The organism is Marinobacter salicampi (assembly GCF_011074795.1).
In the GTDB taxonomy this organism is placed as follows: Bacteria; Pseudomonadota; Gammaproteobacteria; order Pseudomonadales; family Oleiphilaceae; genus Marinobacter; species Marinobacter salicampi.
The window spans coordinates 115344-170913 of record NZ_JAAMPF010000016.1; the positions used below are offsets into that span (position 1 = coordinate 115344).

64 protein-coding genes (1 of these 64 running past the window's edge) are annotated in these 55570 nt (G+C 53.7%); 48 read left to right on the top strand and 16 right to left on the bottom strand.

The features are described 5' to 3' along the window. Positions 1-154 precede the first annotated feature (154 nt). The 3 genes from G7W63_RS08575 to G7W63_RS08585 all read left to right on the top strand — a co-directional run bounded on the left by G7W63_RS08575 (position 155) and on the right by G7W63_RS08585 (position 3232). Positions 155-940, top strand: coding sequence for a hypothetical protein (locus G7W63_RS08575; RefSeq protein WP_166256186.1), 786 nt, complete (start codon positions 155-157; stop codon positions 938-940). A gap of 361 nt (positions 941-1301) precedes the next feature. Beyond that, complete coding sequence (locus tag G7W63_RS08580; RefSeq protein ID WP_166256189.1) at positions 1302-1847, top strand: hypothetical protein; 546 nt, start codon at positions 1302-1304, stop codon at positions 1845-1847. Next, positions 1844-3232: a YfaP family protein gene (locus G7W63_RS08585; RefSeq protein WP_166256192.1), complete on the top strand. Its 1389-nt coding sequence runs from the start codon at positions 1844-1846 to the stop codon at positions 3230-3232. Before G7W63_RS08580 ends, G7W63_RS08585 begins: the two co-directional genes overlap by 4 nt. Before the next feature lie 146 nt (positions 3233-3378). Here G7W63_RS08585 and G7W63_RS08590 read toward each other — a convergent pair whose 3' ends face one another. Next, entirely contained in the window at positions 3379-4176 is a 798-nt protein-coding gene (locus G7W63_RS08590) for a hypothetical protein (protein WP_166256195.1), read from the bottom strand. Positions 4177-4620: 444 nt separating this feature from the next. On the opposite strand from G7W63_RS08590, the gene G7W63_RS08595 reads away from it, so the two are divergent. Next, the gene (locus G7W63_RS08595) at positions 4621-5469 is read left to right on the top strand and encodes an ADP-ribosylglycohydrolase family protein (RefSeq protein WP_166256197.1); all 849 of its coding nucleotides are present in this window, start codon (positions 4621-4623) and stop codon (positions 5467-5469) included. A 92-nt stretch (positions 5470-5561) separates the two neighbouring features. Here G7W63_RS08595 and G7W63_RS08600 read toward each other — a convergent pair whose 3' ends face one another. Next, entirely contained in the window at positions 5562-5723 is a 162-nt protein-coding gene (locus G7W63_RS08600; RefSeq protein ID WP_166256200.1) for a hypothetical protein, read from the bottom strand. A 146-nt stretch (positions 5724-5869) separates the two neighbouring features. Between G7W63_RS08600 and G7W63_RS08605 the strand changes: the two genes are divergently transcribed. The 3 genes from G7W63_RS08605 to umuC all read left to right on the top strand — a co-directional run bounded on the left by G7W63_RS08605 (position 5870) and on the right by umuC (position 8426). After that, the gene (locus tag G7W63_RS08605) at positions 5870-6253 is read left to right on the top strand and encodes a hypothetical protein (protein WP_166256203.1); all 384 of its coding nucleotides are present in this window, start codon (positions 5870-5872) and stop codon (positions 6251-6253) included. 458 nt (positions 6254-6711) lie between these two features. After that, positions 6712-7143, top strand: coding sequence for a translesion error-prone DNA polymerase V autoproteolytic subunit (umuD, locus tag G7W63_RS08610; RefSeq protein WP_166256206.1), 432 nt, complete (start codon positions 6712-6714; stop codon positions 7141-7143). 2 nt (positions 7144-7145) lie between these two features. Further along, on the top strand, positions 7146-8426 hold the full coding sequence (umuC, locus tag G7W63_RS08615) for a translesion error-prone DNA polymerase V subunit UmuC (protein WP_166256209.1): 1281 nt from the start codon (positions 7146-7148) through the stop codon (positions 8424-8426). A gap of 31 nt (positions 8427-8457) precedes the next feature. Here the strand turns inward: umuC and G7W63_RS08620 are convergent, their stop codons facing one another. Next, the gene (locus G7W63_RS08620) at positions 8458-8766 is read right to left on the bottom strand and encodes a hypothetical protein (RefSeq protein WP_166256212.1); all 309 of its coding nucleotides are present in this window, start codon (positions 8764-8766) and stop codon (positions 8458-8460) included. A gap of 153 nt (positions 8767-8919) precedes the next feature. Between G7W63_RS08620 and G7W63_RS08625 the strand changes: the two genes are divergently transcribed. From G7W63_RS08625 to G7W63_RS08660, 8 genes are all read left to right on the top strand, one after another. After that, positions 8920-9366, top strand: a complete 447-nt coding sequence (locus G7W63_RS08625) for a nuclease domain-containing protein (protein WP_207308926.1) — start codon at positions 8920-8922, stop codon at positions 9364-9366. A 164-nt stretch (positions 9367-9530) separates the two neighbouring features. Beyond that, positions 9531-10466 carry a hypothetical protein gene (locus G7W63_RS08630; protein WP_166256215.1) on the top strand — a complete coding sequence of 312 codons (936 nt, stop codon included), beginning with the start codon at positions 9531-9533 and terminating at the stop codon, positions 10464-10466. A 746-nt stretch (positions 10467-11212) separates the two neighbouring features. After that, positions 11213-12211 carry a DNA replication terminus site-binding protein gene (locus G7W63_RS08635; protein ID WP_166256218.1) on the top strand — a complete coding sequence of 333 codons (999 nt, stop codon included), beginning with the start codon at positions 11213-11215 and terminating at the stop codon, positions 12209-12211. Positions 12212-12331: 120 nt separating this feature from the next. Continuing rightward, positions 12332-13180 carry a hypothetical protein gene (locus G7W63_RS08640; protein ID WP_166256221.1) on the top strand — a complete coding sequence of 283 codons (849 nt, stop codon included), beginning with the start codon at positions 12332-12334 and terminating at the stop codon, positions 13178-13180. Then, positions 13177-16155 (top strand): hypothetical protein, encoded by a 2979-nt coding sequence (locus G7W63_RS08645; protein WP_166256224.1) that lies wholly within the window; start codon positions 13177-13179, stop codon positions 16153-16155. The genes G7W63_RS08640 and G7W63_RS08645 overlap by 4 nt, the downstream gene beginning before the upstream one ends. After that, the gene (locus tag G7W63_RS08650; RefSeq protein WP_166256227.1) at positions 16152-17570 is read left to right on the top strand and encodes a hypothetical protein; all 1419 of its coding nucleotides are present in this window, start codon (positions 16152-16154) and stop codon (positions 17568-17570) included. The genes G7W63_RS08645 and G7W63_RS08650 overlap by 4 nt, the downstream gene beginning before the upstream one ends. After that, a complete protein-coding gene (locus G7W63_RS08655) occupies positions 17567-18181 on the top strand; it encodes a condensin complex protein MksE (RefSeq protein WP_166256230.1) in 615 nt (204 codons plus the stop codon). The genes G7W63_RS08650 and G7W63_RS08655 overlap by 4 nt, the downstream gene beginning before the upstream one ends. Positions 18182-18224: 43 nt before the next feature. Further along, the gene (locus tag G7W63_RS08660) at positions 18225-20267 is read left to right on the top strand and encodes a hypothetical protein (RefSeq protein ID WP_166256233.1); all 2043 of its coding nucleotides are present in this window, start codon (positions 18225-18227) and stop codon (positions 20265-20267) included. A gap of 61 nt (positions 20268-20328) precedes the next feature. Here the strand turns inward: G7W63_RS08660 and G7W63_RS08665 are convergent, their stop codons facing one another. From G7W63_RS08665 to G7W63_RS08675, 3 genes are all read right to left on the bottom strand, one after another. Beyond that, positions 20329-21249, bottom strand: coding sequence for a hypothetical protein (locus tag G7W63_RS08665; RefSeq protein WP_166256236.1), 921 nt, complete (start codon positions 21247-21249; stop codon positions 20329-20331). 162 nt (positions 21250-21411) lie between these two features. Next, on the bottom strand, positions 21412-22674 hold the full coding sequence (locus G7W63_RS08670; RefSeq protein ID WP_166256239.1) for a hypothetical protein: 1263 nt from the start codon (positions 22672-22674) through the stop codon (positions 21412-21414). Between the two features lie 34 nt (positions 22675-22708). Beyond that, positions 22709-23368 carry an LPP20 family lipoprotein gene (locus G7W63_RS08675; RefSeq protein ID WP_166256242.1) on the bottom strand — a complete coding sequence of 220 codons (660 nt, stop codon included), beginning with the start codon at positions 23366-23368 and terminating at the stop codon, positions 22709-22711. 185 nt (positions 23369-23553) lie between these two features. Between G7W63_RS08675 and traF the strand changes: the two genes are divergently transcribed. From traF to G7W63_RS08690, 3 genes are read left to right on the top strand one after another with little or no spacing between them, the layout of a single operon-like run. Then, a complete protein-coding gene (gene traF / locus G7W63_RS08680) occupies positions 23554-24591 on the top strand; it encodes a conjugal transfer protein TraF (RefSeq protein WP_166256245.1) in 1038 nt (345 codons plus the stop codon). After that, positions 24588-26042, top strand: coding sequence for a conjugal transfer protein TraH (locus G7W63_RS08685; protein ID WP_166256248.1), 1455 nt, complete (start codon positions 24588-24590; stop codon positions 26040-26042). The genes traF and G7W63_RS08685 overlap by 4 nt, the downstream gene beginning before the upstream one ends. 10 nt (positions 26043-26052) lie before the next feature. Continuing rightward, on the top strand, positions 26053-29478 hold the full coding sequence (locus G7W63_RS08690; protein ID WP_166256251.1) for a conjugal transfer protein TraG N-terminal domain-containing protein: 3426 nt from the start codon (positions 26053-26055) through the stop codon (positions 29476-29478). A gap of 55 nt (positions 29479-29533) precedes the next feature. On the opposite strand, the gene G7W63_RS08695 is transcribed toward G7W63_RS08690, so the two are convergent. The 7 genes from G7W63_RS08695 to G7W63_RS08725 form a co-directional block, all read right to left on the bottom strand. Beyond that, complete coding sequence (locus G7W63_RS08695) at positions 29534-29875, bottom strand: hypothetical protein (protein WP_166256254.1); 342 nt, start codon at positions 29873-29875, stop codon at positions 29534-29536. 10 nt (positions 29876-29885) lie between these two features. Further along, entirely contained in the window at positions 29886-30122 is a 237-nt protein-coding gene (locus G7W63_RS08700) for a hypothetical protein (protein ID WP_166256257.1), read from the bottom strand. 147 nt (positions 30123-30269) lie between these two features. After that, a complete protein-coding gene (locus tag G7W63_RS08705) occupies positions 30270-30815 on the bottom strand; it encodes a FlhC family transcriptional regulator (protein ID WP_166256260.1) in 546 nt (181 codons plus the stop codon). Positions 30816-30830: 15 nt separating this feature from the next. Further along, positions 30831-31223 (bottom strand): hypothetical protein, encoded by a 393-nt coding sequence (locus G7W63_RS08710; protein ID WP_166256263.1) that lies wholly within the window; start codon positions 31221-31223, stop codon positions 30831-30833. Positions 31224-31246: 23 nt separating this feature from the next. After that, on the bottom strand, positions 31247-31903 hold the full coding sequence (locus G7W63_RS08715; protein ID WP_166256266.1) for a lysozyme family protein: 657 nt from the start codon (positions 31901-31903) through the stop codon (positions 31247-31249). Positions 31904-31920: 17 nt separating this feature from the next. Further along, the gene (locus G7W63_RS08720; RefSeq protein WP_166256269.1) at positions 31921-32388 is read right to left on the bottom strand and encodes a hypothetical protein; all 468 of its coding nucleotides are present in this window, start codon (positions 32386-32388) and stop codon (positions 31921-31923) included. A gap of 11 nt (positions 32389-32399) precedes the next feature. Then, positions 32400-33437 carry a ParM/StbA family protein gene (locus G7W63_RS08725; RefSeq protein ID WP_166256272.1) on the bottom strand — a complete coding sequence of 346 codons (1038 nt, stop codon included), beginning with the start codon at positions 33435-33437 and terminating at the stop codon, positions 32400-32402. A gap of 626 nt (positions 33438-34063) precedes the next feature. On the opposite strand from G7W63_RS08725, the gene mobI reads away from it, so the two are divergent. From mobI to G7W63_RS08740, 3 genes are all read left to right on the top strand, one after another. After that, complete coding sequence (gene mobI, locus G7W63_RS08730) at positions 34064-34537, top strand: conjugative transfer protein MobI(A/C) (protein WP_166256275.1); 474 nt, start codon at positions 34064-34066, stop codon at positions 34535-34537. 415 nt (positions 34538-34952) lie between these two features. Further along, on the top strand, positions 34953-35420 hold the full coding sequence (locus tag G7W63_RS08735; RefSeq protein ID WP_166256278.1) for a metal-dependent hydrolase: 468 nt from the start codon (positions 34953-34955) through the stop codon (positions 35418-35420). 93 nt (positions 35421-35513) lie between these two features. Beyond that, positions 35514-35822: a hypothetical protein gene (locus G7W63_RS08740; protein WP_166256281.1), complete on the top strand. Its 309-nt coding sequence runs from the start codon at positions 35514-35516 to the stop codon at positions 35820-35822. A 72-nt stretch (positions 35823-35894) separates the two neighbouring features. Here G7W63_RS08740 and G7W63_RS08745 read toward each other — a convergent pair whose 3' ends face one another. After that, the gene (locus G7W63_RS08745) at positions 35895-36260 is read right to left on the bottom strand and encodes a hypothetical protein (protein ID WP_166256284.1); all 366 of its coding nucleotides are present in this window, start codon (positions 36258-36260) and stop codon (positions 35895-35897) included. 147 nt (positions 36261-36407) lie between these two features. Here G7W63_RS08745 and G7W63_RS08750 point away from each other — a divergent pair, with 147 nt between their 5' ends. From G7W63_RS08750 to G7W63_RS08805, 12 genes are all read left to right on the top strand, one after another. After that, on the top strand, positions 36408-37211 hold the full coding sequence (locus G7W63_RS08750; protein WP_166256287.1) for a hypothetical protein: 804 nt from the start codon (positions 36408-36410) through the stop codon (positions 37209-37211). Positions 37212-37503: 292 nt separating this feature from the next. Continuing rightward, entirely contained in the window at positions 37504-37692 is a 189-nt protein-coding gene (locus tag G7W63_RS08755; RefSeq protein WP_166256289.1) for a hypothetical protein, read from the top strand. Between the two features lie 195 nt (positions 37693-37887). Then, the gene (locus G7W63_RS08760) at positions 37888-38103 is read left to right on the top strand and encodes a DUF7167 family protein (protein ID WP_166256292.1); all 216 of its coding nucleotides are present in this window, start codon (positions 37888-37890) and stop codon (positions 38101-38103) included. Next, positions 38100-38384 carry a hypothetical protein gene (locus tag G7W63_RS08765; RefSeq protein ID WP_166256296.1) on the top strand — a complete coding sequence of 95 codons (285 nt, stop codon included), beginning with the start codon at positions 38100-38102 and terminating at the stop codon, positions 38382-38384. The genes G7W63_RS08760 and G7W63_RS08765 overlap by 4 nt, the downstream gene beginning before the upstream one ends. 36 nt (positions 38385-38420) lie before the next feature. Beyond that, positions 38421-38882, top strand: coding sequence for a hypothetical protein (locus G7W63_RS08770; RefSeq protein ID WP_166256299.1), 462 nt, complete (start codon positions 38421-38423; stop codon positions 38880-38882). Further along, the gene (locus tag G7W63_RS08775) at positions 38875-39258 is read left to right on the top strand and encodes a hypothetical protein (protein WP_166256302.1); all 384 of its coding nucleotides are present in this window, start codon (positions 38875-38877) and stop codon (positions 39256-39258) included. The genes G7W63_RS08770 and G7W63_RS08775 overlap by 8 nt, the downstream gene beginning before the upstream one ends. A 17-nt stretch (positions 39259-39275) precedes the next feature. Next, a complete protein-coding gene (locus tag G7W63_RS08780) occupies positions 39276-39434 on the top strand; it encodes a hypothetical protein (protein WP_166256305.1) in 159 nt (52 codons plus the stop codon). A 30-nt stretch (positions 39435-39464) separates the two neighbouring features. Then, positions 39465-39662 carry a hypothetical protein gene (locus G7W63_RS08785; RefSeq protein ID WP_166256308.1) on the top strand — a complete coding sequence of 66 codons (198 nt, stop codon included), beginning with the start codon at positions 39465-39467 and terminating at the stop codon, positions 39660-39662. A gap of 62 nt (positions 39663-39724) precedes the next feature. Further along, the gene (locus tag G7W63_RS08790; protein ID WP_166256311.1) at positions 39725-40360 is read left to right on the top strand and encodes a hypothetical protein; all 636 of its coding nucleotides are present in this window, start codon (positions 39725-39727) and stop codon (positions 40358-40360) included. A 63-nt stretch (positions 40361-40423) separates the two neighbouring features. Next, a complete protein-coding gene (locus G7W63_RS08795; RefSeq protein WP_166256314.1) occupies positions 40424-40774 on the top strand; it encodes a hypothetical protein in 351 nt (116 codons plus the stop codon). Positions 40775-40900: 126 nt separating this feature from the next. Continuing rightward, a complete protein-coding gene (locus tag G7W63_RS08800; protein WP_166256317.1) occupies positions 40901-41113 on the top strand; it encodes a hypothetical protein in 213 nt (70 codons plus the stop codon). 473 nt (positions 41114-41586) lie between these two features. Next, a complete protein-coding gene (locus tag G7W63_RS08805) occupies positions 41587-41895 on the top strand; it encodes a hypothetical protein (protein ID WP_166256320.1) in 309 nt (102 codons plus the stop codon). A 10-nt stretch (positions 41896-41905) separates the two neighbouring features. Here the strand turns inward: G7W63_RS08805 and G7W63_RS08810 are convergent, their stop codons facing one another. Continuing rightward, complete coding sequence (locus tag G7W63_RS08810; RefSeq protein ID WP_166256323.1) at positions 41906-42763, bottom strand: DNA-binding protein; 858 nt, start codon at positions 42761-42763, stop codon at positions 41906-41908. A gap of 237 nt (positions 42764-43000) precedes the next feature. Here G7W63_RS08810 and G7W63_RS08815 point away from each other — a divergent pair, with 237 nt between their 5' ends. From G7W63_RS08815 to G7W63_RS08860, 10 genes are all read left to right on the top strand, one after another. After that, complete coding sequence (locus G7W63_RS08815; protein ID WP_166256326.1) at positions 43001-43798, top strand: hypothetical protein; 798 nt, start codon at positions 43001-43003, stop codon at positions 43796-43798. Positions 43799-44020: 222 nt separating this feature from the next. Further along, a complete protein-coding gene (locus tag G7W63_RS08820; RefSeq protein WP_166256329.1) occupies positions 44021-45139 on the top strand; it encodes an ERCC4 domain-containing protein in 1119 nt (372 codons plus the stop codon). A 223-nt stretch (positions 45140-45362) separates the two neighbouring features. Then, on the top strand, positions 45363-46181 hold the full coding sequence (locus G7W63_RS08825; protein ID WP_166256332.1) for a hypothetical protein: 819 nt from the start codon (positions 45363-45365) through the stop codon (positions 46179-46181). Positions 46182-46513: 332 nt separating this feature from the next. After that, positions 46514-47215 (top strand): hypothetical protein, encoded by a 702-nt coding sequence (locus G7W63_RS08830; protein ID WP_166256333.1) that lies wholly within the window; start codon positions 46514-46516, stop codon positions 47213-47215. Between the two features lie 269 nt (positions 47216-47484). After that, complete coding sequence (locus G7W63_RS08835) at positions 47485-47808, top strand: hypothetical protein (RefSeq protein ID WP_166256334.1); 324 nt, start codon at positions 47485-47487, stop codon at positions 47806-47808. Between the two features lie 92 nt (positions 47809-47900). Beyond that, on the top strand, positions 47901-48359 hold the full coding sequence (locus G7W63_RS08840; RefSeq protein ID WP_166256335.1) for a hypothetical protein: 459 nt from the start codon (positions 47901-47903) through the stop codon (positions 48357-48359). Between the two features lie 255 nt (positions 48360-48614). Beyond that, positions 48615-49022, top strand: a complete 408-nt coding sequence (locus tag G7W63_RS19825) for a hypothetical protein (RefSeq protein ID WP_207308927.1) — start codon at positions 48615-48617, stop codon at positions 49020-49022. A gap of 105 nt (positions 49023-49127) precedes the next feature. Further along, positions 49128-49559, top strand: coding sequence for a hypothetical protein (locus G7W63_RS08850; RefSeq protein ID WP_166256336.1), 432 nt, complete (start codon positions 49128-49130; stop codon positions 49557-49559). Positions 49560-49588: 29 nt separating this feature from the next. Further along, entirely contained in the window at positions 49589-49861 is a 273-nt protein-coding gene (locus G7W63_RS08855) for a hypothetical protein (RefSeq protein ID WP_166256337.1), read from the top strand. Positions 49862-49892: 31 nt separating this feature from the next. Next, the gene (locus tag G7W63_RS08860) at positions 49893-50705 is read left to right on the top strand and encodes a hypothetical protein (RefSeq protein ID WP_166256338.1); all 813 of its coding nucleotides are present in this window, start codon (positions 49893-49895) and stop codon (positions 50703-50705) included. Here G7W63_RS08860 and G7W63_RS08865 read toward each other — a convergent pair. Continuing rightward, a complete protein-coding gene (locus G7W63_RS08865; protein ID WP_166256339.1) occupies positions 50700-51026 on the bottom strand; it encodes a hypothetical protein in 327 nt (108 codons plus the stop codon). The two genes, G7W63_RS08860 and G7W63_RS08865, sit on opposite strands and share 6 nt — an antisense overlap. Before the next feature lie 216 nt (positions 51027-51242). Here G7W63_RS08865 and G7W63_RS08870 point away from each other — a divergent pair, with 216 nt between their 5' ends. From G7W63_RS08870 to G7W63_RS08890, 5 genes are all read left to right on the top strand, one after another. Next, positions 51243-51650 (top strand): antitoxin Xre-like helix-turn-helix domain-containing protein, encoded by a 408-nt coding sequence (locus G7W63_RS08870; RefSeq protein ID WP_166256340.1) that lies wholly within the window; start codon positions 51243-51245, stop codon positions 51648-51650. Continuing rightward, on the top strand, positions 51647-52366 hold the full coding sequence (locus G7W63_RS08875) for an RES family NAD+ phosphorylase (RefSeq protein ID WP_166256341.1): 720 nt from the start codon (positions 51647-51649) through the stop codon (positions 52364-52366). The genes G7W63_RS08870 and G7W63_RS08875 overlap by 4 nt, the downstream gene beginning before the upstream one ends. A 320-nt stretch (positions 52367-52686) precedes the next feature. Beyond that, the gene (locus tag G7W63_RS08880) at positions 52687-54717 is read left to right on the top strand and encodes a hypothetical protein (RefSeq protein WP_166256342.1); all 2031 of its coding nucleotides are present in this window, start codon (positions 52687-52689) and stop codon (positions 54715-54717) included. 154 nt (positions 54718-54871) lie between these two features. Further along, positions 54872-55426, top strand: coding sequence for a hypothetical protein (locus G7W63_RS08885; RefSeq protein WP_166256344.1), 555 nt, complete (start codon positions 54872-54874; stop codon positions 55424-55426). Continuing rightward, positions 55423-55570: the 5' portion of a hypothetical protein gene (locus G7W63_RS08890; protein ID WP_166256346.1), read on the top strand. The gene runs 110 nt beyond the window's last position; the window shows 148 of its 258 coding nt (coding positions 1-148); its start codon is at positions 55423-55425; its stop codon lies beyond the right edge, outside the window. The genes G7W63_RS08885 and G7W63_RS08890 overlap by 4 nt, the downstream gene beginning before the upstream one ends.

Here is a 55570-nt window from a genome sequence, read left to right on the forward strand (position 1 = left end):
CTCCTCCTCAGTTCAAAACTGCATCTATCGGCAAGCCGGCTTGAGAAGTCACCTCTCGTCAGCGGAGCACCAGTAGCCTCCCTGGCTTGCATTTGCAGACCTGGTGTTATGGTTTTAACAGATGAAATGAACTAACCAGGAAGGATATTCGCGGATGCCGCACTTCAAAACGGAGACGCTTGGCTTCTCGGATCACGAGAAGACAGATCTCCTCAAAGTGAAAATCTCGATCAACGCTGATGGTGAGTTTTACTGCGATCCTCCGGCCGTGCTTGAAATGTTTTTTGAGCCTTTCTCCGACCTCGGCCAACATGCAAGGGAGGTTCGGGTAACCCAGATTCGCGGCAAGCGCAAAGTGATCAGCCCCTCGTATTCATCCCTGAAGTCAGCGTTGGCAGACGCGCTCTCCAAACGGCTTGAGCCGGAGGTAAAGACGGAGCCGGTCATTCGATTCAACATCGAGACGCATGTAAGCTTTGCCCTCGACGAGGCAGGCAAGATCTACCCAAATTGCACTTTTCCGGGCACTCTCTGGCCTGATATAAAGGACAGTCGCTATGGAGGGCACCACGCCTCAAACCCAAGTCGAGGAGGCTACTGTCTTGCTATTGGTGCCAAGGCGTTCATCAAAATCACCACGATTTATGGCAGCGTTAAAAAAGAGTCCTACGCTCCGTATTACAAAGGTGAAAGCCACCTTGGGAATGAAAATCCGGCCCAAAAGCTTAATTCCTGGTGCGGCTTCTCCCTTCCTAAAGATGCCCGCGAGATCCCGTACACCGATGACTCAGCATTGTTCTTCTATGACCTGATGATGGGGATGGCCCGGCTTACCAAAATGATCCAGGACAGGACATTCGATAACGAGGCGTTGCTTCAGTTGATACAGTCGTCAAGTGTCTCAAATCTGCTGGGAACCCCAGCGCAAAATGTAGAGTGATATGCCCCACCCCATTCCTGTCTTTATTGTTGGTGTACTGGTCGGTTAGATCTCAGGATTCGCCGCCCAGTTCTTTTTTCCTCCCACTGACCCGATGGCATTGGTCATCGGAGCTGGCGGGTTCGTTGGAACTGTCATAGTTTCAATGCTCATTGGCCTGCGCAAACTCTGAAATCACCAGCACCACTTCCCTCCGATTTCATGTTCTTCTATAGGCAAAAATACAGCTCCTTCTGGAAGTTGCATTTTTAGAACCCCTGTCACAATCCAAAGCGGTTATCTGCCGATCAGGCTATCGAGCCAGATCGGATTGATATCGAGTGCCCTCCAGGGGCTTTAGCAAACGTTTAGAGGACAACTCATGAAAGGACTGCATGCACGCATCGCCCTCCTGGTAGCTCTATCAGTGATGGTTACCGGGTGCGGAGATATTGATTTGGATGCTAGCCCGGAAAAAAGGGCTGACAACGCTACGGAAGCTTTCCATATTCTGGAGAAGGAAGGTGTTCTGCCAAAGTTGGATCGATCTGATTCATTAGTGGGTATAGATGCCGATGACGATGGTATCCGAGATGACATCGAAACCTTCATTGAACAAAAGTCAGTACCTGAGCCACAGAAGGAAGGTTTAAGGACGTTTGCTCGCGGCATGCAGGATATTCAGGCGGCTGACCAGATAACGCCAGAGATAGCTGGATCAATCACCGACACATACAGCGCGGAATATTTCTGTCTGACGGCCTTCAGTGACAACATGGACGAAATGCTAAGGATCTTCAGTGAAGTAGAAGCTTTTACTGCTAACACCCCTAAGCGAGCGGAGCGCTACCTTGAATACACCGAGGCAATGGATGGAAGAAACATGAGTCTTCCTTCTTCCAGCCGGTGCAGTGAGGTAGGCCAATGAGAATGGCAGGTTTTGTTCTAATCACCCTATTTGCTTTGATTTCTACTCAGGTTCATGCCGAAGAGAAAGGCGTAAGATCTGATGTTGTGACGGTAGCAGCATCAAACGAATGCGCCTTCGATGGATACGGGCTTGGGTTTTTTAATGGCGTTGGAAACACTCCTCAAGCTGCCCTGGCCAGCCTTATTCGAACCGTCGCTGCCTTGAGGGAGCGAGGAGCGGATTTCGATTCGACTGAGATCGCTTTCAACGTGTTTTATAACCAAACCAATGGAACCGCTATCGATGTGCTGGAGGCATTCAGCCAACGAGCGGAAGAGGCTGATTTCGTAGACCGACTTGGCAATGCGGTCGATAGGATGGAAGTGTTTTGGCTGGCGTTGAGCGGCCAAACTGATCAGGGAATTATCTTGAGACTTCGAACGGTGCTTGGAAACTCGCCGCCGTCGGTATTTCTCTCCACCATACGGGAGCAGGTCTTTGCGGAATCACTAGGGTCTATAGCTGACCTCGATGAAGCGCAGACGATCAACGCCACCCACAGAGCAAAAGTACAGTCCTGGGCACTTGAAGGCCGTCGCATGATGATGGTCGCACACAGTCAAGGTAATCTATTCGTCAACCAGGCCTATGCAGCCGCTATCGATATCAACGGCTATGATGGCAACAGTGTGGGTGTCGTTCACGTTGCACCAGCTGCTGGCGTTTTAAATGGCCCCTATACGTTAGCCACCTCGGATCTTGTGATTGAAGCGCTTCGGGTTGGGTCCAGTGGTGGGGCGTTTGATGGGGGCAGCTTGCCAGCAGCCAATGTTGTAGCCCCGTTTTATCCAGATGACGCCAGCGGGCACGGTTACAGTGAGGTCTACTTGAATAGAGCCCTCCCTACCTATGAACATCTATCCGAAAGGCTGATCGATATCTGGTCTTCGCGTTCCCGACCCAGCATTGAGTCCAATCGTGGTTTATTTACCGCCACCATGGTTTGGTCAGTCGCAGGTGATATAGACCTTCATACGTTCGAGCCGGATGGCTCACACGTCTATTACGGTAGCCAAACAGGAACATCGGGTCGCCTTGAATACGACGATACGAGAGGCACTGGGCCTGAACACTACGATGCCTACTGCGACCCCAGTCGCGTTGAAGAAGGTACCTACCAATTCGGAGTGAACAATTACGGGGGGCAAACAGGAACCACTGGCCGTTTGCTTATAACGACGTCGCTTGGCAGAGATTTGCTGACCGAGACATTCACCGTGGGTGAAGCCAGAGGTTCCTCAGGGGACGGGTCACCGCAAATCCTTGGTAGGGTTGAAGTCACCAAGCGCGAAGATCCAGATGATAGAGAGCAAATAATCTTCGATATTCAAGCCGTTCATTAGACCAATACACCAGGTCGGCTTTTGTTACCATGGCCGACCTGATGTGTAGCGCAAGTGACTTAAGCCTCGCACGGCATTAGTACATTGCGCTTACCGATCATTGAATTTGGTGGGTTAGCTTGGGCATGTGCAATTCGCGACATAACTCATCGGAACTGAGTTTGGCGAAAGGCTGCGAAAATTTCGTCAGCGAAAGCAGGCGAGGTTAAATCTTCTTCAATGCCATCTTCGATGTCACTGGCATAGCGTGGATATATCGCAAGCTCGCCTTCAGCCTCGGCTCTTTCTCGTATGTCCGGGTAAAGTCTAGCTCCAACAGCATAATAAACAGTACCGCTTTCTTTCGAAAGCTCGTAGGTGACTTTTGCGAAAACTACGATAGCTTCATGTTCCTCAGTGATACCACTAAACACCAGATCATTACCCTCAAGGGATACGGAATCCAGCTGCTCGATGTAACTCACCTGATCGCGAAGTGCAGCTTGGGCATAGGGCTCTGCGAGCTTGAATGTCTCTTCAGAGATCTTGAAATAACTTATATCTTTTCCGTCTGCTTTCGCCGCCAAATATGCATCTGCTTCTTGCATTGCAGCTTTTCTGAAGGGCTCGTAAAGATCAGCGTCTCCTCCGGTGTAAGATGGTTCCAAGTAAGAGTCTGGGCCAAGCCTGGCTGAGTGTTCTTCGAGAGATCTATCACCGTCTAGCACTGCTAAATCAATCTGGTTCCTCAGGCCACCTTCACTACATTTAACATCGCAAAAGCCTACAATTTTTTCGTACCCTTCCTTGTCGACCGCATAGACCTGGCCACTAACTTCCAAATGGGTTAAATCGTTTAAATCTTCCCATCCTAAAACGACTCTTCCATCAATATCACCGCAACCAGTCAGCGAAACTGACACTGCAGCAGCAGCAAGAAACCGAGGTACAGCCTTATAGTTCATCTTTTTACCTATATGTTTTTAATTTTTGCAACCGCTAGCCGCCTAGATAGCGCTAATAGACAACACACTTCTAGCCGAATGATATTTTAAACGTTGGGTTGCTGTTTATGCTATTAAAAAGGCAGTAAAACTAACCAATTTCAGGTGCTTGCGGACCATCTGGCACAGCCGTGCCCACCATTGCTTAAGATCGATCTGGGCCGGGGCTTATACAGATATTTATCAGTTAAGGAGGAGAATGCTTGGGCCCTTCAAGAACCACTGGCTGGGCATTCATTCACACTCCATAAGCACGCTTAGACTGCAATCGCCCCTGCCGGTTAGTGGTAGCGCAAAAAAGACACAAACCTTTCCCCGACCTCTTTTAAAACCACCCATAATTTCTTCCATTGCCGGGGGCAACCCACTCCCCGTTGTGCGAATCACTAGTACGGAGTAAATGGAATGATTGGAGCCATCATTGGTGACATTGTCGGATCTCGCTACGAGGGGAGTCTGTTCCAGCGCGACCCGATTGAGCTGAAGAATCCGATCTGCCATTTTACCGACGACACCGTGCTTACCATGGCCGTCGCTGAGAGTTTGTTGCGCAGCGGCAAACCGGAGGACTCCTACCGAAGCTGGTGGCACAAATATCCCGATAGAGGGTATGGCGGCTGGTTCTCCCAATGGGCTCGTTTCCCTGACGCCCCGGCCAGCGCCTCAAACAGCAATGGTGGGGCTATGCGTGTAAGCCCGATCGCAATGCTCGGGACCAGCCAGGACCAGGTCATCCAGACCTGTCATGACTACACCCGACCAACTCATAACACTGAAGAAGCAATGCGTGGCGCAGAAGCCATTGCCGTACTCACCTGGTTCGCGAAAAACGATCCGGACAAAAGCATGCTACGCACCGTGGCCACCACGGATTACTACCGTCTTGAGCAAACGGTCGCTGATTACATGGAAGACCAGAAGTTTGAGCTTCGTTGCGATGACACCGTTCCAAAGGCAATCGTAGCCGTGCTTGAAGCCAACAGCTTTGAAGAGGCGATGACGAATGCCGTTAAAATCGGCGGTGATGTGGATACGATCGCCTGCATGGCTGGCGGAATGGCCGAAGGGTTATGGGGCGTCCCTCCGTCTCTTGGGAACTGGGCCTGGGAACTTATCCCTCAGGAAATGAAGTCAATCCTTGAAGAGCTTTACCGTAAGGGTGGGCATGACCTGGTGTTTAATGGAATTGAGCATAAAGCTTCTGCTGGAAAGCCCAGCCTTCTGAAACAAATACTGAGCGTATTTGTTAGTTGAACCCCTTCCGTTAAGCCAGCATGCTACGAGATCTACCCAAGCAGGAATGACCGACGATGGATGAAATTGAGAACGCCAGACGCGCACACGTTTCAATCCCAGTCCCGCTGGCGGACAGCTCTCTGCTTTTGCATGCTACGCACTCCTATGAGAATCCCCTCCTTCATAAAATTGAGCGGTCCAGCACGCCAGCGCATCCAGAAGCGTTCGCGAAGCTTCAGGCACAGATCCGCGAGCAAGAGGCCAAATCTCATGAGCCAGACTCCATGGGTAGCACTGTCCTGGCTCAGATTAAAATGCAGGCTACCGGGGCCTGGGTTGGCAGCGTCGAGCAGGAGCATGACCTGAAAACGTTCACCTCAATGGCGGCCAGATCGCTCTGCTTTTTAGGAACTGATCGATGGACAAGCAATTTGCCGTTAAAACCCCATGCGCCAATTGCCCATTTCGCAATGATTCGAAGGCCATTGAACTTCAGCCGGGGCGGCGTGAAGGGATCATGGAAAGATTACTCTCTGGCATGGACGCCACGTTTCCGTGTCATGCCACGGTGTACCGTCCGGATTCGAGAAATCATGACGAAGAGGGGAACTACCGTCCCGTCGATGTCTCGGTTTGCTCCGGTGCAGCGGCGCTGGCCCGGAAGTTTGGACGTGATACCACCATGGTGCAGTTGGCGACCCGAATGGGTTTTATCTCTTACGACCATTACGATGAAGCGCTTGCCAAAATAATTGAACCTGAAGATTTAAACGTAGATCGTGAGAAAGCCCGGTTATTCTGAAAAGCTTGTTTCCACGTCACATAACCGACGGACTCGGGTGGAGGTTACCTCCGCCTCTTCAATAGGGGCCTGGGTCCATCCATAACAGCTAGTGCACCGTCTTCGATCCGGCAGCCTACGATAGACTGATCACTGGGGAACCAGTATGTCTGAGAAAGCAGGTCTGGCTGGAATGCGATAAAATCCAGCGCAACCTCCTGAGCCCCTTCAATTCGCCTAACGGCCTTCCGGTCAATAATCCCGAGCCATTTAACTAGGTCCGGTTCACCGCGATCGCTCATCACGCCTACCAGATCCCCATTACGAAACGGGGGATAACTTTTGTTTATACAGTTCATTCGCCTCTTCAGGATCATAGCCTTGGTTTGCTCTGTTAGCGCAAATCACGCGGTTGGTATCGCAAGTCACGAGGCTATTAAACTATACTGTACGAACATACAGTACAACGTGTTCTAACTATGCTGATCAAAGACTTTTACACACCAGACGGGCACAGGAATTCACTAAGAGTCCCGCTATACCGAGATACTGTTCAGGCGGGCTTCCCCTCACCCGCAGAGTCATACATCGAAAACACGCTATCCCTGGATGACCTGTGCATACGGACGCCCGCAGCAACCTACTTTGTCCGGGCAGCCGGAGGCTCTATGCAAAACGCCGGCATCTACGATGGGGATGTTCTTGTCGTTGATCGGAGCTTGCCGGCCTCCCACCGTCGTATCGTGATCGCAACGGTTGATGGTGAGTTTCTGTGCAAGCGACTGGATTTGTCAGACCCGAACAAACCGCTCTTACGTGCAGAGAGCGATGGCTACCCAGATATCATCCTGAACGGTGAGTCCGAGCTTGAGATTTTCGGTGTGGTAACGACTGTGGTGCATCCGGTCTGAACATGAAGCAGGTCTACGCACTGTGCGATGTCAATGCCATGTACGCGGCATGTGAGTCTGTCTTCGACCCCACCCTCGTTGGCCGGCCCGTTATCGTGGCCAGTAACAATGACGGCTGCGCGGTCGCCCGAAATAAAGAGGCCAAGGCTCTCGGGGTCAAGATGGGGCAGCCGATCTTCGAGCTGCGAGAGCATATCGAGAAGAACGGCCTGGTCGTATGCTCCTCTAACTATGCTTTGTACGGCGACATGAGTTTTCGCTTCATGCAGGCTCTATCAGCGTGTTCGCCAAGGGTAATGCCTTATTCAATAGACGAAGCGTTCCTGGATCTGACAGGCATCGAATCTGTTGTGTCCTATGAGGACTTTGGGCATCAGGTGAAAGACCTGGTGAAACAATGGACCGGGTTACCGATCTGCGTTGGGATAGCCCCCAGCCCTACACTGGCAAAGCTGGCAAACCACGGAGCCAAGCAATACCCGGCAACCAATGGAGTCGTGGATCTGACCGACCAGGTCCGGCAGCGACGACTACTGAGCCTGACACCAACAGGCGAGATATGGGGCATCGGATCAAAGCTTAGCAAGCGCCTCGAAGCCCTGGGTATCAGGACGGGGCTGCAGCTGGCGGATGCGGACCCCAAGTGGATTCGTAAGCACTTTTCCGTTGTGGTTGAGCGCACGGTGCGAGAACTGAACGGGGTGCCCTGCCACACGGATATTCTTGAGGTGGCCCCGGCCAAGCAGCAAATTGTCTGCTCAAAGTCGTTCGGTTCTCCTGTGACCGATCTCGATTCCATGCTGTCTGCTGTGTCCCATCACGCCAGCCGGGCAGGAGAAAAGCTTCGTGGAGAGCGAAGGGAGTGCGGTTACCTTTCCGTGTTCATGTCGACCAGCCGATACCGGGCCACCGACCAATACGCCAATCAGAAGGGCATTGCCCTGCCCTTTCCCACCGCAGACTCACGCGAGATTACCCGGCACGCCGTCGACCTGGCCCGCAAGCTATGGCGAGATGGGTACCGGTACAACAAAGTCGGTATCAATCTGTCGGATTTTCGGACACCTGGTGCCAACCAGTCCGACTTCTTCAGTCAGATCGAAGATGAACAGCGGGACAAGGATTTGATGGTCACGCTGGATAGGATCAACAGCATTGCGGGGAAGAACTCTGTTCAGTTCGGTCGTCAGATCCATAAGAACAAGAGCTGGGAAATGCGTCGTGAGAACCTGTCGCCGGCCTACACGACACGCTGGGCAGACATCCCAACAGTTAAATGCTGATCAACCATGAGCTGGCGGTCACCCGCCCGCCCTACTGGCTTTGTGTCTCCGTCGCATTTCCAGCTCCCAGGTACTCCGTCAGCATTCGCCGCTGTGGCTCCGAACAAGGCCCAAACCCAATAAACCGGCCTTTCTGCTGCATTAGCTCATCGATATTTCCCATGAAATCCTGATAGTAAACGTGCCGGTGAGACAAATCCGCTACATTCAGGTGGATGTCCTTCACGACCCGATCGGCATCGTTTGTCACAGAAGGACATTCCGGGGCATCGATGTCCCGAATCAGGATGAAAAAGTCGGTGATCAGCTCGATGGTGTACTTCGCCTGGTTCATGGCCACGACATTCTCCGTTTGTGGTCTTTCCCAACAGTCTATTCAATTCCGCGAAAATGCAACACGCTGAAGCGCCCGCTTCGCTGGGGTTGCGTTTCCAGATGTCGTGAGACGATCAAATCAAAGATCGACCTCAAGCCAGTGATTGGAGTAGCCGACATGCTTCAGCGTAAAACGCCATTGCGGAGTAAAACGCAAATGAAAAGTGGGGGCCCAATTAAAAGGAGCACCCCTATAAAATCCGATGGCCAGGCCAAACCTCGGCCACCTATCAAGCGCACGGCGATGAAGAAAACCCCGCGACCAAAGCTAACGAAGATCCAGCAAAGCGCCAGGGGCCAGGACTGCACAGTGCGTGTGCCGGGCGTCTGTAATTTCAATCCCGAAACCACGGTACTCGGTCACCTGAATGGCGGTGGAATGTCGTCCAAGCACCACGATATGTTTGCTGCGTATGTCTGCAGCGACTGTCACGCCTGGCTCGATGGCGGTTACGTCAAGACAGCGACGCGTGTGGATCGAGATTTACTCCACCTGCAGGGCGTCATCAAAACACAACCCATTCTCATTGAACTGGGCCTGATCATAATCTCTGAAGCTGCGTAGGTATGGCATCGAAAATTGGGTCTATACTTGGAGCAACGGTCAGCCCAAATCGTGCCGCTCACACTGGCGAAGTCTTACGGACAGGGCGATTTAAACCTCTGCCAATACCTTTTTCCCAGGGCGAGGTTAAGTGAGCTAGCCTTCTGCCCGTGGGAGTCACTGTCATGCGTATCTTCTTTAGCTCGCTTACCCTACCCAAAAAAGCAGCCAAGCGGGTCCAAAAGTATTTCTCGCCAGAAGTAAGTCATTTCCCAGCAGCGAAGCTCTCAGATGCTCAGAATGTTACTGCAGTAATGCTGGGCTATGACTCTTGGCATGAACTAAGCCGAGTAACCAAGAAGGGCTCTCAAAGCCCCTCTCCTCTCGATGAAGCCTGCTCTGCCGAGGAGCAAAGGCAGCGAATTGATTACCAGACAGCGGCTTTAAACCAGTTCACTCCTCTAATTGATTTGGTGCTCCGTCAGGCCGTCGTAAAGTTGAGGGTTTCCGCAGCGAATCCTCTGTCGCCGCTACTCGAAGAACAATCCTTTGATCGTAACCGAATCGTATTCTGGACTGACCCCTTTAACGGGCGCAGCGAATGGCGCTGGTTCCCCTCGGATCGCTCGGACTCCGCATGGGACGACATCTCTGAAAAATACAAATGTTGGGAACGAGGGCTTCTCGAGGGAGGGCCTTTTGTCGAGGAATTGATAAAGCGCCTGGACGCTGAACCTGAAAATCTGTTCGTCATCGAACACCTGTTTTACCTTGCTCGTAATAGTGGTCAGTTTGGGATTGTTGAAGATCTGCTTGATCAGTTCGAAGCGGCGGTGATTCAAACCATCCCCTCAGATTTTCCAAAACATGGATCAGTCTATTTTGAGTGGGGCACTCATACCAACAGAGTCCTGCACAGAGTCACATACGAGCTGGCGGAGGGCTATTATCGAATCGGGAACTTCCCTAAGGCGAAGCGTTGGTTCGAGTTCACGGCCAGAACCTCGAAGCACACCCGGATCTACTGCCTCGACTACCTCAAGGATCTCAAAAGGGCCATTCCCTGTGGGCGCGTCCACGAAGTAGAGCCGCCCGATCGTGAATTTGAACTGGGTATTTGATTCGTTCCGACCAGCCGCCTCCTCGGCTGGTCATTTCTATCCATCCCCCGCTGACTCGTTACCCGGACTCATGGACCTGGGGCTCATCATGATTGCGGAGGCGGCTTAAGCACCACCAGAGCCCGCTTGGGCAATATGCAACGCCTCGATCGGTTCTTAGCGAATCGATCTGAACCGTATTACCACCAGCCAGTCGCACTGTGGTCATCTATTTCGATCTCATTTTACAGCACCAAAGGGCGTTGCTCCTCCTCAAAGCCCCCATTTATTACCTGTCCCGCAACGCCAGACGGCGTCATAAATCGGTAGTACGGTCGGGCTCAACCTCCTCTCGGTTGCCCACCAGTTCTTCAGATCGCACTCCCCCAGACCGTGCCGTTGAGCCATCGAACGCCAATTGGTGAGCGCTCGTTATCAACCTTCCCTGGCAAGTGACGGGCAAGGTAGTTTTATCAATAAATAATATACCAACATGCACATACCTTCCCGAAGGGAAGGCCCGCAACTCCCAGCATGTCCGCACCCTTTTCATGGCCGCGCCAGCGCTTTTCTTTCTTTTTTCTTCTTCTATTTTTCTCTTTCTTACTCTTTCTTCCTGGGGCTGGGGAACGCACCGACCCCTCCCACAAAAGGGGCGAATACCTCGGAAATGGCAGGAATAACGCGGGGTTGCAGGCTGGTTTTAGTAGATAACGTTAGTGCATGTTGGTATATTATGAGGTATCGAAACAGACCGGAGGGTGGTAATGGCTCAGTACAACGCAGCGCAGCTGCAGGCGATTGCGGAAATCAACGAGCGCATCGAGGCGCTGGAAGGCGTGTGCGCCGACCTCATTTCCGATCTGCGTCAGTGCGACGTTGCGCAAGCGAAGGTAGCCGTCGTCCCCCGGCCCAAGATCGGCGAGGATGAGGCCGAGCCCGATCGCATCGAGCCTGAACATTTCTCCGGTACCAAGGCGTTCGAGCGGGCCCTGTTCGCCCTCACCGACTGGTATGGCGATGGCCAGCACTCCACCAAGGCGGTCGCCCGGACCCCCGGTGCGATCGTGCTTCGTTGCGATGAGACAAAGGCGGACCTGATCCAGCGCCGGGTGGCACAGGCCAACGCGCTCAAAGACCAGGTCAAAGAGCGCATCCCCAAGCTGGGCAATCGCAACGATCGCTTCGAGCTGCTGCACAGCCATCACCGCATGCTGGTGACGCTCCAGCTGATCCGGCAGTACACCGTACTGCCATCCACCCCGGTCATTCAGAGCCTCAGCTTTACCTGGGGCGTTAAGACGGAGATCAAGACGGTCACCGTGGAAGAGGTGTGCAAACGCATCGAGACAATGGCAAATGACGCGCCGCCCGAGGCCATGGATCGCGCTCAGTGGGAGTGGAACATTGCCAAGGAGCTCAACCGGGTGAAGTCGCTGCCGGCGTCCACCGAATTGCGCCATCGCAGAGAGCTGGTGGTCCGCCCCATGGTGAACATCCGTCGTCACCTTTCAGCCGCCGAGCGGGAGGCCCGGCGTGAGCGCTGGGAGAAGGAAAAGAAGTTCGATCAGCCGGTGACCTTGCGAGAGGCGCACACTCCGCTGATCGTGCTCAACCCGGCCATGCCGGTTAAGATCGGCCAGCTGGGGATCTACGATGCCGACGAGCGAAAGAAACGGGCGAAGCGCGGAGGACGGAAAACCTCGGATGAGCCCATATCCTGGCTGTTGCCGGTCTTCCCGGTCCAGCCCGAAGCCTTGAGTTGAGTGAGGATTCCTCGTGGCGGGATACGGCGAACAAAATTCGCTACGAGGTGTGGCATGGTAATAAAGTCGGTAACAACTGAAGAAGTGGATACCCACGAATTTAGGTCTGGAGTAAAAATTGTGGCACGACGCATTTCGCGGAGCCAGCTGTTGGGCTATCTCGATAAATTATCGCGAGAAGAACCCCTGCCTGAGCCTAAACTTCACCAGGTCGCAGCCCAGCTCGGTCTGCCCATCGATCAGTTGCTTGCCAACGCCACTCGATCGCACATTCGGCGCGACCTTGTGAGATGGTCGGGGGTAGATCAAGAGGCCCTGGCGCAGTGGCAACGTGTGGCCGGCGAGCGTCATGAAGTCGCTCGTGTCGACCAGTCCCTCATGGGTAACAGCCACGGCGCTCGCGTCAGTGGCGCTATGGTCTGTTTGCGTAGCGTCCGCCAACCACACCCTCAGGTAGTCCTGGTGAATGACCAAGGCGAGATCAGTGCTGCACCGGGGAGCACTCCGGCCGCTCGACTGATTATCGTCGAGAACCTTGAGAACTTCCTGAGCCTTGATGGCACGCTGTCACTTCTCCCTGCCTGTGGGCTAAGCCCGGCCTGGCAGGAAGCTGACATCCTCTACGGCAGTGGTAACAGCATCACCAACAGCCTGCTTACCCCTTTTCTTCAGCAGTACCAGGAAATCGGCTGCCTGTTCGATCCCGACCCCGGTGGTATTCGCATGTGTGACACGCTTCACCAGCGGGGAGGCCTCCCTGCCCTCTATTTTCTGGCACCAGGGGATCTTCGGGAGCGCCTGAGTGCTTCCACGCGAGAACTCAATATGAAGCAGCGCCAGCAGTTAGCCATTCATATACGCCGTTCCCCGCCCTGCGCTCATGTAGGTGGCCTGATCCACACGACGGGTAAGCACCTCGAACAGGAAACCTACTTTCTACCCGTGTCGACTACGGAGACCACCCAATGAATCTGGGCTTTGATACCTTTGATACCTTCCGCTTCAAGCAACTGGTCTTCGTCAACAGCGCGGCCTATGCATACACCCAGATCCGCATCGACCAGCACACCGCACTTTTCGGCGAGAACAACCTGGGCAAGACATCCATGCTCAACGCCCTGAAGCTGTTCCTCCTACCGGAGGTGAACTTCCGAAACTGCGGCAGCAAGTTCAATTTTCGGGGTACCAACGGTAATCTCTATGATGGGATGGCGAGCTTTCGCTACTACTTCCCGGAAGACCGTACCTTCATCATTCTCGAAGCCGAAAACCCTCACGGCGACTTCTGTATTGTCCTACATCGTGGCGGGGCCACCGACAAGATGGAATACGCCCGCCTGGTGGTGCCTTGCCCTTATGCAAGGCTCGAACCGCTGTTCTGGAATGTCGATGCTGACGGTAGCGGTGGGGTGGGCGCTCCGGTCGAGAGCATGACCCTTCAAGGGGTGAAGACGGCACTGCGTGAGATGGGCGGTGAGCCGCTGAGTGACTGGAAGACCATTTTGGAGCGCCTGTTCACCAACCAGCCCTACGATAAAAAGGCCGGACGTTACAGCCTGCTGCCCCTGCGCAACGGCGCCGGCAAGCGAGAGATGGACGCCTGGCGCAAGCTGGTGCACCTTGCCTTCGATATCTCCGCATCGGACGAGCGCACCCTGCCGGATACCTTGGCCACCATCATCGAGGGCCAAAAGAGTCGTAAAGAAGAAGAGTTGCAGCTCGACCTCAATGCTATCGTAGAAGAGGCATACCAGCTTCGTGAGAAAGGCGACCGCATCACTCGCATCCGCAACACCTCCGACATTTGGGAAAAATTTGACGAAAGTTTCCAGGTTGAGACGCAACTGCGCGGCCAAACGGCCAAGGCGTATGCGGATCTTAACGAAAGCGTTGATGTCGAGGAGCGACGCCTACATGAGACGCTGGGGACAGCCTCACAGGTCGTCACGGAAGCCGAAAACCGAGCAGAAGCCCTTGGTGGCATCAAACGAGACACCGATAATTCGGTCAGGAATCTCGAATTCGATGTGAAGGCCACCGGCAAACAGGTAGAGGGCCTACGCAAGGACATCAATGCAGCATACGCCACTCTGAACGAGTTTCCCGGCATGCCTCGCCAGGAAATTATAGAAAGCCTGGATGAGCACATCGCCGATCAGAAGCAAGACATAGAGGGCTACAACAATAAGGCTGTGGCCCAACAGCGACACGCCGAGATCTGCGATCGACTAAACAGCAATGAACGCCAAGCCAAGCGGCTGGAAGAACAGCTCACCAATCGCGCCCCTACCCTGCTGGACGACCTCTCCGTGGGTGATGCCAGTATCCTAAACTCCCTGAACCGCTCACTGGGAACCACCCACGGAGTGCTCACTCCCGAGCAGAAACAATCTTTCATTAAGTTCAGTCAACAGTTCCTGTCGGAAGATGGCCACCTGGTGTTAGGCCACCACCAGGAGCGTATCGCTCTGAGTGATATTGCATACCAGGAGTATGACGCCGAGAAGACCCGCCAGCATATGCAGAGCCAGCTGAACGAACTGAAAGCGAGAATCGCCCAAGATAAAAAGCACCGTGACAGGCTACTGGAAGAGGCGACCATGGGAGCGGAGGAAATAGCTCGGCGCCGCCAGCAGGCAGAGAGGGAAATCGAGAAGACTCAGGAGGATAAGAACGCCCTCAACGCCCTCGATGCCAACCTCCAAAAGGTAGAGAGCGTGAAAAGCGAACTGCACGAGAAAGAGCAAAAACTGGAAGAGCAAAAACGCCAGTACGAGAAGGCTGATACCGAGTGGCGTGAAGCCGATGAGAACCGCAATAAAGCGCGGCAGCGCCGTGAAACCCTTAAGAGCCAGGCCCAGCAGGTACGCTCGATCCGGCAGCGTCTTGACCTCATCGGCAAAGACGCCAACAACGTCCTCGAAGGGCGCCACAAGGTGATCGAACCGACCCCTTGCGATATCAGCGAGGCCAGTATCGATGCCCTTGAGAAGAATGTCGATGACCTGGGCGTACAGCGTAACAAGGTCCACGATCAGCTCCGTAACCTGCTCACCATGAACATCCTGTCCAATGCCGACAGCCACGCCCACTTTAGCTCTTTCATCAGTGATCAGGTAGCCGAGTTCCACGAACAGCTCAAGGCGGTGTTCGACAATCTCGACACCCAGGAGGCGAACTACCGCCATCAGGTCGATCGCCACAACAAGACCACGCACTCCCAGGTCGAGATCCTGCGAAGTGCCAAACAACTGGTGGCCGCCTTCATCAGCGGAATCAACGCTGAGATGGGCCAATTCTCGATCTCTGACCTGGAGGAGGTGCGGGTGGACTACAAGCTACACCCACGCTTCGAACAGCTCCTGGCCGACCTTGAGAAGGCCGACCTCCTCAGCGACGAACTGCAGGACAACAAGGTATACGAGCAGCTTAAGGCCTTCCAGGCCGACTTCTTTAATGCGGACGCCCGGCGTACAGGCATCCTGCTCAGCCTCGACAAGATCCTGGCTGGAGTGCATTACAAGTACCGCAAACGCGGGGAGGAAGGCTGGACAACGAATGCCCAGTCTAACGGCACGACAATGATGATCACGACCAACCTGCTCTCGGTGCTAATGTCTCGCCTGATGGACGGTGACGCCCAAGTGACCATGCCACTGGTCATGGACGAGTTCGGCTCTCTGGCCACCCAAAACATGCGTACCGCTCGCCAGATAGCCGAGCAGCACGGCTACTGCCTGTTCGTGGCCAATCCCAACCGAGACTCAAAGATTACTCAGGTGCTCGGCAACTACGTCCACCTCGGTCTATTCCACGCAACCCAGGCCTATGCGGAGAATCGCACTGTCGTGCACCACGGTCTCTGCGAGACACTTGCCCGCAGGGGGGCTCCCGTCAGGCGGACCGCCGGCGCTCCCCTTCCGGAAGAAGAGACTGACCTGTGAACATCAAGTCGCCTTTCGTACTCAAGCAAATGATCGAGCACCGTCAACTCTTTACCCAGCTGGTAGCTTACATCGAAGAGAATGACGGGGATGTTGAGATCCCCTCCCGGCTCTACCGCTCCATTGTGCGCCAAGCTATCCAGACTGAGGCCACCAAGGGCAATGACCGCGAACGTGAGCGCATCCGCTACACCCTCTCGGAAGAGAATCTGTTGCGTGAAAGGCTGATCATCCGGAAAGATCCTGCTCGCGGCACACTGGTGCTGGCACCCTTCGTTGTCGACATGTTGCGCCACTTTGATGTCGGGCGCATGCGAGGATTGAGCCAGGCGGAGCTTGAGAATCTACGTGACGGCCTCAACCAGAGCTTGGCGGCCTTCCAGGAACTGCCCCTCGACCTGAATAACGACGACTTCAAAGATGAGCTACGTCTGCTCCGTCGTCGAATACAGGACACCCTCGGCAAGATGCAGGAAAGCATCGCGGCACTCGAAGCTCAAGGGGATCACTTGGCGGATCAGGTGGAGCATCAGGATGCTGGCAGTCTCGAAGGTGCGGCGGAAACCCGCAATGCTTTAGAGAACATCAACAACATCTATCAGCGATATATCTTGCCGGCGCTCGACTTCCTCGACCCAAAGACGCGTTTCAAGAAGGGTGTTCCGGCGATCACGGCCATACGCCGCATCGCCAAGCTAGCCGGAGAAAGCGACCATCCAGCTCTTAATGAAGAGATGCAGCTTTCAGCCAACGCCATACAGAGCTACGTCAAGGACATCGATTCTCTACGTCTTTCACTTGAGCGTTATGTCCGCCAGGACCGTCAGCAGCGGCAGCAATACGACGCCATCGAGCGAGCCTTCAATACCATCCGGCTCGCCACGGAGGAGCGTCATGATGATAGCTTCCGCAATCTCTACATTCCCATTAGTCACCCCGCCATCCAGTCACCAGGTACTTTCGTGGGAATTAAGCGCATGCGCTTTGCCCGCCTGGACTGGCACGACATCGACCACCGGGCCGATATTGAGGAATTCACAGATCGACGCATCGAGGAGCTACGCAACCAGTTCGATAAAGCCGGCTCTGTTACGGTAGACCCAGCGCGAGCGAGGCGCTCAGAGACCGAGCTGCAAGAACAGTTGCGCCAACACGAGGTCCAGGCGCTACTCGAAACGTGGACTATCCCGGATGACTGCCAAGACCTTCACGCCTTTCTTCATGATCACTTATGCAGTCACCTTGAGGACTACACCCTCAACGACCTTCTCGAAGCCCTGGACTGGGTGATGGCTCTCCCGGACTTCAAGTTCCATGCCCGCTTCGAGCATCTCGAAATTGCCCACGGCGAGTTGGCACTGTCATACCACCCCCTTATTCCACGGGAAGCCCCCGCCAAGGAGATCACTGCATGAGCGACATCGCCCTTACCCAAGAAGCAAACTCTGGACAGCCGGTCGTCAATCGTCGCTTGAGTCAGGAGGCTTTTCGCAAACTGACTGCGGGCCAGGTCATCAATCAGACCCAGTATGTGGATGGGCAGATAGCGCCCAGCCCCCTGTTCGGCGAGCTCTTCAAGGAGCGGGACCGATACTACGTCGAGGCTTACGCCAACATGGGAATGGAGTTGGTACAGCGCCCCGGTTTCTTCTACGTTCGCTCTCTCTCTGAGGCTCAAAACGATGATGACACCAGGGATCATGAAAGCACTGGCGCCATCCGGCAGATTCAGGGGGTGCTACTGGTGCTGGGTCGAGGTGTGCTTGAGAAGGGATTCATGTTCGAAGCCTTGACGCTTCCTGATGCCGGCATCTCTCGGGAGATCCTCGAAAGCATCGGTAACAACCCGATCTTTAGACAGATCCTCAAGGCATGCAAGATGGATCAGCCGCTCCCAGAGGCGGCAAAGGTGGCTCTGGTGGATCGAGACATAGCCTACTTCAATGTAAAAGGGAATCTGGTGCTTGCCGAGGCCGGGAAGGCGTTCTTCGATGATATCTTCATCGAATATCAGCCAAGTGAATAGACCTCAGAGAAGGCCAACCGGCCAGGCGCACAGGACATCATAAATGCACGCTCCAGAACTGATCCTTCCGATCTCCGATCTGCAAATCAATACACTGGTGAAGTGGCGCAGGGATCGTGACCAGGTCGCCATATCTGAAAAGATCGAAGAATGGGCGCAACATGCGCCGATCGAAGCCCTGATCAGTGCCGTCTTGATTCAGCAAGTACCGTTGATCCTCAAACAGGGGAAGCCTGTGCCCGCGTCCCTGGAGAAGGTGCTTGCCAGTTTACTCGCCTCGGTAAAGGGCATCGATGAGGAAGAGGCACTTCGCCAGGCAATACCCCAACAGATCGATCTGGATACGTTCGCTGAGGGGGCCCGCGAACTCGGGCCCAACAGTGTAGACGTACTTCGTCAGAGTGAACTGGACAGTGACCCCTTCGCCGATGCTACGGATTTCCGGACTATCATTGGCCGGCAGTCCGAGCCCATGCCCGATTTTATCGACGACGAGGGCAACTGGGACTTCACCTTCACCAGCCGCCAGCATGCCCGTCGTAACCCCTTTACGCGGGAAATGCCCATAGCTGGCGGAAACACTCTGAAGCTCACTGATCCACAGTTCCGCTTTTACCAGAAGTTCAAAAGCGAGCCCGACGAATCGCTCAACCTGATGTCTTATTTTGGCGGGGGCAAAACCTTTCTGGCCAAGCACATGCTGGCGGAGCTCTCGGAATTCCCCGAATTTGTGCCCGTGGTACTGGCTCTGACCAAAGCGCAGTTGGGCGGCCTGATGAAGCGACTCGATGCGCCCGAGACCCAGGCTCGCACCTTTGGTCAGATGGCCAGCGAAATCATGGCCTCTCAATCCTTGCCGGCGCACTGGCGTCCCGGTAAGCGCCGTGACCCGAATTACATGCTTTCCTTCGGTGAGATCGCCCGCCGCTTACAGATCGGGCCCGTGGGAACCTTGTCTCCCGATGTAGTGGCGGACATTGCTTCCAAAGCCGTTCGGAGTTTCTGCCAGTCCGGCCAGCCGCAGCTGCAGCTTCGCCACCTCCCCACCGTTCGAGACAACCTTACTGATCTCGATCGGCTGCAGCTGGTGCAGTACGCTCAGGAGCTTTGGGACGAGACAACAGAACCTGCTGATCTCGATAGCCAGCTGCCGGTGCGGGCCTACCATCTGATTAAGTATTGTGCCCTTCGGGGCTTCACCGTGCCCGAGCGCTACACTCACGTCCTTATCGATGAGGGCCATGACCTAACGACACCGATGACCCAGCTGCTCGACAACAGCCCTCAAGCCATCCAGACAATGGGTGATCCACATCAGCGACTGCGAGGCTTTGTACCAAGACGAAAGGCTGCTGTAAGGCAATCTGAGATCGGCCTGACGGTTCGAGCCAGCAACCAGGTGGAAAGAATTTTCAACACATTGATTGAACGCCACCCGGCACAGACGCGGGTCATTCTCCAGGGGGCCCGGCACATGCGGACCCGGATCAGCTACTACGACCCTGAGCGTCCCCCGATACCACGGCAGAAAACCACGGTGCTGGTTTCAGATCTGTTTGAGCTAACGGAGTGGTTCCACCGGTTACGAGAAGCCAAAGTACCCTTCTCTCTACTGTCGGGCTCCACTTACGACTTCTACAACTTCAATGCATCGCTGATCGGTTTGTTCTTTCAGGGCAAACGAGGCCAGTCCCCTGCCCTTTTTCGGTACCCGAACTGGGAGGCTCTTGCAGCGGACAGAGGAAGCAGCCGGGCGTTCGCCCGTGTCGAGGCCATGCTCTCAGGCAGTAAAGATCGGCAAAACGAGTTATCACAGGCTCTGGAAGTTGTCACGACGCCTGAAAAGGCAACGATCCTGCTGGGGCTGGCGGAACACGCTCGAAACACCGAATTTGATCGGGTGATGCTGGCTCCGGACTTGCTCATGGATAAAAACCGGATCTTCAGCGCGTCAGTACAGGCCCACGTCCTGTCGATGATTTATATCGGTGCTTCACGCGCCCGGTATGAGCTGCTACTGCCTGGCCACCTGAAAGAGTGGCTGGAGCAGCAACAAGCCCTGGAGCCAGATTTCGACTTTGAGTAAACCTTGTTGGGGGCGCGTGGCGGCCCCCGGATCTGATCCTCCCACCGCCAAGATCGATGTGCTATTCCGTTTGGGCCTTGCGGAGTTTAGCCATTAGCTCCTGAGCGCTGGCATGATCGTCCTGTTCAAGCGCTTCCTGTATCAATTTCTTTATCTTCTCTGCTTCGAACCGACGATGCGCTTCCTCGCGGATATGAAGCGACTTTGTTTCGTTCTGAATACGACGTTCCTTCAAGGATTCCTCCAGCTTGCTTGCCGATTTACGTGTACCTGCAACGGCCTTCTTGCTGACGAACCTGATCGTTACGACCGCCAACACAGCAAGAAGGATGTAAATTGCTGAAAGGAAAGCGTTAATAAAGTACATTTCCTTTTGTGCGTCCCTGAAAGCCGCACTCTCGATGTCTTCTAATGCCTCAGTGAATCCAGAGAGTTGGAAGGTTTCGGTAAGATAGGCATTGCGGTTTGAAGCTTTCGTCTCCGTAAATGTCCCGTTGCTATTCCACACCACCGTCGGAGGGAGGACATCTCTAATCGTCCCCACAGGATATGTCATAGTAACTGTACTTTTTGGGTCGTTGCTTAGACTTGTTACCAAATCTTCCCGCGAGCGTTTTGAATAACCAACACGAGGTCCAACTCTCCAGTCATCGACGATATTCCCTAGGACTTCGAACCGTATGTCGGAACTCCGAAGTTTGCTCTCCCCGTTTGAGTTATTGGTAATTGCCGATTTCCGCTGATCGTCAAACGTCAGTGAGGAAGAAACAAACAAGGAGGCACCGGGGCAGCCACGCTTTGTAAAAAGACCGTCGAAATCTACTTGGCATTTTGCATACAAGAGAAATTCAAAGTTGTCTGACTTCCACTTGGCGGCAATGGGAGTCGTGGTTGGCTCCAGCCTTACAGGCTCCGAACCGTTGACGAACATGGAGAACGCTAATAGAGACACAACTGATACAACACCAACGACTGCCTTCACATTGATTCCTCAGGAATGTAAATTGTTGTATTGCGGGTATTTTATCACTTCGGGCAAGCTATAGAAGATGCTCTATCAGCTGTTCTTCTAAAATCGACTGCCATTGAAGAAAAAACCGCTGCTGGTTGACCAGGAGCGGCTGAGGATGTTCAGGTCTGTCGATCATGCTTCTGGTGTTGCCCGGATTATTCTCAATGCTGCATCGACATTGGTGATAACCGCCGCTTCTGCATTCGTTACCTGGAACGTGTAGGTGTGTTCGATGGTTCTTGGAGAGCTATTGGGGCCTACTCGCTTAAACGCTGGAGCCATCGCAAATTCAGAGGCCCGCGCTTTATTCATGTAGCTCAGCTCGTAACCCCATGGGTCTCGACCGTTCTCTGACTTCAATGCGCCTCTATTTCCGAGTACCGGATAGTATGCCTGGTGATTACCTAGCGACACGACCGCCAGCAGAGGCATGTTGAACAGCGTGGTTTCTACCCAATTCTCATAAGCAGACAGGTTTAGCGAACCCATTGTGATGCTCTGCTTCGGTAGCCAGAAATCACCCTCAACAATGTTTACGAGCTCCGCATTCACGCTGGCAAGGGCAAAGGTTGCTGCTGGAGCATACGTTAGCTTCATCCTCACAGCGACTTCACTGGTGTTGGCGACACTCTGCGAGGGCTCAGCTGACAGAATCTCAGCCTCAAGCTTCAAGTCCGCCACAAAGGGCGTGATCACGTCCAGATAATATTTTTCCATGGCAGTGAGCTTGCCCAGCTCAAGCATGCCGGCACTATATTGGACCTTATCGAGCAAACTTACCTGGTCGTCTATACCCAGAGCAGCAACCCTCTGAAGGACTCGCTCTTTCGCTTCAACCAATACCTGCTGATAGTCGGTAAGCAGTGCTTTATGGGCACCCTGCCGCCCAACCTTGACCTCTAGGCGATCCATGCTTTCCGCAATACGCTTATCTTCAAGACGCAATGTCTCCAGGTTTTGCTGAAACACGCTGTTTACCGCCAGCGCCTGCACTCGTTCCCGAAGGACACTGGTATCAACCTCGACAACTGCATCCAGATGGAGTGTCGTAACCTGGGTAGCCGCGTCCGTGCGAACATGCACCTTCTCATCGGAGGTAGAGACAAAAGCAGATCTGAGCAACCTGAGTGATTCCGAAAAACGTTCGTCAGACAGAATCTGTTGGCTCTCAACGTACGCTCCCGATTGGCTAAGGGCCATTTCGCGCAACTTCTCACGAGCACCCTCCAGAGCGGTGAGACGAGAGTCCGCCTCACCCATTTGAAAGCTTACCGACACCGCCTTAGACCAGCTGCTACCTGAATTTGCTGTACTCAGACCAATCGCGGCCGCCAACAGAGTGGCCATCCAGACAACTAGAAGGGTTTTGCTTGTGCTTTGATTGCTCGCTTTCATATCTACCTCCGACACAGGCCGGGGCCAGTGACGCTTACGCGCCGCCAGCTTCTGCCTTACCCATAATGTTGGTGGTCTTTTCGCTTGCCTCAATCCGCTCACGAAGCTGCTTGAACGCGACCTTCATCCGGTCATAACCTTCCATTTTGTTCCGCTGTTCCAGCATTCTTTCCATAGAATCGAAGCTCAGCCGCATCAGCACATAGCCGTTGTACTTACCATCGGCAACGTTGATCTCCTGTTCAACGATTTCCTGGCCCGCGATCTCTACCGAGTTCACAAAGCGCTCTACAGCACTCTCAAATCGAAGATTGGCCTCGTTCCCAGCACTGTCCTCAGTGAATTGCTGCTCCAGACCACTAATTTCCTGCTGCATCTGCTGAGCCAGCTCGTACTCCGCCTGAAGGCGTGCTTTCTTCATTACGACCGCAACATTGCTTGATTCGGCAATGCCAACCCCATAAATGCCTGTAATATCTGGCTTCGGTGGCTCGATGGCCCAGCCCGGCAAATTATCGAGGCTGTCTTCCAGCTTCTCATTCTGACGCTCCAGTTTTTCCGCAAGCAGATCAGCACGCTTCGCCTCAAACTCTGCCTGACGTTCTGCCAGATCCAGAGCACTAGGGTTTGATGCACAGCCAGTCATTACAAGCGCAGACAGTACAGTAGCGATCACCGGGAACTTCATCTTCATGGCTTACTCCTCGTTTTAATTTATCTATAAACAGCTTATCGCAGCTCTCAAAAACGCAACCCCGAATGGATGTCTTTTTTCGCCCTTTCTTCAAGTAAGTGCGGTTTTTTCGCAGCCACCCTGAGCCTCCGGTAACCATGATTTTCATATAGTGGTGCATACATTCGAGACCTGACGATTTAGCTATGAGCAAATTCCTGATGACCTTAATGGCCGCTCTGCTCGCAAGCGGTTTTACCACAGCTTCTCAGCTCGATTACCCAGAACGTGATGGCCGGTTCCTGGAGCGAGACCAGGAAGGTTGGTTCTGGTATGAGCCTGTACCAGAAGAGCCAGAGCCTGAGGATGAAGTTCCTGCTCCTAAAAAACCGCCAGAGAAAGAGGTTGAGACCCTGGCTAAGCCAAAAGCTGTCGAGCCTGCCCCTAGCCCCAGCCCGGCACAACAGACTCAACCAGCCCCACCAGACGCCATGAGCGCTGAATGGTTTCGAGCCAATATCAAGAAATACAAAGATAAGGCCTGGGAGAACCCCACGCCCGAGAATGTGAGCGCTTTTCTTTACGTGCAAAAGATGGCAATGAACCGCTCAGCAAAATTTGCTGATGTGTGGAAGGAAGTCGTTACTACAGACCCTGTTCTTGATGCTAACTCCACGGCTCCAACTACTACGTCCGGAACGCTTCGGATGAAGGCTGAGACTAAGAAAGCCCGCAAGGAGCTCCTGGGCACAGTCAAAGAGAAGGTTGGTCTGATCTTCTTTTACAACTCAAGCCAATACTCGATGGAACAAGCTAGAACCCTCGATGCTATCAACGAGCTTTACGGGATAGATGTTCTGGCAGTTTCTACTGACGGATCGCCTCTCCCCGAGGGAGTTCTGGGTGAAGCGGTTATGGACCAGGGCCAATCCCAAGTGATGGGAGTTAAGCAAGTCCCAGCCACCTTTATCGCCTTTGACGACAACACCACCCGCCCCATTGGCGTAGGCATGTTTGCCAGGCCACTAATGGAAGACCGCATCTTGATGGTTGCTCAGATGCACGGGTCTATTTCCGATGAGGCCTATATGGCAACACAGAACCAGTTGAAGAAAGAGGATGACCTCATTGGGGTGATAGCTCCGAACGCTTATGCCAACGCTGAACCTGAGACCACGGATGAAAACGGTTTCATTCCCCCAGAACAGTTAATGCGGATTATCAGACAGGAGCTCAACAAATGATGGCAATTTTCTCAAAATCTACGATAAAGGCAGCCATTACTTGTTCAGCCCTTCTCTGCGTTTTGCCAGCGCAGGCAGGGATGCAGGACCAGATGGAAACCATGTTCAGCGGTATGGCCAATGTCACCGCTCCTGGCACGTTTAAAACCCAAACACGAGGCGGTGTTGCCTTCGGCGGTGTGTCGATGCGAACACCAATAGTCGATCAAAACGTAGCGACCTGGGTTCCCCCCAGCGCGTCCGGAGGCTGCGGGGGCATCGATCTGAACGGTGGTTCCTTCAGCTTTATCGATGGCCAGCAAATTGTGAACACTCTCCAAAAGATCGCCTCTAACGCTGAGGGCTATGCCTTCCAGTTGGCTTTGGACGCTGTGTATCCGGAGGCGGCTGCCTGGATCGAGACCTTCCAGAAAAAAATGCAATCGCTGAACGAGTTCATGGGTAATTCCTGCCAGTTAGCACAAGGCCTTATCAACGACACCACCAGTGGCATTCAGGCGGCACGAAATGCCGAATCCCGAACGACGGCCACAATTTCTGGTGCCGCGTCAGACTTTGCCGAGTCATGGTCAACGAACTGGACGCCTGAGGACAGCCGAACAAGCCCTGAGACAAAAGATTTCTACGACAACCGTCGTGGCAACTTTATTTATAGAGCGCTTATGGAAGGCGGTGCAGTCAGCGCGTTTCAGGATGGGGACCAAGATTTGGCCGAGCACGTTATCAGTCTTATTGGGCTCACAATCGTTCCCCGTCAAACCGAACCTGGACAATTTCAATCACAAAGTTCCACTGCTGATAAAACCGGCGCTGAAGTCAACGTGACCAAAGAAAGGACACCTTTGTTCGATCTGGATGCGCTGGTCACCGGAAGCGTAGGCACTGATGGCTCAGGAACACCGCAACCCCTCCAAGTATATCGGTGTGGCTCATCCACAGACGAGGCCAAGTTCTGCGAAGACCCCACAGTTGATGATTCTACTTTCAAAGGCTTCGGTGTTCTCGTCAGTGAGGCCTTGGTGGGTAGCTCGTCCAGCGCGGGCATTGTCGACAAACTAATGACCAACCTCGGAACGTTTACCGATGAACAGCGCGGGGTATTTCTCAGCCTTCCTGAATCTCAGGGCTCCATGATTCGCAACCTGGCGTTGAAAGCACCTGGTGCAGCAAAGGGTTTTGCAAGTAAAGCCGCAAACTCGATTGCTCTTGAGATGGCCTATGAGCTCTCGATTGAAGCGATTGACCAAACAACTGCCGGGCTGACAGCAATCGATAATGTCGATCCTAACGTTAAGAAAACGCTTCTAAAACGCAGAAACGAAATTACAGCGGAATACATCATTCTCAAAAATAACAAGTACGGAAACTCTGCGCAGCTAGCGGAAGAATATGACCGAATCATGAAACGCACCAGCAGTGACGAATTATTACGCCCTGGCCAGATGAACTAGGAACTTCACCATGGATTTAACTATTTACCCATTGGGTGACGCTGCATTTGTTGAGCGAATCCTAAATGCAGTGGCGATCTATACCGGCCAAGGAGACTTCGCAATTACAGTTGCGACAGCTGCCATGCTTGGTGTCTTTGCGGCAGCCATACAGAGCCTGATGAAGAACGGAAAGGAAATCGATGTTGCTCCAATTTTTGTTGGCATCGGCGCTTTCATTCTTTTATTCGACACGGTGACAACCCGTGTCACCATTGAAGACCGGACAACCGGAGCCGTAAGGGTGGTTGATAATGTACCAGCAGGTGTCTCTGTCCCTGCCTATCTCATCTCAAACATCGGTAACAACATATCGAGCGGCTTCGAATCGATCTACACGAGCGTAAGCACTACCACGCAAAATCCTATGAGCGCAGGCGGCAGCTACGCTGATTCATTGCAATCGCTAGTTGACATAAGGAGCCGCGTTTACAGTTCTCAACTTATGGACGCTGCAAGTGCCAATATGGGAGGTAGTTCCGATTTTCATCAAAGTGTTTTCAACTACTTGAAAGAATGCACCTACACGAAATATGACCTTGACCTCGTGGATGATACCAAGCTCTCCACTCTACCTCTCAGAGAAGCCATCCGATTTGAAAGCGAGATTTTTTACACTCAATGGATCGGCCCAACCGGGCCCGAAGATGTCACTTGTAGCCAGGCGTATGTACTGCTTGATGAAGCGTTTAACAAGCTCTTTGCCAGCACGAGTCAGGTTGAGCAGGTTCTAAACAAAGCCTTACGATCAATTGACTCTACGCCAGGTGCTCCTAACTGGGAAGCAAAGCTGAACAACACCAATGCTGAGCTCCTTTCTGGGATGGGGGCTTCCGGGATTTCAGCACAGCAGATGGCCCTCACGATGATAGTTCAGCCCATCATGCTTGAAGCTGCCCAGGGCAAGTATAGTGACTTCCAGGATGAGGCCCTGGCGATCTCAATGACCAACGCCATTGAAAAGCGAAATCTATCGTGGGCGGCACAGGCATCATTCTTCCAGGAAACCATCTATCCAATGATGACCTTTTTTGAAGGACTGAGCTTTGCGATCACCCCTTTCATCGCTTTTCTGATGGTTATGGGTGCTTTTGGAATAAAGCTTGGTATCAAATATTTCATGCTTCTAATCTGGATACAGCTATGGATGCCGCTGCTCTCGATAGTCGATATGTTCATTACCGAGGGAGCTTCGTCTGAGTTGGTTTTGGCAGGCTCAGCTACAGGTGTATCCGCCAATTCCATCTATTTTATGAACGCCGCTTATGACGCTGCCAAAACATGGATCGGTACAGGCAGCTACATGGCTACAGCTGTTCCCATGATCTCCCTCTTCCTCGTATCAGGCTCAATGTATGGCGCTTCAAGTCTGGCTAACTCTATCTCAGCAGGTACTGCTAAAGGTGCGGACCAGGCCGCCGATTCTATCCAGCCCGATGCGTTTAATATGGGTTCATTGAATCAACTTGGTGCTGCGTCAAGCACTCAATTCGGTACCGGTTCCGCCGTTGCCGGTCGAGAGGGAAATATTGGATCTATTCAACTTGGAGCAGCTGCGTCTCAAGGATCGTCCTCAGCGAGGCAAGATCTTGCGACGTCAACTAATGCGTTTAACTCATCACTGTCTGACACGCTTAACAATACCAGCACATCGCAAGATCAGTTAGCGCTCACAGAAGGCCTTGGCAGAAGCATCTCGGCTTCTGATAGCAATATCGCCAGTGCCGTATCCACTCAGGCACAAACGATTGGTAGCGCTTTTAAACTTGACGATAGCACCACCCAAGCCGTAGCTGGCGTTCTAGGCGGGGTTCTTTCTGGAGGTCTGAGCGCTGGAAATGGCACTGCAAAACTTCAAGGCGCGTTAGAAGGCAAAGTCTCCGATGAAACGCGAGACGCTGTTATGCAGACGGTGAGCGATACAATTCAGAGAAACAATCAGGCCGGGTTTACTGATACCGACAAAGCTGAACTGAAGAGTGATATTGCTGCCAATTTCAGTGAACAAAATTCTGATGTATTTGGGACCGGGGAGCAAAGTACCCAGGCGCAAAGTATCATGCAGAGCTCTCAGGAAGCCCGCCAAGCCTCTGATGCCTACCAGCAATCTCAAAGTGCCGAGAAGCGATTATCTGCCATGGGCGACTTCGACCCACGCACAGTGGCAAGTGGCATCGACAATAGTGATTACAAAGCAATGAGGGACAGCTTAGATGAGCAAGGGGTTGATACCACAGGCTTGGCTCAAACTTATAAAGAAGCTATTGGTGATGGGCCCATGGCTGAACGTCTCGCTACGCTTCAGATGGCTCTCGCATCTGAAAATGCAGAGACTCGGCAGGCCGGGATTGATGCTGTGTCGTCGGCTCTTGGATGGACCCAGTTAGATCAGTCTGGAACAGAAGGTAGTGTCTCGAACGTTGGTCAGTCCAACATCGACCCAAGTCAGAATAACCGCGACGGAATGCGGAATGTCCGGACAGATGACGGTACGCGGCCAGATGAGATAGCCAACTCTGATGTGGTTGGTGCTGCCCATACAGCCAACTCTTCCGGTGTCTCTGCAGAGGATGCTTCGAACAGAGGCGGTGTAAACGCCCAGGCAGCTGCACTGGCCGGCCAGCGAATAATCGATCAGGCTGCTACCTTGGATTCAGGCCCAACTGCTTTCGAAATAATGGGCATGGCCGACAATGCAGGAACCAAACTTCAAGAAACCGGAAATGGCATTGCAGCAATGGCCGTTGGAGCCGGCGATATATGGAACAACCTGAGCGGCACTTTCGGCGACCATGCTGATAGGGTTAAAACAAATTTTGAGAATGCGGGCGACGCGGCCAATTCAGAACAAGGCATGCTCGACAGGGTAGGTGCTTTCTTCGGATCTCTGGGGGACAGTTACGGTGAGACTACTGCAAGCCTTTGGAACGGCGTTGGAGACGCATTCACCAATGGCGTCGACGCTGGCCAGGAGGCTTACGCAAGCATGAGAGGAGATCTGAAAGAAAGCATCATGCAAGACGGACGCAACAATGGCTTAAACGAGCTCCAGTCTGATTATTTTGCGGAATCACAGATGGCCTTCTTTGATCAGGCTGTAGGTGGTACGGCCCTGAATAATGCGCTTGGCACCGGGGCCTACGACTCGCTGAACGATTCGAGAGAAGCACTTGTCGGGGCTTATTCTGTGGCCGGTTCGCCAGAACTGGCAAACGGCATGGCTGATGTTATCAACAACGCCTCAGGTAATATCGACTTTGCCGGTGGACGGACTGGATCGATAGGAGCGTACAACAACGCGGCCCCCCTGTCGTTCAACGAGGACCAAATACAAGAACTACAGGAAACACTCTCGGAGGACATCGTTCAGCGCATCATGGGGTCGCTCAACAGGTAACATGAAAAAAGCCGCCATACTTGGCGGCTTATATCTTCTGCTTACTATCACATCCTCAGTCGTCAAAGATTGAGTTTTTGGTGTGGAATCTCCACTCCGGGTTCGGAGCGAAGCCTTTACAGTGGTGTTCATCGCCCTTAACAGAAGATAACTGGATTTTAGGGGCTCTGAAATTCAAATTACCGCGCAATGACACACTCTTTGCTTTTTTCAGGATAGCCCTTACAACGATCGTCGCACCCCCAACGACAAGCACTAGACCGCCCATATTGAAGACGCTGCCCACATCCAAAGTCACGCCAAAGCCCGCTGCAAGGGCTAGCGCTCCGACCACACTCACAACTACAACGCCAAACAGAAAGGCCAGTGCGCCAATCATCTTCATAAATGTCTTCATAACCTTCCCCTTAGAATCTGCTCGGCTTAAAAAATGCTTGATTGATTTGCAGCGCCACCCACCTGAATGTTCCACCTACAAGCAGGGTAAAAATTGTTTGATAGGCTGCCAGCCAGGCCACTAAAACCCACCCGACAGTGGTGGTTAGGTTCACAGATCCCAGCTGCCCGTATGCCGCCATCATTGCAACTATGACAAAGGACGTTACGTATACTGCGGTGCTGACTTTTCCAAGGGTCCAGTTCATGGCTCTTTCCTCTATCTCTACTTCTAGTTTACCGCGACCTGCAAAAATGCAACCCCACCTCAGTGCAACAATTCGTAATTTCCAGTCCGCCATAAAAAAACCGCCCATTAAAGGCGGTCTTATTACGCACAACAAACTCGGTAAACCTTACGGCTGAACACCCCTTACTCTCCACTCACAGAACGGGCAGCGAAGAGAGGCTTCCTGCTCATACACCAGGTAGTAGTGCGTGAAACAGCTCTTACACTTTCTCATTTCTGCTGAATGGCTCTCTTCATGGGAACGAAGGGCTACCGCCAGCGCGTGAACTGAGGCCATGTCCATTGGCTCGATCTGCTTTGCCCTGGGAATGCGTTGTTCCAGTGCTCCGATCTCTTTCGTATACGTCTTGTAGGCAGCAACGACTGCATCGATATCAACCCGGCTTGCGGCTTTGGGGTGCATCGCACAGTAGATGTTCATCACCAGGCTTGCATGGAGATGGTCACCGCCTCTGGCTGTCAGGCTTTTAACCTTCTTGACCGGCCCCCGTATGTCCGGGGGCTGAACTCCACGCTGAGTCTTGATCTCATGTCTCAGCAAACGTCGCTGAGAGCTCCCCATGTTGGTGCAGTCTTCAACCACCTGGTTGGGGAACCCCAAGAGCAACATGCGGCGTGCTGATAAGCGAAGCTGGGCATTGCGAGCGTTCATGCACTGCTACTCCCTTCAGCCGGCCTTGATGTCTGTAGAATAGAACCGGGCAATCTGGGAGAAAGCGCTTTGCAGTTCGTTTTCGCTGCTCAGCGCTCGTCTGATCGTATCGGCGTTGCGCGACATGTCAAACATGCATTTATCGGCCAAGGGCTGGATCTTCAGGTAGAACTCGTGGCCACTTGAGGCAATCATTTCCACGACGTCGGGCGGGAGGTTATATTTTTGTACGGCTTTCTGAGGGTCATCAGCGCAGACCTGCGCCAGACGTGAGAGCATCATCATGTTGATCTGCTGATCACGCATGGAGTCTTCAGTAACCGAGGCGTAAACCTCGGTAACCTCGACATCCATCTCTTCGAGCATATTGGACAGGTTCAATTTCTTTGCAGAGTTGTTAGCACGCATCTCTTTTTCCTATCGACTTGAGCTTAGTTTTCAGAATCTAAAAGGTTTTGTTGGACGGACAAAACCCGGTTGCCAAATAGTCTGGCACGTTCGTTGTCGCTCCATGTGTGGTAGCGACCAATACCCAGCGCAATATCATCCGTCGACTCTATTGCTTCACGCAGTACCTGCGCACCGGTTCGTAAATTCTGTTCCAGGTCCAGCAGCTCTTCATCTGACTCGACCTTCTTCCCTCTTGTCACCTGCCAGTACGAATTCACCTGCAAGGGGCCGATGTCGAATTTGTCACCGTATCGCTCCTTGAACAGTTTGAACGCGATACGGTAGTCATTCTCATTATCGGCGTAATACCGAGCATCAAGGGCCCTGAGAACGTAGGGCCAGGGAGCTACCTGTAAGGCATCCTCACCTATTGCTCTTCCGCTTTCCGTCAAAGCCAGGGCGTATAACATCACCGGGCTGACGTTTTCGGAAATTGCGATTCGTTCGTATACAGTCCCCACTAGGAACGCAGGCGACTGTTGCTTTTCGCTAGCAGCGGTAGGGCTTGGCAAAAAGAGTGCAAAAAACACTAAAAAGCACATTACACATGAATATTCTGCAATGTGAGAATTTTGCTCCCTTTTCTGGTCGAATAAAAGTGATTCAAACGCCTGTATGGATACGGTTCGTAAACCCATTGTCAAACTCCGTCAAATCAACGCCAAAGGGTGTCTTCACTAAATAATCCAGCCGCGAGACCTATTCTATTCAGGTCATCGTCATTGCTTTCAGCTGGGCCGGCTCCGGTTTCTTGAGCCGCCTGATCGACACTCAAACCTTTCTTTTCTGTTTGTAAAAACAACTCGGGTGATTGCATAAACGCTAAACCACGAGCTGCCAGTCGGACGATCTGGCCACCTCTACTGCTCGCGCCCTGTAGTTCGTCGGTAATTTCACTAAAAGCACCTGAAATGCGCGGATTCAATCGAAGCACCTGTTTTTTATTTCCGTCGGCCCGTGGCACTGAAACCGCAGGATCTACCTGGACGTTTTCTGGCACCACGGCACCGAGCGTGGCGAGGAGCTTTAAACGCTCCCCGGCTGCACGCCCATAAGATGACAAATGATCGCGGAGGTCAGGATACTTGCCACTCACAAAACAATTGACTCGATCATTAGTCATTGGTCACCCCCTCAGGCAGCTGCCTCTTGGGACGCAATGCCCTGCCCCAGCAAGAAGTATCCTTCTGCAATCGCAGTCACTGAGTTTTCAAAAGTGACGACATGGCGGCATTCCGGGAACAGTTCACGGGCGGCATCTTCGTAGAGTTCAGCACCACCGCCAGCCAGAACCAGAATGTCGGCGACGTTATCCTGGAGCGCCATGTCACTTTTCATCTGGGCAAGGGCATATCGTGAGATTTTCTGTGCTGCGGCTTTGAGGTAGGGCCCATATTCAACAAATTCACCGTTGGCCAGCAGTTCCGGTTCACCATCCCGCATAGCCCGTTCGAGGGCCGTCTTTACAGCACCGCCAGCACCGTACTCACGACTAATGGCTTCAGCGGCTGCATCAATGACTCGGTACATCGCTCGGATCGAGGTACCAGAAGACTCCTTGATAATTCCGCCAGCTTTAAGAGTGACCCAGTCAACGCTGAAGAAGCCTGGATCGACAACTACTGTCTGGCCTTCCCGAATGATTCTGGACATGCGCTTATCACCGGAATGCTCATAAACCATCCTTACAAATGCAGCGGCGGGCTGGGGTCGAACAACAACCTTCTTAACAGTTATGGTCCGCTTCGGGGCGACCTGGTGCTCACCCTCCATCATCGCGATCAGTTCTTTGACCTTGTCTTCTTTCATCGCCTCAGAAACGGGCAGGCCAGTGACCAGCACATCAATGATGTTGCTTTCTGCCATCATCAGGCCGGCCAGAAAAGTAGCCTTGTACTGCTTGGTGGAAACGTAATCGTAATTAAGCTCACGCTTGTCCCGCATAATCATCGCCGGCTCGATAAACGCGTACCAATCCTCTCCGTCGACCGAAACAGGAACCCGACGATCGTCGACGTTATTCTCTGCATCGATGCAGTCAACTACTGGGGCAGCGCCCACCGGACGAACAAATCTCTTTGCCTGGGCAAAACCCTGGTCTTTCCCCACATATCCAGCAAGGCCTTTCGCGTTGCTATAACCGACGTCAAAACCCATTACATAGGCAGGCATAAAAGCTCCTCATACAGTAGTTAGATCACAAGGAGAGCATCCCACGATTCTGCAAACTGCAAGGGGGGAGAAGATGCTAAAAAAAGCACCAACCTGCGTCGCAATGGTTTTCTATTAATAAAGAAGACGCCAAAGGGCGTTAGAAAAGTACACCTCAGCTCCGAGTGCCCGACACAACGACGCCAAACGGGGTAGGTAATACGCTTCAGCAACTACAGATAGACCCGGAAACGCCAAACGGCGTCGCGCCGGGAGCTAAGTGCTGAAAATAAACCGATCGACCTATATCAGCCCCTTAGCGTTACACGGGATTGGTGATGCCCGAGGCAACATAGGCGGGCCTCAAATCATTTCGATTAATACAGTCGTTGTACACGGGCACTAGCCTGTTTTTGCTCCATAAAACTGTCATCAACAACCTTAAAAAATACACACCCTGAACAAAGGAACTTTGTACAAGCTGTGTAATGGCTTGCAATGGGCCCCCATTCGTCGAAAAAAACACATCCTCTCCACAGTTCTTTGTACAAGCAGTGTATTAACGTGAGCCCCATGTTGAGGTCTCAGCCGTGTACAGAACACAGCTTGAGCAAAGAGATATATATGTGGAAAAGGGGTGTAAGGAAATGGGCTTTAAGCCGGAGTGGTTTGAGCAGACGCAGCAAACCCTGTCGGAGCAGGAAGCTCTTATTACACAGGAGGCGATGGAGCTTGTAGACAGCTACTGGGCGCAGATCAAAGAGCGCAAGCGAAACGGCGAGAACGAGGGCCGGCTCGGTGTGAGGCTCATAGACCGCCAGGGGTACAAGATCCAGATTGTTTGGTACCGCAAGCAGTGGGTCGGGCCCAAGGACGACAAGAAGCTTTTCAGTAAAGCAATTCCGAAGGGCCGGATTCGTAACAGGTACCCAATGCAGAGGTTCGCGGGCTTTGCGAAGTGGGAGCAAGAACTGGTCGAAATGTACGAAGACGACTTTGCTGCCCTGCGAACGTTGAGTGGTGCTATAGCAGATCAGAGGAAGGCGATGAGCCGGGCTCGCAAAGCCTATATAGAAATGGGCTATCTCGACGAAGCGGACGACGAAGAGATCGAAGACTGAATCTGTCGCTTATGGAACCATGTTCCATCTCGGAGCGTTAATTCGGCGTGGAAGATGTGTACGCGTATAGCACTTAAAACGCATCCTCCCTGCACCGAGCCAATCTTATAGCTCGATATACTCGGTGCGCTGTGTAGCTGGACACTATGCAGCACAAATAAGAGCCCGTAAGGGCTACCGATTGCACGCATATTCACGCCACGCTCTAAGCGTGGTTTTTTTTGGCCCAAATTCAGGGGAGAACCGGTATTGCTCCGTTACGGCCAACCGCGCCCCTGGGATCTCCCTGAACTCTGCCCCGCTCTATGAAGACAATCCGAAAATAGAACCTGCATAAAAACCTCACCCACTTCAGCAATAAGCCTCCGCACACCCGGTAGTTTACTGAGGAGAGATCGCAGAGGCTGAGAAACACATGCACAGAGTCGGACATCACATCACCGGGGCCTTAACCGGGCTGGGCGTTGGTATGCATTTGTCTTCACAGGACGGAGCCGGCTTTTCTGTTCTCGGGATTAGTGTACTTGGCGGTTGGTACGGTGGTGTCTTTCCGGATTCTGTCGAGAAGATCTGGGGGATGTACTGGATTCAACACCGGACTCTGACCCACTGGGTGCCTTTGTGGTTGGCGGGCCTGGTCGCGGTACTGACGATGTCGGGCCCCCTGCCCTTCGGGTTAGGACCGGAGATCTTTGCGGCTTTGCTCGCGTTTGTACTGGGGGGACTGACCCATCTGCTTTTTGACTGGCCGAACCCCACGGGCATTCCGTTCATTCACCCCTGGTGTCGCCACTCGTTGAACTGGTGGCGCTCAGGCGAAGCGGATCTGTTGTGCGTACTCGTTTGGGGCGCTGCAATGGTAGGTTTCGGGACAACAGCGTAAGCCAGACCTTTACGGGTTTGGAGCTACACACACAAAACGAAATCCAGCCGACGCTGGGTTCGAGACCAAACTCGCACAGACGAGGTAATTGTTATGAACACAAACGTGATCGCGCTCAATGGCGTGCGGTTGTCGACACCGGTAGAGAGAGAGACACCCAACTATACGGTTTACACCGACGGAACAATTCGGGTGACTCGTAGAGCAATGGAGCTTTACGGCCAGTCCTCCCATCGTCTTGGCATCGACATCCGCCAGATCAGAACCTGGGCGCAGATGAAGGATCTTCAGATCCGCAGCTGGGAGCTGACACTTCAGGATCTGTCCGAAGATGACCGTGTAACAGAAAATGACCAGGCCACTTTCTTGAGTGTGCTCGGTATGGGCCGTGCGAGGGGGTAGCACGGCATTACTGAATGGCAGGACTTTGAACACCGAAATGCTCTACCACGACATTGCGACCGAGACCGCTGTCTATTCGACCTCTCGTCTTGATTCTCGCTCTACCAGGTATACATCCCACTCGTCATGAATATTCGGGAAAGCGGAATGCCTGGTGAGCTGCACCTCTGAGATTGAACATGAGCTGTGCTGAAACTCTGGGGCCTGGAAGAAGAACATCCAGCCGGCGTGTGCGTGATGAAGGATCTCCTCACGGTTGAAGGCGAACGTCACATCTGGATTGTTTAGTTTCGATTCGACATACCGGATCACGCGATTGACCTGAGCATGGACCTCGTCAGGATCGGTACCGTAAGCCAGGTGCTTGAGTACGGCTTCTTCACACCAATCCGCGAGCAGCTCGAAGTGGTACGGGTTTGTAAGATCAACACAAGACATCAGAGGTTCTCCGTAAGGTTTACTGAGTGGTAGTGCCCTTACGGCAGAGGGAAATTTAGGGAACGTTTTTTAGTGGCAGAGGAAGGTTAAGGGGTAATCGCAAGATACCCATGACTGATTTGATACAGGGCACTTGAGATCTCAGTTATGCACGAAGAAACACCGGAGAAGACAAAAAGCCGCCCTGGCCGCCTGGCTCGGGCTTTGAAGAGATGGAGCGATCAAGAAAATCAATATCTGAAGGAGCACTATCATACGACGCCGATGGAGGAACTTTGTTACCTTCTTGAGGGCCGATCCAAAAGTGCCATCGTTCAACAGGCAGGCGTGCTGGGTTTGTGGGGGGCCAAGCGAGTGGAAGCGCCTGAACGATGGACCCAGGAAGAGAAAGATGTTCTAAAAACGTACTATCCGGATAACGGGCTCGAAGTGTGCGCCCTTTTACTGCTGGACCGCAGTTTCAATGCCATTGCACTCAAGGTACGCCGCTTGGGGCTCAAACGCCGGGGAGGGCCCAAAACTAACCGGATAACCAAATCGGAATGGGCATACATTCTGTCCAATGTCCCATCAATGGGATTTGTTGCAGTCGCACAGATGCACGGAGATACCCCGGATAACCTGCGGGATAAGTGCTCTCGAAAAGGCGTGGACTGTGATGCCATTGACTTAGCATTCAACGATGGAGAGTTTGTAGTCGGGCCATTCACGGAAGATGAAGTATCGTATATTGAGAAGCACTTCTGGGAAGAGGGAGGTGTTCGGGTTGCCAAGGTTCTCAGGCGCTCCCCGAAGAAGGTGATCAACTTTGCAAAGCGACGGTTGAATCTGACGACGAAAGGACCGGGCGGACGCCTTGAAGGTCTAGCACCAGATTTTAGCCTGTTACTTCCGGTCTTACACACTGACAGTCCGTATCAGAGGCTGTACGACAACGGCCTCAGTGACTAGCGTATCCGCCGTGTTCAACATACAAAGGGGTCGGATCTGGCCCCTCCACCTTGCGCCTGGCCTGCCCTACCCTATCCGCTTTTAGCATCACCCGGTTGGCCCAATCCCACCAGTAGTCTTCGACTCGCCTCAGCCTGGCTGGCAGTTCGGTTTTGCCGTCACACAACAAACACTCGGAGTCGCCTACGGGGTATACGGTTCTGGGCGTGTCATTCGACAACGCTGCACGCTGGAGCTCTTGGAGATCTGCCGGCCCAACGCACCATGAGCACGGGATGCTCCCCATTGTGTCGTGAGGAAACATATCCGATTCAGCGACCGGGGCCGTGCTCACCTGGTGGAGATCTGCCAGCGCCGCATCGAGCTGATCGAACATATCGAGTTGATCTTCGTGGTCCTGGTAACCGGTACCGAGAGCCAATTGCTTTCCCATGGAGATGCATGTCGTAGTGAATATGAGCTGATTGTACCAACGACGTGAGGATCGGGTCTGGAGTAGATGCGGTTTTCCATCAAGCTCTCTTGGTAGACTTCCGGCAAACCCAAGTAGAATTCTCGTTAGATGGCAGGGCTGGCGCGACGCGGTCGCCCTACCCGTGCTGGGCACTTGCGTTTCTGGGGCTCATGCGACGATAGCAGTCAGATCAGCGTTTACAGACACGAGAGGGCAGCGGCCATGACCGACAGAGTTCGCATCAAGTATTACATTGAAACCGATAAGACTGGCTCTCGTTGCGAGGATTTCGTGGAGTTCCCCCGCAGTGAGTGGGAGGCCATGACACGAGAGCAGCAGGAACAGGAAATGAAAGAGCACGCCTTCAACTGGATGGAGTGGGGATTCAGCGAGGCTCCAGCGGAAGAGGACTCTGACGAGGCCGCCGAGGAATCATGAGCGATCACGGGAAATTCGAAGACTGGGCGAACGAGTTCGATCCGGACAGTGACCAGTGGGAAGACATGGGTCGGGACCAGGTGTTCATCGCCGGGTTACACGCTGGCCGGGCTGAGTGCCAGCCGACTATGCCTGATGAGGCTCGCGAGGCAATTCGCAGGCTCAAAGCGTTCATCATCGTTAACCACGGAGCGGACACTAAAGTATTGCGCCAGGTAAATGACTTGCTCAGCGCGGTCCCCAACCCGCTCTACGCTGACGAGCAGCCTGGGAAGGCATGAACGGTTCATGGCTCCAGAAGAAGAATCGAGGAATGTATGACTGACACCAACCACACGAAACCACAGTCGCCGGGGTTACTCGATGTGGCTGGCGGTATGCCTTGCACTCCGAAGATGTCGCGCCTGATAAACCTCGCCTCCGGGGGCAAGCACGCAGAAGCCCGCCCCGAACTGGACATGGAATCGCCTGGCGAGGCAGGTGTTGATCTCAACGAAGCCGGCTTAACTGAACTGAGAGTGTTGCGCGACCTTCTGATGGGTACTGAAATTGGTTTGGTAATGGTCGCACACGACCTACCCGCGCTTAATCGAAGCCGTGCGATCGAAGCTGGGCTCCGGCGAACCAATGAGGTACTTCAGTTGGGTCTGGCTATGGTCGACATGGAAGAACAGCTGCAACGTGCCGACGGGAAGAACCTATGGCTGAATCGTTCGATTGAGGCAATCAAACGGTCGCGCCCGTCCAGCCGGCAGATAAGGAGAGCAATTGATGACTGACAAATCGAAAAGCCGACTGGGTGAAGACCTCGAACGCATCAGCAAGATCAAGAGCGACTTCAAACGTCCACCGGCATCTGAGACCTCTGCCTTCAACGGGCTTTCTCACGCTGAGTCAGAGCGGCTGGCGGTCCTGATTGAGGAGCTGGCGGAAGCTCAACAAGCAATTGGGAAGATTCTGCGCTTCGGGTTCGATTCTACCCACCCAGAGGGCGGACCTACTAATCGCCGGGAGTTGGAGAAAGAGCTGGGGGACGTGCGCAACGCTGAGCGAATGCTCGTAGAGGCCGGCGATCTCAATAACGCGGAGATCCAGCTCAGGGCACAGCACAAGGCGCAGACGATTGGCCAATACCTTCATCATCAACCGGAATAGTCCCAGAGGCACATACTATGACCCTGGAAGAATATCGGCATGATCTTCTGTCGGAAGCAGAGCGCTTTATCAACTGGTGGAGCGAGCAGCACCTGCAAGATCCGGACGCCTTTCCGATGGACATGCCCGATGGCGAGTGGGACGAGCAGTTCCGAGCCTGGCAACAGATAGACTGACGCCCTACCCTTACGAGAGCGATATGACTTATGAGCACAAACCAACCGCAAACCTTACTGATGGAAGAAGACGGGCTCACGACTATCCTTTTTGGACCCACAGGCACCCATCGGAGCATGATCATCAGCCAGCTGGCGGAAGACGCCGGTATCTCTTATCGCGAAATGGAGGAGCGCGTCTCCCTCCAGTCACCCAGAACTACGCAGGATAAGCCTCCAACCCACTGAAGCTGCCTCAGGTACAAAAACTCACACCAACAAATAATCCTTGGACACCGTGGAGGAAACGAATGCAGGAATTGAATTGGATGGACCAGCCCAGCCTTGAGGATGTGGTCGAAGTTGCAAACCAACGTTCTCGCACTCTGGATAAATCAGCACAGGCCAACCTGGAAACTGCTTTAACAAGCTTGGGTATGACCCTGGGGGAGACAATGAGGGTTCGCCTGGCTGGCGGTCGCCAGTTGTGTTTGACCGTGGTCAGTGCGCCCCGATGGATCTCCGCGAGTGTCAGTGCTGAAATGCTGCGAAGCTCGCCTAGGAAATACATGGGAGCAGAGGTCCAGGTCACCGTCATCGGTGAGCAGAATCACAAGCCTTTGATAGTTGAGTTCAGTTTGCCGGTTATTCGTCACGACGTGAGGAGCCAGGGCCTCCTTCCGGGCTGCGACTACGAGCCCTACCTTAAAGGTAGTCTCGAATGCGACGTTGATTATTCGGCACACCGCTTGCCCCTGATCTACGCTCTTGCGGGTCTGGTCGAAAAAGATGGTTCCTTTCCGGTTCGTCAGAAATCGATCGATGAACATTCCACGGCTGAAGATGTTATCCGAGCGGAGTTCTTTACATTGCTTTCGCATGTGATCGTGTCCGTGACTCAATGGGCCGATAGCCTGCCGTTAGAGCAAGAGCAGGACTCGGAATGAGGATCATGCCGTGGGAAGTCAACGGCTTTGCCAAACAGGTAAGGCCAAGGTCCAGTATCCACATTGACCCCCAGCGGCAGTTGCACGATCGGCAGCAGCAAGCTTGCAGAAAAAAACCAGGTGGAATTTGAAACGATGATTATTAAAGACTTCACCTTCAAGCTAATGGCTATTGGGCTGCTGGGACTTCCAATGCTGGGTCATGCCAATGTCCGAGGTCTAACGCCTTCCGATGGAGCTGCATCACTGCTCCTTTCGGCTGTTGCTCTTCTGATCGGATATATGGCTATCACCGGGGCTATACAGAACTTCCGTGGTACTGGAGAGGACGAGCGCTCAGTAGGCACGGGCCTTTTCATCCTCGTAATGGGTGCGTTCATGAGCGGAAGTCTAGCTTGGATAGTTCTCAGTTGATTGGGTATACGTCTGCGAGCGACATTGAAACCAATGACGTTTATGTTCTGCACATAAAAGCAATCTTGAGCTTGTCGGCGAGCATGCCTCCCCTGGCCAGCTTGAATTATAGGGAGTGGAAAGATCATGAATTACTGGTTTGGTTTTAAAGCATTACCTGATGGAGCGGCCAGAGCTAGAGGTCCGTTCCCCGATGCAGACACCGCAAACCGTGAGCGAACAAAAGAAAAACGTGGTGACGCAGAAGTATCCCCATGGTTTGTAGCGGAAAGCGAAGATGAAGCTGAACAGAAAGCCAAGTGGCATCTGGATGGCGGGGATTTTCCTGAGAAGAATTGAGAACCGCTCTAGTTTTCTGGACTAAGCCTCATACAGCAGCAGAAATGGCCGCTCGGTTTAATTTTGAGGAAAGAGGATAAGTATATGTCACGAGATAGGAGCACTGCCGGGCCGAAGAAAAAACCGCTGACTAAAGCCGAGCGGGATTGGCTCTCTAAACTCCAATCGGTTCTGGATGAGTGCCCATCCGATCGGCTGGGGGCCTATACGATCGGTGATCCATACATCCAAATCTATGATGCGAGATTTGAGTACCAGATAAACGACCAGCTGAGCAGCGGTAACGTCGACTTTTGTTCAGCTGTATTTAAGATGGAAGCCGAGCTGATTACTGTGAGAATGCCATTCTGTGTGCATTCAACCGCTGGTTGACCTGCCGGTAGATCTCCGCCAGCTCGTTTCCCTCATCCCCCAGATTGGTCATACTGCGGCATACCTAATCGAGATCTGCTCACCAGGGGACGAAAACAGTCATGCAACCAGTGAATTTCTCAACCGGGCAGCTTACTGAGCCTGCGGAAGATGATAGACACACCGTCGTAATCATCGAGTACAACGATCTGAAAAGCTTCGCTCTCTATCTGGATATGCCTCTGGATGAAGCCAAGGCACGTTTCACCCAGCGCATGAACGACAGGGCCCCATACGAAGCACAGCACGAAGGGTGGGATGCCAAGGTCTCCCGGTTCGGAATCACCGATGAAATTCATATCTGCGGTGACTGGAATGACCAGGTGAAAGGCTTTATGGAAACCTACGGTATCTCGGGGCTGAAAGACTGAAAGCTCAGTTTCACTTTTTAGGCGATTCCCCCTGCTTCTTCGTTGTCGATGTGCGTGAACGCTGCTTCGCCTGAGCAGGCTTCTTCACGCTGGCGAGCTCAATTTTTAGTTTCGTGCTTTCTTCGGCCAGTTCGTCTTTGGCTTTCAACGCAGTTTTGAGCTCCTGGCGAAGCTGTGTCATTTCTTCACGCAACTCAGCGATTCGGTCTTCACTGGCGAGAATTCTTTCCTTCTGAGCCCCACGTTGTGCTTCAGAATACGTTGCAGTGTGCTCTGCCTCCCTCAGCTCAGACCTGACAGTAGAAAGTTCGCTTAGGGAGTCCGCCAGCTGGCCTTTTAAATTCGCGACTTGATCGCATACGACCTGATACCTGTGCTCATCTTCCCTGATTGTCATTCGGATCTTCTCGGACTCAGTGCGCTCTTCATTCAGCTCATGACGAAGACGCTCTATTTCTTCGTCTTTGGCGGACAGTTTCACGTCGGATTCGATCTGAGACTTTTCAAGGGCGACGATACGCTCGTTCAGGGCCGTGATTTCGACTTCCATCCTCTCCCCTATTTCCGCCAGCTCGTCCGCCGTGGCCATGGCCTCTTTCGCTTCTGACTCTGATTCAGCCCTTGCTTCACTAGCCTGCCGGGCGATCTCCGCCAAGAGCGCATCTTGTAGCTTCTCGGGAAGCTTCAGTGCTACCGGCTTCTGAGGGCGGCTTTGTTCCTGGAAGCTTCTCAGATGACGATGGATGGTGTTCGGGCTCCCGGTCCCGAGCCGCTGGCGAATCCTCTGGATCGTGGGAGTTTCGTCCTCAGCCTCAATTGCCTTTACGGCTTCAACGACCTGTTCGAATGTGACTCCTGTCCGCGCCATGGCTGCACCTGTTTAAGTTGAGATATGACTGAATTGTAGCATCAATACAATACATAATACACTAATACATATCATACAATACAGAACGATATGATACGGAATAGCCCAAGCGCTTTTGTGGTGTTCCTCAGTCTTAGGGTTAGCTTTTTGACGCGCACTACCACATTCCTCCTCCTCTTCTCCCAGTAGCATCCTTGCTGATCATCTTCAGTCACACACGGGTATAGAGGTATTGATATGCGACACCTCGCGATCGGAGCATCACTGGTCATCACAACTGCGCTGCTGACTGGATGGACAAGCGGGTATGGATCTTTGACAGGGTCGGAGGAGCAGGACCAGAAAGTCTCCCCTTCTCCAGCTGAGGACCATGCCGCCCAGAAGGGAGAGCATGTCGGTAGCCACGACCAAAAGATGCTGCTCAACCAGAAACTGAAGCTGGCGCAACAGCAACGCCAGTCGCTAGTGGCTGAGATAGAGGCATTGGTGCCGAAGGCTGAAGCTTTCCAGGCCACCGTCGAGAAAGATCAATCCATCGCGGTGTCCACGCCTGAGCTCGGCGTTCAGTTCACCAGTAAGAAATGGGTGGGCCAGGGTGCAGCAAAGCGGATGGACATTCGGATGCGGTTGGCCAACCGGGCGAAAGGAAGAACAATTCGCTCCGTTGTGCTTGAGGTAGACATATACCGCAAAGGTAGTGATGTGCCGGTTTCAAGCCCCACCCGGTGGATCGCCTCCTCAGTCTTTGGGTTTAGGCCATCAACGATTGTGGTGCGGTCCATTAAGCCCCTCACCGACGATCCCTTCATCCACCCTGAACTTCAGGCATCGAACGCCCTTGATATTCACCTGGTCATACGCCCTGTTGAGATCCGCTACAATGGTGAGATGGTTTCGTTGCAAGTCGACAAACCCACGACACAGCTACGTGAGATCGAGGCCAGGCACGAGTCAGTGGGGGTGCAGATTGCAGAGCTGGAGAGTCGTTTGGCTACTTTCGAAGTCGGAACTATCGGGAGAGGTAAGCAACCCTAATCTCGAACCCAGCTTTGTATTGCTGAAGCATTGCGCGTGCTCCACCCCATTGCCCGCAGGGCTTCTTTACCCCGACTCCGCAGGAGCCCCCGTGCGACCCGCGAAGCAGCACCAAGCGGGAACCCGCTTGCCCGGCACGCGCATCTTTAAATTTGCTGCTATCGTTGGACCAGGAATGTTGCGAACCCGCCCCACTGGCCTGAGAGCACCAAAGGAAACGAGATGCCTCTTAACTACTGGCAAAGCCCCCAAAACCCTGCATTGTCGCGCCTCTACGTAAGCGCAAAGGCCTTCAAGCAGTTGCCCGAGCTCGACGCAAAGGAAGTGAAGATCTGGATTGAGCCTTCAGCTTCCGCCATGGCCGGCTGGGTATTGAAAGCTAAGGGTGACGTGTCTGCGCTGGGCAAGGGCTTAATGTTTAATAAACGGGTTATTGAGGCTCTGGGCATCAACGCTTCGTTGTCCTGGGGGGAACTGGTTCAGCAGTATGGCAACAAACCCAACAAGCCGGGTCGCAAACCCCGTGGATCGGGTGCAGGCCAAAGCACTGGTTCCCCATTTGGAGCAAAGAGTGTTCTCGGTGATCAGCCCGGTGCCCGAGCCTACGAAGCGTTAAACCTCGATATCCCGTCTATCAAGATGGTGGGGCCCGTTACTATTCAGGTCGATCACCGGGAGACGGAGGCGCTGGCGGACCTGTTGGCCTCACACCCCATGATCACCGTCGAATCAGTGTCCTTGGCTCTGGGGGATATCGAGGTCGTAGATGCCGAGGGCAACCGATTGCTCATCGAGCGCAAACGCTGTGACGCCAGTGCGACAAAAACCGACTTCGAGGTGAGCATTCAGGACGACGGGAGATTATTCGACCAGTCCGAACGTCTCAAGATGGCGGTGGGGGCCAGCGACCGTCAGGTAATCCCTATCATTCTCCTGGAGGGCGACGTCTACGGGCATTCCTCTACGATGCTCTGCCAGCAGATCGATGGTGCCATTTCATTCCTGGCAGTAATCCAGAGGGTATCCGTACTGCCGGTTTATAACCTCAACCACTCTGCCTACATGATCGCCAAATTGGCATCACACTTCGTTCACGGGCTCTTTACTCCGATTTCGCTTCACAAAACAAAGCCCACGGCGATCTGGGATCAGCAGCGGTACGTGCTTGAGGCCCTGCCCGGCGTAAGCAGCAAGGTCGCCGAGATCCTTCTCGCGGAGTTTGGGTCCGTGCGTAAAGTCATGTCCGCCAGCCGGAAGGAGCTGTTGGCCGTGAAAGGCCTTGGCCAGAAGAAAGTGGATGGCCTTCTTGAGGTGCTTGATGGCGTGTCAGGGGAGTTCTGACCTGACAGTGAGCCCGTGCGATTTCCTTCATGAACACAACTCCGGAACCAGGCCAATACACCAGAGCTTCGCCCCGCCGAAACAGCACGCTCTCTTCGACCGAGAGCCTGCGATATTTCACTTCCTCTTTGCAACGACCCGCGCCCGAAAATCATAAACTTCTACCCAAGAAGTTTATTCCCACGCACATGGTCGATAGAGCAACAAGAGGATCTGAACAATCATGACCCACGCAAAAGACGTCTGCCAAACCCTCGAAGAACACCTTAAAAAACACCCTCCATTTGTATTCAATCATGCCCTTGGCATCGATATGGAGTTGGAGGTCAGCAACAAACTACATACGAGTTGGACTTCTATTCCAGGCACGAAACCGTGTGGCTCCCTATACCCAGACCCGTCCAGCACGATCAACCACTCAAAACGTGCTATCAGTCATTTTGCGAAAGCCAGGCAGAGCGTTGCGGTTGTCAGCAAAAATGCCCTCGACAGCAATACGGTTGAGCAATATCTGGCAGCGGCTGACCGAGAAGCCTCTAGAACGCATTCGTCATACGACGAAGCACTGATTTCCGCCGCTTCCATCATTAATTTTCTCGTGGATAGCACCCTTCCTTCCTCCGAAGCACCGATAGGTGTGATAGCAGCCAACATGTCAGAGCCGTATTTTGGCTACTTCGGTCACAAGCGCCAGGTCACATTTTGCGTTGAACTGAATCTTGTCCATATCAGGCAGGAGGTTCGTGGTAAGGGCTTGGGGCCGCTACTGGCTGGAACGGTGGGTTTTGACCTCGGCGAAGCTCTTTCGCCTTGGCTCCGACGTAATTGGGAATCCCTGGATGAACTGGTCATTGACATCAACTACGAGAGCCAGAGCAACGGCGGCTCTCAATGCGCTCAAGCGATCGCTGATGCAATCAGGTTCTTTGTTGATCCAGACATGCTCGCCCTGGACATCGAATTAGATTTAGATGACACCGGGATAACGGGTAAGAAAATCAAAGTTCCCAAAATCGAAATCTTTTGTCACAACGAGTATTGATAGGCTACGCACAACATCCTCACGGGTCAGATCAGTGAGGATGTTAGCGTTAGGTTCTTCTCTGGCTAAATGAACCGTAAAGGAATCCCTTCTCAGCTCCTCACCGTGCAGACCGCAGCTTTGTCAGTTCACGACATTCATAGTTTTGACAGGCAGCACTCATAGCAGGGACTGGGACCAGGATCATGACAGCGACCGCAAAGACTCCAGGTCCCGCCCTTTTCGACGGGGAGCGGCACTTGCGCTTTGAGATTCCGCGATAAGGTTTAAGTGAACGGGTCAAAAAAGCCCGCCCACCTTTGACTGGTAACAACGCCTCGGGAGTACAGTAGATGTCCAAGCAAATTCGCCCTTCAGAATTGGCAGAAATAGTAACCGGGCTGCTGGTGCGTCCGGACCTGCTTGGCGAGCTGGACGGCTCTTCACAAGTCCATGAGGAGTTCATTGAGGCCATCGGGCAAGTAGTCGCCGATTTCTGTGGCGGGAGCGTTCATTGTGTTCGCCCGGCTGATCTACCGTTGGACCACACCCCGGACTTTGTGGAGACGGCGTACCTGAGCATCCTGCCTAACTCGTCTCTGCCCTCTCTGGAAAACTGTGTCTGGGCCCCATACGACCCGGAAGGGTGGGAAGGCTATACCAATGCTGATTTCGACCTGGGTGACGGCACTGCGCAAAGCGCCGATGACATAAATCTGCTTCGCGAACGGCTGCAAGGACTGCTGACCGAGGCAGTCGGCGCTCAGCAAGCCCAAAGGGAACGTGAACAAGAGGCGGTGGCGGATGAGGCCATGAGCCCGACCGAAAAACACGCGATCGACACTTATGAGACGGCCTGCAAGTACCTAAGCGCACTCGCGGCAGCAAACCTCTTGTTCCACTTCGAGGATGACCCGGCTGACTGTCTGAGCGCCCACAACCTGACCAACGAGCAGATCGAGGCGATTTCCCACAACGTGGCTCAACTGTTCGCCATTGACTGGACGCAGGGCGGCTATGAGTGCCCGTTCGATTACATCACCGAGAATCACTGAACACCGGTAAGGCCTGACACGGGAATAGATATGCACACACAAACCGCAATAGATGCCCACGGCCAGATGGTCGAGATCGACAACCCGGTGATCCTCGTCAATAAGGTCGCCGGCCTTCCGGCTGGGCCTCGTTGATCGTGCGTGACATCGGGCTGGCGGGCAGAGAGCAGGACCGGGTGGAGCTGATCTGTGAGGACACTCGCAATGGCGCTCTTATCACTGTTCTCCCCTCCTATATCGAACTGACCTACTGCTAAACGGAAGCTGGTATGAGCCGCACAACCCAACGTGAACTGAAAGCCCTGCTCCGGCAGGCCCGTATTGCCCTTGGCGTCCATGCCAATCGGAAAGTCTGGCTAAAGCTGGGGCCACTCACTGACGCTCTGGCGCAACGGCTGGGGCCCAAGGCCTGCGCCGTGATGATCAGTCCATACCGGGACGGCTGCTGGCTGATCTACTGGATTGGTGAGGATTGCCGTGAGAACACGAGGCGCATTGAGGCGGATGATCTGGCATTATCTGCCGATCAGTTCGTAGGAAAATACCTTGGAGCCGCCGACAGTGACACCGCAGACCATGAGTTGAGCGCATGAGCCATGGCCTTGAACCACACTGAATCACGTCCGCCGAGTAAGCGTCACCAGCTCTGAACATGTCGACCAGCAGGGACAACCGGATCGCAACTATGAAAACAGAACTGACAGAAGCCGAAGAGCAGTGGATTGACGAATGGCTGACCCTGATCAACAAAATGCCCCAACCACTTATGCTGATGATCGATGCGGAGTCGGCAGACGGTTCTGTAGGTGTGTACCTGCCTCCCGGCGATGCGAATCGAAAGGCCGCTCACACCCGCTGGATAAACCGTATAAACGGGCATCTTGGCCAGTTTCCAGAGGGTGACGGCTGGCTGCTTTCAAACGTGGACGGCTGGCATTTCGGTAAAGGAAATCCCACGGTCGTCAGTTCACCCTCCTACGGCGTTAATGGCGCATGTTCCAGCCACTCCGACGATTACGAAGACCATTATTGCCAGAGCGTGATGATCCCCTATGGCCAGGTGCCACAGGGATATGAGTGGTTGAGCGATCTGGACTCCAATCTGGGTTCCCGAGACACCAAACTCATCATCAGCGGTACATAGTCGGAAATGGGAACGCTATTTAGGCCTTTCCCCGTTTACGGCTAGTCATGTTCTTGAATAGCAGCACTAGTAACCCGGTCCCTGTTCCCTGTCCCCTGTTCCCTGTTCCCTGTCTCCTGTCCCCTGTCCCCAGCTCCGCCAGACGCCCCGCAAAGAGGGCGAGTTGCATTTTCGGTTCCCGCGATAGTCTGGAAGTTGTCAGGGCCACCCGGCCCCAAAGAAGACGACTGACTCAACCAGGCGGGAGCTACCAACATGCCAAAGACCAAACAGAACGATCCGTTACTCACAAACGATGGCATCGCCATCGACCACCGGGGCCGGTACTTCTGTAACCACCCAACAAAGCCGAGCGAGAAGGAATGGCTGGTCGTCGAGAAACTGCCTGCTCCTGTGAACGGCCAGCACCCCGCCGACGGCCTGATCATCTGCCGAAACGAACGTATGGTGTGCCGTCATGTCACCCCGTCGACATTGTTTGCCAACCCGAAGGGCGTCGCAGGGGAACTGTGGGCAGAGCTTGGGAATGTCCCGGTAACCCAGGACGGCGAACTGGAAGAGGCGTTCCTGCACTTTCCCAAAGGCACGGACAGGGAAGACGTCTGGCAGTGGTTCGAGACCACGTTCGATATTTCAGTGGCAACGCTGTGGGCCGCTGCCTGATCCCCTGAAAGACAGGGTTGCGTTTTCAGAACCTGCGGTAGATTGGTTTATGAAAACGCCGCTAAACGCAGACGTTAAACCAAGACGATCAACGGGTGAGAATCCATGCCTAAAGTAACCATCATTAACCGCTCGACATTGACCAAAACCATACGCCCGGCTCTTGATGCCAAGCTGGCTGAACTCTCCGAGGAGCTCGGCATTCAGATTACCTCGGGCAGAGGCACCTACGGTGATACCACCGGCAGCTTCAAGGTAGAACTGGCCACCATTACTGAAGATGGTCAGGTTATGACACCCGAGCGCGAGGCGTTCCTTCGATTTCACGAACTGTACGACCTTCCTAAAGAAGCGCTGGATGCCGTGGTTGAGATTGGCGGACATAAAGTGAAAATCGCCGGCATCAAAACCAAGGCACACAAGAACAATGTCGTGCTCGACAGCACTGATGGTTCCGATCGCCAGATGGTGGCACCGGCCAGCACCGTTAAAGCCGTGTACAGGTTGCAGCACGTCCACTCTGAAAAGGCCGGATAACCCGGCCCTACCCAGCTCAAGGAGCATTTATGGCTCAGGTGATGCTGATTGAAATCGTCGGATTCAGTGAAGACATTGGGTGCTTCGTGAATGGCACAGAAATCCTGACTGCTGATCCCGATCTGGGGGAAAGCCGGTATCAGGTGATCAGTGTTGCACAACAACTGAGCGTGGCGCTGGACGTGGAGGTTCAGCGCGAACGCTATGCCCCAAAAGACGCTTGCTGGGAATGGGACGACGTAACAGCCGATCTGATCACACGCGGGCGCATGACCATCAAGGCCGCTAGAGCCGACGGGTAAGTGACAGTAGTATATAACGGAGATTGAGCGCATGAAAAATCAGGTAACACTGATTGAAATTACCGGACATGATGATGGGATGGCTCTGTTTGTGAACGGCTCCCAGACCATCACAGCGGATACCAGAGCCGGTTTTTCAATGGCACAGACGCGGCTGGCCGCACAAGCGCTGGCGGAATCGCTGCAAGTGACCTTGCAAACCCTTAGATTCCCCATCACGGAATACGGTCAGACGTGGTCCTGGGTTGAGATTCAGGCGAACCTGATCCACTCGAAGGCTATGGTGCCGCCCGCTTCCGGCCACTTCATGAAGGGCTTTTATCGTTGCGAGCGTTGCTACACCCAGTGGCATCGTGTTGATGATACAAACGAAGCCCAGACGTGTAATAACTGCGGAAAGGACGACGTTGAGCCCTTTTGCAGTGCCGATCCTGATACCTCCGGCGACGATCCGATGGTCATCAAAGCGCTGGCGGACCATGAGCGTCGGTATCCGTCCCCTCTGGAAACGGGCAGCTACGAGGTGTATGTCACCCGGTCTGCAGCGCAGCAGGCCTGTATCCAGATTCAGAACGCCGCTGGCCCGGCCACTGCGCAGTTAGCGGCTCTCGACCAGGCCCCTGATATCGATTTTCAGCGTGAATCGGTTTCCGACTATGAAGCGAACGGCTGGGTTGGCCAGGGTTTGCTGTCGAAGGGCCTCACGGTCTGGTGGGAAGACCCGGATGAAAGCGCCGGCTCCTGCGAGGCTGAGGTTGTGGATGTAGGCGACGATGAGATCTGCCTAGGCAGGCCCGGAACTGGCACATTTTGGGTGCCCGCCAGAGAAGTAAAACGTCTATAGCGCAAGGGGCCGACCGTGCAGGACCAGGTTCGGCCCACTGGTCCCTCCCCTCTTAATCCCCCCATTAATCTGTCGGTCCAGCCATGAGCGCGGCATCACGCCGCCGCAAGTGTCACAGCAGCCCCGGCCCTGTGGATCGCGGCAGTCATGAGCACCGTAATAGTCGGCCTCGGGCATGACAAAGGAATCCGCCAGCTCGATTCCAGGATGCTCTCTGCGAAATTGTTCGATCGCTACGTTCCGGGCGTTTTCCATGGGCCCCGGCAGATCGAAATAGTTGATAGATTCGTCATTCTGCGTCTGTATGGTTACAACAAACATGGGGGGCTCCTCTGGCGATGCTGATGCCTGAAAGCATGGTCTGGAGCACCTGGTGAATCAACACTGTACATTCAGCCAATGCGTCCAGTTTTTGGACGGTAACCGGCGACTCCTCTCAGATCCGCCAGCGCTTCGGAAAGGGGACACCCCCGGCATGTGTAAATGTACACACATTCTGCTAATATGATCGCATACACATATTGGGAATGAGTCGCTATGGCTAACCTCCGCGAAAAACAGCCAGCCGCTGCCGATGCAGAAGAGTTACGGGGCCACGTCGCCCTGAAAGGCTTCTTTAACATTTGCCGTGAGTGGGACTGCACCCAAGAAGAGATGATGCAAATGCTTGGCGGCGTCTCGAGAAGCACCCTGTACAAGTACCAGAAGCTGCCCTATATCAAGCTCTCACGGGATCTGCTTGAGCGAATCAGCTATGTGCTCGGTATCTACAAGTCTCTGCGGCTGATGTACCCCACGGCAGAGCGAGCTAATCGCCGGGTTCGTCTGCCTACAACAGAACTGCCGTTCACCGGCACCTCAGCGATGGATTACATGACTCGGGGTTCCATGCGGCACCTGATGCAGACCAGACGCTACTTTGACGCCAAGCGGGGCTGGGCATGACGCCAGCCCCGGATCTGGTGCTGCCGACCTGGAAAGGTCATCGGATCATTCCAAGCCATTACCCTCCGATCAACCTATACGAGCGGGTCTATGACTCTCCCGAGGAGCTGGAGATCGCGTTCGAGATCGAATCAATGACCAATGACCGGTTGCTTGATGAAACCGGCGATCTGCACCTGGTTGCCCCGGAGGATCGGCTTGTCGGCCCCGGTTCCAGCCCGGTAATGGCCGCGTTCACCCACCTGGGGTTCGGTAGTCGCTTCACCACTGGAGATTTCGGTGTGTATTACGCGGCGGATTCACTGGAGACGGCCATCGCTGAAACCGTTTTCCACAAAGAACGCGAGCTGGCGGCGGCAAATGAGGAATCCATTGAACTGACGATGCGCTGCTACGTCGGCGATATCGCGCTGCCCATGCTGGACATCCGGGGAAAGCCCTTCCAGCACCTACATGATCCGGACGACTATGCCGAGAGCCAGGCCTTTGCCATGTCGTGCCGAGCTAAAGGATCGGATGGGCTGCTCTACAACTCAGTACGCAGGCCTGGGTATGAGTGCATTGCCGCGTTCCGGCCCGTTGCGCTTGAAGCTCCAGTACAGGGAGATCATCTGCGGTATTTCTGGGATGGGGACAAAGGGCGCATCACCCACTGGGCCAAGATCTCCGATGCCCACGAAGTTCCGCCAAAACAGAACGGGAACCCCCGGATATGAGTATTGAAGACTTGTTCGACTAGAACCCTTCCATTCGAAGCGTCCGGCTAACCACCCCTCCGGGCGACTCCTAAGATCCGATCAGACCAACCCTGCCCTTGCATTTTTAAATCACGCGATAAGGTGCTCTTTGCATAGGGGGCATCGGCGCGTGCTTATTGCCCGTCTTGGCACAAAAAAACACATCCACTTGGCCATTCAGTAAGGGGGAACCCGGCAAACTAACGTGGGCGACTTCTATAGGCGTGCATTTGAGCTCCCACGAAGAAGACACCTCTCGGCAAACTGCCGTAATCACAAAACCAATGAAAGGAACGGTTATGCACCAACGCAACAAACTCGGAATTATGATTGCCACAGCCCTGCTGGTAACAGGCTGCGGAGGCGGGGGCGGTTCTGACTCCAGTAGTGGAGATGGATCTGGTTCCGGTACAGGCAGTGAGCCTACGGTCCAGGATGTTACGATCTCAGGACGTGCGGCAGATGGATACCTGGTTCAGGCTACCGTCTGTGCTGACCTTAACGCCAACGGCCAGTGTGATGCCGGAGAACCCACCACCACTTCCGGTGCTGGCGGCGCTTTCTCTCTGGACGTTCCCGAGAACCAGCTTGGTGTAGAAATTGTCGTTCAGGCAATCGCCAACCTCACCGTCGATGAAGACGACAATCAGCCGGTCCCGAAAGGCTTCACTTTGAGGAGCCCGATTAATCCGGAAGCGGATAAGCAGTTCGTCTCCCCGGTGACCACGATGGTTGCTGATGAAATGAAAAGGTCCGCCAGCACCACACTTGAGCAGGCCAAGAAAGCCGTCTCCGAGCGGCTGAAGACCTCGTTCGATCCTATCGCCGACTACGTTGCAGCCGCCAAGGACAGCTCCAATGTCTCAGCACAGCAGAACGCAGAGCGTCTGCACCGTATTGCGCAGGTCACAACACGGGTCATGGCTGAGATCGAGAACAACATAACCCAGAGTGACCTTGACCAGGCGGGCATCACCATGGCCGAGTTTCTGGCGATGGCGTCCCGTCAGGTAGAGCTGCTGGTATCTATTATCATCAATGACGTGGATGCCACGCTGGGCAATCCGAACTTTGACGCTGACGAAATTGTAAAGTCACCCGACTACGCCCTAACCCCGCCAATTGAAGATCGGCCACCCAGCAATCCCGAGCCAACTCCAGCCGGGGATGTGCTGAGCGACCGTCTGGCTACCGCGAAATCAGCTAGTCCGTTCTTCACGGATTCCCCAAGCGGGTCAGTGGCGCAGCCAGACGCTTCGGCCACGTACTACGAGATCACTGAGCATCCCTCGATGCCAGATCGGTACTACTATAAAGCTCATGAGAGAACGTTGGCCTCCGGAATAGATAATTCAGGCTCTCTGGCGGCGTGGGAAATGGCTTCAAAGGGCCCTGAAGGCAACGTGATCGCGGAAATTATTCCGCCAGACATGGCTAACCTAAAGATCTTTAACGGCTCAATGCATAGAGAGATGGGGGTACCCGAGAAGTATCTGAATGGTATCGACGTCAGTGCGGAGGCGGGCGAACTCTTCGGAATAGCGTTCGAGGGTAACATCGGTATTACCGCTTCATACCACGAAGTGGACCTGTCTGATCTGAACGTTGCTCAGACACTAGCGGCTATTTACCCGTCCGTGTCTATACAGAGCTTTGCAGAGGATGAGAAAACAGCGCTCTTCCCTGCTGGTTCTGCGGCCTACGCAGTGTATGAAACACTGGCTGACCCCCTGTTCATGACAAGCTGGCGAGGCTTGGACGTCGACGATACCTCTACAATGTGCAGCCCGAACGCCGATATCTCGGTCGTGCAAAGCTGTAACTTGGTCTATGGCAACCATGACGGGTTTAGTGACGCTATGCCTGCGACGACGTTCGATATGTTGACCTTCCCTGACGGTCAAGCTGCAGGTGCTTCAGGCATAGGCTTTGAAGACGGTGGTCAGCAATACTGGATGTATCTGTTTGGCGATAAAGCCGACGGAACAGGGCGCATTGAAGTGCATCACTTCGACGGCGGTAATGCTGTATTCAATGGCACCTGGGAAAAGGTGGACCAGCCATTCGAACACATCAAGCTGAACCTGCCTGATGGCATCTACTACCGGGCTTTCCTGGACACCATGGGTGGCAATGGCTATGCCTACCTGTTCGAGCACGAGGGATACCTGCGAGCTGGCCGAGCGGTTCTGGAAGGTACTGAGGTACCGGCCATCTTCCAGCGTGATCCAGGGACGCTCCTGCTGAATGCGACTGCGAAGAATGTCCTACTGGGACCGGACGGCATGAAGAGCAAGTTCGTAGAAAATCCTGGCTGGACCGAAGACTGATCAAGAAGTGAAGACAGAGCCCCGCCCTTGCGGGGCTTTTTCGTTCCAGTGAGCACACAAGAAAATGCCGCACTTGCAAAGCAAGGGCCTGGCCCTTGCGTTTCGCGCAAATGCGGTATTCTTGTCAATCAAAGAGACCAGCGGGAGAAGTACCATGCACACTATTTACACCGGCCAGCTCGTTGGCGCAGCGCGACGGATCGACACCGATGAGGTCCGTAAAGCGATCGCTGAGCTGGAGCGGGCCCAGGCAGCGCTGGCCGACCACATCGCCAGTGAACTTGGCATCCGACACGTCAGCACCAGCTTCGATATCGATGAGAAGGTTGGTTCACATTTTGCGCCAACTTATCGAGGCCAGCCCGCCCCGGATGAAATCCGCGGACTGGGCGTCGGCTCAGACTGGGTAGAAAACCACGAGGAAGTGCCCGGACCCGAACCGAAAACAGTCGTTGGGACGCTGTACATTGCGCCAGGCAACCGTTACAGCCGAATCTTCGCTATCCCCTACCCGATGAAACCTCGACAGTCCCCTGCGGATCTGCCGCCCAATCACATGAGAACCTGGGTGCAGGTGGGCACCATGAACGCTGACGGCAAGATCGTGGCCCTCAACCCCTCTGTTTCGTCCTACCGTAACGAACTGGAGGGTCAGGTAGCTGGCACCTTCATGGATGCCCAGTGGCTTGCGCCTGCGGAGGAAGCATGACCGTACCGGATGGGTACACCTGCCGTCCGGTCCCGGCGTCGGCCAAGGCACGGATAGAAGGTGTTTATGATCCACTCACCGGAGACAACCAGGTTGTCGTCACGCTCCAGCGGGGCTGGAGTTATTCAGCCGTCGAGCATGAGC

Coding starts and splice junctions, on each gene's coding strand:
- G7W63_RS08575 (WP_166256186.1), top strand. CDS start 155: ATGCCGCACTTCAAAACGGAGACGCTTGGCTTCTCGGATCACGAGAAG.
- G7W63_RS08580 (WP_166256189.1), top strand. CDS start 1,302: ATGAAAGGACTGCATGCACGCATCGCCCTCCTGGTAGCTCTATCAGTG.
- G7W63_RS08585 (WP_166256192.1), top strand. CDS start 1,844: ATGAGAATGGCAGGTTTTGTTCTAATCACCCTATTTGCTTTGATTTCT.
- G7W63_RS08590 (WP_166256195.1), bottom strand. CDS start 4,176: ATGAACTATAAGGCTGTACCTCGGTTTCTTGCTGCTGCTGCAGTGTCA.
- G7W63_RS08595 (WP_166256197.1), top strand. CDS start 4,621: ATGATTGGAGCCATCATTGGTGACATTGTCGGATCTCGCTACGAGGGG.
- G7W63_RS08600 (WP_166256200.1), bottom strand. CDS start 5,723: ATGAGATTTGGCCTCTTGCTCGCGGATCTGTGCCTGAAGCTTCGCGAA.
- G7W63_RS08605 (WP_166256203.1), top strand. CDS start 5,870: ATGGACAAGCAATTTGCCGTTAAAACCCCATGCGCCAATTGCCCATTT.
- umuD (WP_166256206.1), top strand. CDS start 6,712: ATGCTGATCAAAGACTTTTACACACCAGACGGGCACAGGAATTCACTA.
- umuC (WP_166256209.1), top strand. CDS start 7,146: ATGAAGCAGGTCTACGCACTGTGCGATGTCAATGCCATGTACGCGGCA.
- G7W63_RS08625 (WP_207308926.1), top strand. CDS start 8,920: ATGCTTCAGCGTAAAACGCCATTGCGGAGTAAAACGCAAATGAAAAGT.
- G7W63_RS08630 (WP_166256215.1), top strand. CDS start 9,531: ATGCGTATCTTCTTTAGCTCGCTTACCCTACCCAAAAAAGCAGCCAAG.
- G7W63_RS08635 (WP_166256218.1), top strand. CDS start 11,213: ATGGCTCAGTACAACGCAGCGCAGCTGCAGGCGATTGCGGAAATCAAC.
- G7W63_RS08645 (WP_166256224.1), top strand. CDS start 13,177: ATGAATCTGGGCTTTGATACCTTTGATACCTTCCGCTTCAAGCAACTG.
- G7W63_RS08655 (WP_166256230.1), top strand. CDS start 17,567: ATGAGCGACATCGCCCTTACCCAAGAAGCAAACTCTGGACAGCCGGTC.
- G7W63_RS08660 (WP_166256233.1), top strand. CDS start 18,225: ATGCACGCTCCAGAACTGATCCTTCCGATCTCCGATCTGCAAATCAAT.
- G7W63_RS08670 (WP_166256239.1), bottom strand. CDS start 22,674: ATGAAAGCGAGCAATCAAAGCACAAGCAAAACCCTTCTAGTTGTCTGG.
- G7W63_RS08675 (WP_166256242.1), bottom strand. CDS start 23,368: ATGAAGATGAAGTTCCCGGTGATCGCTACTGTACTGTCTGCGCTTGTA.
- traF (WP_166256245.1), top strand. CDS start 23,554: ATGAGCAAATTCCTGATGACCTTAATGGCCGCTCTGCTCGCAAGCGGT.
- G7W63_RS08685 (WP_166256248.1), top strand. CDS start 24,588: ATGATGGCAATTTTCTCAAAATCTACGATAAAGGCAGCCATTACTTGT.
- G7W63_RS08690 (WP_166256251.1), top strand. CDS start 26,053: ATGGATTTAACTATTTACCCATTGGGTGACGCTGCATTTGTTGAGCGA.
- G7W63_RS08695 (WP_166256254.1), bottom strand. CDS start 29,875: ATGAAGACATTTATGAAGATGATTGGCGCACTGGCCTTTCTGTTTGGC.
- G7W63_RS08700 (WP_166256257.1), bottom strand. CDS start 30,122: ATGAACTGGACCCTTGGAAAAGTCAGCACCGCAGTATACGTAACGTCC.
- G7W63_RS08705 (WP_166256260.1), bottom strand. CDS start 30,815: ATGAACGCTCGCAATGCCCAGCTTCGCTTATCAGCACGCCGCATGTTG.
- G7W63_RS08710 (WP_166256263.1), bottom strand. CDS start 31,223: ATGCGTGCTAACAACTCTGCAAAGAAATTGAACCTGTCCAATATGCTC.
- G7W63_RS08715 (WP_166256266.1), bottom strand. CDS start 31,903: ATGGGTTTACGAACCGTATCCATACAGGCGTTTGAATCACTTTTATTC.
- G7W63_RS08720 (WP_166256269.1), bottom strand. CDS start 32,388: ATGACTAATGATCGAGTCAATTGTTTTGTGAGTGGCAAGTATCCTGAC.
- G7W63_RS08725 (WP_166256272.1), bottom strand. CDS start 33,437: ATGCCTGCCTATGTAATGGGTTTTGACGTCGGTTATAGCAACGCGAAA.
- mobI (WP_166256275.1), top strand. CDS start 34,064: ATGGGCTTTAAGCCGGAGTGGTTTGAGCAGACGCAGCAAACCCTGTCG.
- G7W63_RS08735 (WP_166256278.1), top strand. CDS start 34,953: ATGCACAGAGTCGGACATCACATCACCGGGGCCTTAACCGGGCTGGGC.
- G7W63_RS08740 (WP_166256281.1), top strand. CDS start 35,514: ATGAACACAAACGTGATCGCGCTCAATGGCGTGCGGTTGTCGACACCG.
- G7W63_RS08745 (WP_166256284.1), bottom strand. CDS start 36,260: ATGTCTTGTGTTGATCTTACAAACCCGTACCACTTCGAGCTGCTCGCG.
- G7W63_RS08750 (WP_166256287.1), top strand. CDS start 36,408: ATGCACGAAGAAACACCGGAGAAGACAAAAAGCCGCCCTGGCCGCCTG.
- G7W63_RS08760 (WP_166256292.1), top strand. CDS start 37,888: ATGACCGACAGAGTTCGCATCAAGTATTACATTGAAACCGATAAGACT.
- G7W63_RS08765 (WP_166256296.1), top strand. CDS start 38,100: ATGAGCGATCACGGGAAATTCGAAGACTGGGCGAACGAGTTCGATCCG.
- G7W63_RS08770 (WP_166256299.1), top strand. CDS start 38,421: ATGACTGACACCAACCACACGAAACCACAGTCGCCGGGGTTACTCGAT.
- G7W63_RS08775 (WP_166256302.1), top strand. CDS start 38,875: ATGACTGACAAATCGAAAAGCCGACTGGGTGAAGACCTCGAACGCATC.
- G7W63_RS08780 (WP_166256305.1), top strand. CDS start 39,276: ATGACCCTGGAAGAATATCGGCATGATCTTCTGTCGGAAGCAGAGCGC.
- G7W63_RS08785 (WP_166256308.1), top strand. CDS start 39,465: ATGAGCACAAACCAACCGCAAACCTTACTGATGGAAGAAGACGGGCTC.
- G7W63_RS08790 (WP_166256311.1), top strand. CDS start 39,725: ATGCAGGAATTGAATTGGATGGACCAGCCCAGCCTTGAGGATGTGGTC.
- G7W63_RS08800 (WP_166256317.1), top strand. CDS start 40,901: ATGAATTACTGGTTTGGTTTTAAAGCATTACCTGATGGAGCGGCCAGA.
- G7W63_RS08805 (WP_166256320.1), top strand. CDS start 41,587: ATGCAACCAGTGAATTTCTCAACCGGGCAGCTTACTGAGCCTGCGGAA.
- G7W63_RS08810 (WP_166256323.1), bottom strand. CDS start 42,763: ATGGCGCGGACAGGAGTCACATTCGAACAGGTCGTTGAAGCCGTAAAG.
- G7W63_RS08815 (WP_166256326.1), top strand. CDS start 43,001: ATGCGACACCTCGCGATCGGAGCATCACTGGTCATCACAACTGCGCTG.
- G7W63_RS08820 (WP_166256329.1), top strand. CDS start 44,021: ATGCCTCTTAACTACTGGCAAAGCCCCCAAAACCCTGCATTGTCGCGC.
- G7W63_RS08825 (WP_166256332.1), top strand. CDS start 45,363: ATGACCCACGCAAAAGACGTCTGCCAAACCCTCGAAGAACACCTTAAA.
- G7W63_RS08830 (WP_166256333.1), top strand. CDS start 46,514: ATGTCCAAGCAAATTCGCCCTTCAGAATTGGCAGAAATAGTAACCGGG.
- G7W63_RS08835 (WP_166256334.1), top strand. CDS start 47,485: ATGAGCCGCACAACCCAACGTGAACTGAAAGCCCTGCTCCGGCAGGCC.
- G7W63_RS08840 (WP_166256335.1), top strand. CDS start 47,901: ATGAAAACAGAACTGACAGAAGCCGAAGAGCAGTGGATTGACGAATGG.
- G7W63_RS19825 (WP_207308927.1), top strand. CDS start 48,615: ATGCCAAAGACCAAACAGAACGATCCGTTACTCACAAACGATGGCATC.
- G7W63_RS08850 (WP_166256336.1), top strand. CDS start 49,128: ATGCCTAAAGTAACCATCATTAACCGCTCGACATTGACCAAAACCATA.
- G7W63_RS08855 (WP_166256337.1), top strand. CDS start 49,589: ATGGCTCAGGTGATGCTGATTGAAATCGTCGGATTCAGTGAAGACATT.
- G7W63_RS08860 (WP_166256338.1), top strand. CDS start 49,893: ATGAAAAATCAGGTAACACTGATTGAAATTACCGGACATGATGATGGG.
- G7W63_RS08865 (WP_166256339.1), bottom strand. CDS start 51,026: ATGTTTGTTGTAACCATACAGACGCAGAATGACGAATCTATCAACTAT.
- G7W63_RS08870 (WP_166256340.1), top strand. CDS start 51,243: ATGGCTAACCTCCGCGAAAAACAGCCAGCCGCTGCCGATGCAGAAGAG.
- G7W63_RS08875 (WP_166256341.1), top strand. CDS start 51,647: ATGACGCCAGCCCCGGATCTGGTGCTGCCGACCTGGAAAGGTCATCGG.
- G7W63_RS08880 (WP_166256342.1), top strand. CDS start 52,687: ATGCACCAACGCAACAAACTCGGAATTATGATTGCCACAGCCCTGCTG.
- G7W63_RS08885 (WP_166256344.1), top strand. CDS start 54,872: ATGCACACTATTTACACCGGCCAGCTCGTTGGCGCAGCGCGACGGATC.